At 48.3% G+C, this 57,671-nt stretch carries 56 protein-coding genes (2 of these 56 cut by a window edge); 10 read left to right on the top strand and 46 right to left on the bottom strand.

The features are described 5' to 3' along the window. From map to dapD, 3 genes are all read left to right on the top strand, one after another. A protein-coding gene (gene map, locus CWB98_RS19085) for a type I methionyl aminopeptidase (protein ID WP_138546283.1) crosses the window boundary here: on the top strand, positions 1-681 show its 3' portion. The gene continues 111 nt to the left of window position 1, outside the view; the window shows 681 of its 792 coding nt (coding positions 112-792); its start codon lies beyond the left edge, outside the window; it ends in the stop codon at positions 679-681. A 325-nt stretch (positions 682-1,006) separates the two neighbouring features. Beyond that, complete coding sequence (glnD, locus tag CWB98_RS19080; protein WP_138546282.1) at positions 1,007-3,625, top strand: [protein-PII] uridylyltransferase; 2,619 nt, start codon at positions 1,007-1,009, stop codon at positions 3,623-3,625. Between the two features lie 11 nt (positions 3,626-3,636). Further along, positions 3,637-4,464 carry a 2,3,4,5-tetrahydropyridine-2,6-dicarboxylate N-succinyltransferase gene (gene dapD, locus CWB98_RS19075; RefSeq protein ID WP_138546281.1) on the top strand — a complete coding sequence of 276 codons (828 nt, stop codon included), beginning with the start codon at positions 3,637-3,639 and terminating at the stop codon, positions 4,462-4,464. A gap of 52 nt (positions 4,465-4,516) precedes the next feature. On the opposite strand, the gene CWB98_RS19070 is transcribed toward dapD, so the two are convergent. From CWB98_RS19070 to CWB98_RS19055, 4 genes are all read right to left on the bottom strand, one after another. Then, positions 4,517-6,604 (bottom strand): TonB-dependent receptor plug domain-containing protein, encoded by a 2,088-nt coding sequence (locus CWB98_RS19070; RefSeq protein WP_138546280.1) that lies wholly within the window; start codon positions 6,602-6,604, stop codon positions 4,517-4,519. A 254-nt stretch (positions 6,605-6,858) separates the two neighbouring features. Beyond that, positions 6,859-8,058, bottom strand: coding sequence for a helix-turn-helix transcriptional regulator (locus CWB98_RS19065; RefSeq protein ID WP_138546279.1), 1,200 nt, complete (start codon positions 8,056-8,058; stop codon positions 6,859-6,861). Between the two features lie 208 nt (positions 8,059-8,266). Then, positions 8,267-9,220, bottom strand: coding sequence for a heme-binding protein (locus CWB98_RS19060; protein ID WP_138546278.1), 954 nt, complete (start codon positions 9,218-9,220; stop codon positions 8,267-8,269). A 301-nt stretch (positions 9,221-9,521) separates the two neighbouring features. After that, entirely contained in the window at positions 9,522-9,821 is a 300-nt protein-coding gene (locus tag CWB98_RS19055) for a helix-turn-helix domain-containing protein (RefSeq protein WP_082353206.1), read from the bottom strand. Positions 9,822-10,037: 216 nt separating this feature from the next. Here CWB98_RS19055 and CWB98_RS19050 point away from each other — a divergent pair, with 216 nt between their 5' ends. After that, entirely contained in the window at positions 10,038-10,484 is a 447-nt protein-coding gene (locus CWB98_RS19050; RefSeq protein WP_138546277.1) for a helix-turn-helix transcriptional regulator, read from the top strand. Between the two features lie 108 nt (positions 10,485-10,592). On the opposite strand, the gene CWB98_RS19045 is transcribed toward CWB98_RS19050, so the two are convergent. Further along, positions 10,593-11,279 carry an FMN-dependent NADH-azoreductase gene (locus tag CWB98_RS19045; RefSeq protein WP_138546276.1) on the bottom strand — a complete coding sequence of 229 codons (687 nt, stop codon included), beginning with the start codon at positions 11,277-11,279 and terminating at the stop codon, positions 10,593-10,595. Positions 11,280-11,405: 126 nt separating this feature from the next. Here CWB98_RS19045 and CWB98_RS24660 point away from each other — a divergent pair, with 126 nt between their 5' ends. Then, on the top strand, positions 11,406-12,275 hold the full coding sequence (locus CWB98_RS24660) for a LysR family transcriptional regulator (RefSeq protein ID WP_138546275.1): 870 nt from the start codon (positions 11,406-11,408) through the stop codon (positions 12,273-12,275). A gap of 82 nt (positions 12,276-12,357) precedes the next feature. Here CWB98_RS24660 and CWB98_RS19035 read toward each other — a convergent pair whose 3' ends face one another. From CWB98_RS19035 to putP, 4 genes are all read right to left on the bottom strand, one after another. Further along, entirely contained in the window at positions 12,358-12,684 is a 327-nt protein-coding gene (locus CWB98_RS19035; RefSeq protein ID WP_138546274.1) for a hypothetical protein, read from the bottom strand. 2 nt (positions 12,685-12,686) lie between these two features. Then, positions 12,687-13,241 carry a hypothetical protein gene (locus CWB98_RS19030; protein ID WP_138546273.1) on the bottom strand — a complete coding sequence of 185 codons (555 nt, stop codon included), beginning with the start codon at positions 13,239-13,241 and terminating at the stop codon, positions 12,687-12,689. Between the two features lie 21 nt (positions 13,242-13,262). Continuing rightward, positions 13,263-13,442, bottom strand: coding sequence for a hypothetical protein (locus tag CWB98_RS19025; protein WP_138546272.1), 180 nt, complete (start codon positions 13,440-13,442; stop codon positions 13,263-13,265). A gap of 361 nt (positions 13,443-13,803) precedes the next feature. Next, positions 13,804-15,282 carry a sodium/proline symporter PutP gene (putP, locus tag CWB98_RS19020; protein ID WP_138546271.1) on the bottom strand — a complete coding sequence of 493 codons (1,479 nt, stop codon included), beginning with the start codon at positions 15,280-15,282 and terminating at the stop codon, positions 13,804-13,806. Positions 15,283-15,552: 270 nt separating this feature from the next. Here putP and CWB98_RS19015 point away from each other — a divergent pair, with 270 nt between their 5' ends. Both CWB98_RS19015 and CWB98_RS19010 read left to right on the top strand, forming a co-directional pair. After that, positions 15,553-16,776: an EAL and HDOD domain-containing protein gene (locus CWB98_RS19015; RefSeq protein WP_138546270.1), complete on the top strand. Its 1,224-nt coding sequence runs from the start codon at positions 15,553-15,555 to the stop codon at positions 16,774-16,776. A gap of 179 nt (positions 16,777-16,955) precedes the next feature. Then, entirely contained in the window at positions 16,956-19,007 is a 2,052-nt protein-coding gene (locus tag CWB98_RS19010) for a TonB-dependent copper receptor (protein WP_138546269.1), read from the top strand. Positions 19,008-19,065: 58 nt separating this feature from the next. Here CWB98_RS19010 and CWB98_RS19005 read toward each other — a convergent pair whose 3' ends face one another. The 11 genes from CWB98_RS19005 to ccmA form a co-directional block, all read right to left on the bottom strand. Beyond that, the gene (locus CWB98_RS19005; RefSeq protein WP_138546268.1) at positions 19,066-19,395 is read right to left on the bottom strand and encodes a hypothetical protein; all 330 of its coding nucleotides are present in this window, start codon (positions 19,393-19,395) and stop codon (positions 19,066-19,068) included. Between the two features lie 243 nt (positions 19,396-19,638). Continuing rightward, positions 19,639-20,370 carry an MlaA family lipoprotein gene (locus tag CWB98_RS19000; RefSeq protein WP_138546267.1) on the bottom strand — a complete coding sequence of 244 codons (732 nt, stop codon included), beginning with the start codon at positions 20,368-20,370 and terminating at the stop codon, positions 19,639-19,641. Next, a complete protein-coding gene (gene ccmI, locus CWB98_RS18995; RefSeq protein WP_432765894.1) occupies positions 20,371-21,645 on the bottom strand; it encodes a c-type cytochrome biogenesis protein CcmI in 1,275 nt (424 codons plus the stop codon). Further along, complete coding sequence (locus CWB98_RS18990) at positions 21,642-22,115, bottom strand: cytochrome c-type biogenesis protein (RefSeq protein WP_138546266.1); 474 nt, start codon at positions 22,113-22,115, stop codon at positions 21,642-21,644. Before CWB98_RS18990 ends, ccmI begins: the two co-directional genes overlap by 4 nt. Further along, on the bottom strand, positions 22,112-22,684 hold the full coding sequence (locus CWB98_RS18985; RefSeq protein WP_130245198.1) for a redoxin family protein: 573 nt from the start codon (positions 22,682-22,684) through the stop codon (positions 22,112-22,114). Before CWB98_RS18985 ends, CWB98_RS18990 begins: the two co-directional genes overlap by 4 nt. After that, positions 22,684-24,639, bottom strand: a complete 1,956-nt coding sequence (locus CWB98_RS18980) for a heme lyase CcmF/NrfE family subunit (RefSeq protein WP_138546265.1) — start codon at positions 24,637-24,639, stop codon at positions 22,684-22,686. The genes CWB98_RS18985 and CWB98_RS18980 overlap by 1 nt, the downstream gene beginning before the upstream one ends. A 1-nt stretch (position 24,640) precedes the next feature. After that, the gene (gene ccmE / locus CWB98_RS18975) at positions 24,641-25,120 is read right to left on the bottom strand and encodes a cytochrome c maturation protein CcmE (protein WP_125720826.1); all 480 of its coding nucleotides are present in this window, start codon (positions 25,118-25,120) and stop codon (positions 24,641-24,643) included. Beyond that, positions 25,117-25,320, bottom strand: coding sequence for a heme exporter protein CcmD (gene ccmD / locus CWB98_RS18970; RefSeq protein WP_054015643.1), 204 nt, complete (start codon positions 25,318-25,320; stop codon positions 25,117-25,119). The genes ccmE and ccmD overlap by 4 nt, the downstream gene beginning before the upstream one ends. A gap of 2 nt (positions 25,321-25,322) precedes the next feature. After that, the gene (locus CWB98_RS18965; protein ID WP_125720824.1) at positions 25,323-26,060 is read right to left on the bottom strand and encodes a heme ABC transporter permease; all 738 of its coding nucleotides are present in this window, start codon (positions 26,058-26,060) and stop codon (positions 25,323-25,325) included. A gap of 1 nt (position 26,061) precedes the next feature. Next, on the bottom strand, positions 26,062-26,748 hold the full coding sequence (gene ccmB, locus CWB98_RS18960) for a heme exporter protein CcmB (protein WP_046003892.1): 687 nt from the start codon (positions 26,746-26,748) through the stop codon (positions 26,062-26,064). Further along, positions 26,748-27,371: a cytochrome c biogenesis heme-transporting ATPase CcmA gene (gene ccmA / locus CWB98_RS18955; protein WP_138546264.1), complete on the bottom strand. Its 624-nt coding sequence runs from the start codon at positions 27,369-27,371 to the stop codon at positions 26,748-26,750. The genes ccmB and ccmA overlap by 1 nt, the downstream gene beginning before the upstream one ends. 104 nt (positions 27,372-27,475) lie before the next feature. Here ccmA and CWB98_RS18950 point away from each other — a divergent pair, with 104 nt between their 5' ends. The 3 genes from CWB98_RS18950 (at position 27,476) to CWB98_RS18940 (ending at position 32,727) form a co-directional block, all read left to right on the top strand. After that, on the top strand, positions 27,476-30,052 hold the full coding sequence (locus CWB98_RS18950) for a flagellar hook-length control protein FliK (protein ID WP_138546263.1): 2,577 nt from the start codon (positions 27,476-27,478) through the stop codon (positions 30,050-30,052). A 124-nt stretch (positions 30,053-30,176) separates the two neighbouring features. Beyond that, complete coding sequence (locus CWB98_RS18945; RefSeq protein WP_138546262.1) at positions 30,177-32,171, top strand: amidohydrolase; 1,995 nt, start codon at positions 30,177-30,179, stop codon at positions 32,169-32,171. Positions 32,172-32,430: 259 nt separating this feature from the next. Further along, positions 32,431-32,727, top strand: a complete 297-nt coding sequence (locus CWB98_RS18940; protein ID WP_010385716.1) for an EscU/YscU/HrcU family type III secretion system export apparatus switch protein — start codon at positions 32,431-32,433, stop codon at positions 32,725-32,727. Positions 32,728-32,838: 111 nt separating this feature from the next. On the opposite strand, the gene CWB98_RS18935 is transcribed toward CWB98_RS18940, so the two are convergent. The 26 genes from CWB98_RS18935 to fliF form a co-directional block, all read right to left on the bottom strand. Next, positions 32,839-33,243, bottom strand: a complete 405-nt coding sequence (locus CWB98_RS18935; RefSeq protein WP_432765895.1) for a DUF2802 domain-containing protein — start codon at positions 33,241-33,243, stop codon at positions 32,839-32,841. 27 nt (positions 33,244-33,270) lie between these two features. Further along, positions 33,271-33,768: a chemotaxis protein CheW gene (locus tag CWB98_RS18930; RefSeq protein WP_010385708.1), complete on the bottom strand. Its 498-nt coding sequence runs from the start codon at positions 33,766-33,768 to the stop codon at positions 33,271-33,273. 24 nt (positions 33,769-33,792) lie between these two features. Beyond that, entirely contained in the window at positions 33,793-34,608 is an 816-nt protein-coding gene (locus tag CWB98_RS18925; RefSeq protein WP_138546260.1) for a chemotaxis protein CheW, read from the bottom strand. After that, complete coding sequence (locus CWB98_RS18920) at positions 34,601-35,386, bottom strand: ParA family protein (protein WP_138546259.1); 786 nt, start codon at positions 35,384-35,386, stop codon at positions 34,601-34,603. The genes CWB98_RS18925 and CWB98_RS18920 overlap by 8 nt, the downstream gene beginning before the upstream one ends. Before the next feature lie 54 nt (positions 35,387-35,440). Beyond that, positions 35,441-36,601: a protein-glutamate methylesterase/protein-glutamine glutaminase gene (locus CWB98_RS18915; protein WP_138546258.1), complete on the bottom strand. Its 1,161-nt coding sequence runs from the start codon at positions 36,599-36,601 to the stop codon at positions 35,441-35,443. 80 nt (positions 36,602-36,681) lie between these two features. Continuing rightward, positions 36,682-38,919 (bottom strand): chemotaxis protein CheA, encoded by a 2,238-nt coding sequence (locus tag CWB98_RS18910; protein ID WP_138546257.1) that lies wholly within the window; start codon positions 38,917-38,919, stop codon positions 36,682-36,684. Positions 38,920-38,934: 15 nt separating this feature from the next. Beyond that, positions 38,935-39,705, bottom strand: a complete 771-nt coding sequence (locus tag CWB98_RS18905) for a protein phosphatase CheZ (protein WP_054015633.1) — start codon at positions 39,703-39,705, stop codon at positions 38,935-38,937. Positions 39,706-39,724: 19 nt separating this feature from the next. Next, on the bottom strand, positions 39,725-40,108 hold the full coding sequence (gene cheY, locus CWB98_RS18900; RefSeq protein ID WP_054015632.1) for a chemotaxis response regulator CheY: 384 nt from the start codon (positions 40,106-40,108) through the stop codon (positions 39,725-39,727). 43 nt (positions 40,109-40,151) lie between these two features. Beyond that, entirely contained in the window at positions 40,152-40,886 is a 735-nt protein-coding gene (locus CWB98_RS18895) for an RNA polymerase sigma factor FliA (protein ID WP_138546256.1), read from the bottom strand. Positions 40,887-40,888: 2 nt separating this feature from the next. Then, entirely contained in the window at positions 40,889-41,749 is an 861-nt protein-coding gene (locus CWB98_RS18890; RefSeq protein WP_046003902.1) for a MinD/ParA family protein, read from the bottom strand. Then, positions 41,742-43,265, bottom strand: coding sequence for a flagellar biosynthesis protein FlhF (gene flhF, locus CWB98_RS18885; RefSeq protein ID WP_138546255.1), 1,524 nt, complete (start codon positions 43,263-43,265; stop codon positions 41,742-41,744). The genes CWB98_RS18890 and flhF overlap by 8 nt, the downstream gene beginning before the upstream one ends. A gap of 20 nt (positions 43,266-43,285) precedes the next feature. Further along, on the bottom strand, positions 43,286-45,382 hold the full coding sequence (gene flhA, locus CWB98_RS18880; protein WP_138546254.1) for a flagellar biosynthesis protein FlhA: 2,097 nt from the start codon (positions 45,380-45,382) through the stop codon (positions 43,286-43,288). A gap of 60 nt (positions 45,383-45,442) precedes the next feature. Next, entirely contained in the window at positions 45,443-46,573 is a 1,131-nt protein-coding gene (gene flhB, locus CWB98_RS18875; RefSeq protein WP_138546253.1) for a flagellar biosynthesis protein FlhB, read from the bottom strand. 21 nt (positions 46,574-46,594) lie between these two features. Beyond that, positions 46,595-47,374 carry a flagellar biosynthetic protein FliR gene (gene fliR, locus CWB98_RS18870; protein ID WP_138546252.1) on the bottom strand — a complete coding sequence of 260 codons (780 nt, stop codon included), beginning with the start codon at positions 47,372-47,374 and terminating at the stop codon, positions 46,595-46,597. Between the two features lie 6 nt (positions 47,375-47,380). Further along, entirely contained in the window at positions 47,381-47,650 is a 270-nt protein-coding gene (fliQ, locus tag CWB98_RS18865) for a flagellar biosynthesis protein FliQ (protein WP_054015626.1), read from the bottom strand. A gap of 1 nt (position 47,651) precedes the next feature. Continuing rightward, positions 47,652-48,392 (bottom strand): flagellar type III secretion system pore protein FliP, encoded by a 741-nt coding sequence (gene fliP / locus CWB98_RS18860; protein WP_054015625.1) that lies wholly within the window; start codon positions 48,390-48,392, stop codon positions 47,652-47,654. Positions 48,393-48,396: 4 nt separating this feature from the next. Then, positions 48,397-48,768, bottom strand: coding sequence for a flagellar biosynthetic protein FliO (fliO, locus tag CWB98_RS18855; protein ID WP_138546251.1), 372 nt, complete (start codon positions 48,766-48,768; stop codon positions 48,397-48,399). 11 nt (positions 48,769-48,779) lie between these two features. After that, the gene (gene fliN, locus CWB98_RS18850; RefSeq protein ID WP_054015623.1) at positions 48,780-49,181 is read right to left on the bottom strand and encodes a flagellar motor switch protein FliN; all 402 of its coding nucleotides are present in this window, start codon (positions 49,179-49,181) and stop codon (positions 48,780-48,782) included. Between the two features lie 28 nt (positions 49,182-49,209). Next, the gene (fliM, locus tag CWB98_RS18845; protein WP_010385680.1) at positions 49,210-50,304 is read right to left on the bottom strand and encodes a flagellar motor switch protein FliM; all 1,095 of its coding nucleotides are present in this window, start codon (positions 50,302-50,304) and stop codon (positions 49,210-49,212) included. A gap of 9 nt (positions 50,305-50,313) precedes the next feature. Continuing rightward, entirely contained in the window at positions 50,314-50,838 is a 525-nt protein-coding gene (gene fliL, locus CWB98_RS18840; protein WP_046003912.1) for a flagellar basal body-associated protein FliL, read from the bottom strand. 44 nt (positions 50,839-50,882) lie between these two features. Beyond that, positions 50,883-53,120: a flagellar hook-length control protein FliK gene (locus CWB98_RS18835; protein ID WP_138546250.1), complete on the bottom strand. Its 2,238-nt coding sequence runs from the start codon at positions 53,118-53,120 to the stop codon at positions 50,883-50,885. A gap of 107 nt (positions 53,121-53,227) precedes the next feature. Next, on the bottom strand, positions 53,228-53,674 hold the full coding sequence (gene fliJ, locus CWB98_RS18830; RefSeq protein WP_138546249.1) for a flagellar export protein FliJ: 447 nt from the start codon (positions 53,672-53,674) through the stop codon (positions 53,228-53,230). Further along, positions 53,674-55,017 carry a flagellar protein export ATPase FliI gene (fliI, locus tag CWB98_RS18825; protein ID WP_138546248.1) on the bottom strand — a complete coding sequence of 448 codons (1,344 nt, stop codon included), beginning with the start codon at positions 55,015-55,017 and terminating at the stop codon, positions 53,674-53,676. The genes fliJ and fliI overlap by 1 nt, the downstream gene beginning before the upstream one ends. Before the next feature lie 101 nt (positions 55,018-55,118). Then, entirely contained in the window at positions 55,119-55,934 is an 816-nt protein-coding gene (gene fliH, locus CWB98_RS18820) for a flagellar assembly protein FliH (RefSeq protein WP_054015618.1), read from the bottom strand. A 3-nt stretch (positions 55,935-55,937) separates the two neighbouring features. Beyond that, a complete protein-coding gene (gene fliG, locus CWB98_RS18815) occupies positions 55,938-56,978 on the bottom strand; it encodes a flagellar motor switch protein FliG (RefSeq protein ID WP_054015617.1) in 1,041 nt (346 codons plus the stop codon). Then, positions 56,971-57,671, bottom strand: partial view of a flagellar basal-body MS-ring/collar protein FliF gene (gene fliF, locus CWB98_RS18810; RefSeq protein ID WP_138546247.1) — the end only. 1,021 nt of this gene lie beyond the right edge of the window; the window shows 701 of its 1,722 coding nt (coding positions 1,022-1,722); its start codon lies off the right edge, out of view; its stop codon occupies positions 56,971-56,973. The genes fliG and fliF overlap by 8 nt, the downstream gene beginning before the upstream one ends.

Below are 57,671 nucleotides of genomic sequence, written 5' to 3'. Positions count from 1 at the left end.
ACCGATGAGCTGAATACCATTTGTCATAATTATATTGTGGATGTGCAGCAGGCAGTGCCGGCACCACTTAACTACCACGGTTTCCCTAAGTCTATTTGTACCTCTGTAAATCACGTCATTTGTCACGGTATTCCTAACGACAAGCCACTCAAAGAGGGTGACATCATCAACATCGATGTGACAGTCATCAAAGACGGCTACCATGGCGATACCTCAAAGATGTTCTTTGTGGGTACGCCAAGTATTCAGGGCAAACGTTTGAGTGAAGTCACTCAGGAAGCCCTGTATATCGGTATTCGCATGGTAAAACCTGGCGTACGCATTGGTGACATCGGCGCTGCTATCCAAAAATATGCCGAGGGCTTTAACTACTCTATCGTACGCGAATATTGCGGCCACGGTATTGGTGCTGAGTTCCACGAAGAGCCGCAAATCGTTCACTACGGTAAACCAGGAACCGGTGAAGCCCTGCAAGCGGGTATGTGCCTGACCATTGAGCCTATGGTCAATGCCGGTAAACGCCACTGTAAATTGCTTAAAGACGACTGGACCGTGGTCACTAAGGACCGTAGCCTGTCTGCCCAGTGGGAACACACACTGTTGGTAACTGAAAATGGGGTAGAAATCCTGACACTGCGCAGCGACGACAGCATTGAAAGAGTGATTGAGCACAAAGCATAAGCTGATACCAATTTCACTTAATACCTGTTCAATTTGACGGAGCAAATATAACGGTAACGGTGTTAAAAATTTCTCATTTAGAACAACTAAATAGCAAAATTTTTGCCTAGTTATCGACTATATTTTCTCGCCTCAAAATAGAACACTTAATCAAGCAAATTGGTATGAACTCAAAAACGCCACCAGCCGGTGGCGTTTTGCTTTGCTGGTCTGTATGCTGCCTTTTCATCCACTTAAGCGCCCTTCCTCTATCACTTCCTCGCATTTTTTTGCCACTTAGTGTAAAACTGAGCTGTGAGTTTTGCGCGCAACATAGGGAGCCCAGGTGGCACTACCAAACAAAGTAAAAACGCTTCTCGACGAAGCGCAAACCTTGAATGACTACAAAAACTGCCAGGCCTATTTTTATAAATGGCTAAACAATCAGTTTTCTAAACAACCTGTCCGGCAGCTGATCAATGCCCGAGCTGAATTTATTGACAGGCTGTTGATCAAGCTCTATTCCGACACCGGATTGGCCCAATTTCCCGACCTCGCACTCATTGGCGTGGGTGGATACGGGCGCGGCGAGTTACACCCATATTCAGACATCGATTTTTTACTGCTCTGCAAAGTGGAGCCTGGGCCTGAACTGACAGAATCATTAGAGTCTTTTATGACTTTGCTGTGGGATCTGAACCTGGATATTGGCCACAGTGTGAGAACCCACGAGCAGGTGCTGGAGCAAAAACGTGAAGACGTCCACTTTACCACCAGCTTACTGGAGAGCCGCTTGATTTGTGGTAATCACGTCGAGTTCGAGCGGCTGAAAAGCCATATTGTGGAAACGCCCATCTGGCAATCCGATGAGTTCTTCATAGCCAAGGTCAAAGAGCAGCGCCTGCGACGCAAAAAGTGCCACGGTACCGCTTATAACCTGGAACCAAATATCAAAGAGAACCCCGGCGGCCTGCGCGACCTTCAGACCATCTTCTGGGTGGCTAAAAAGCACTTTCATGCCGAAACGCTGGAGGAGCTGATAAGCCACGGCTACCTGACTCACGAAGAATATCAGGAATTGCTGGAGTGCCTCGAAAACCTCTGGAATATCCGTTTTGCATTGCATCTGGCTGCCGGGCGTAGCGAAAACCGCCTGCTCTTTGACTATCAGCCTCATGCGGCCGAGTTATTAGGGTTTGGCTCAGAAGGTAAAGCGTCCGTTGAGCGTATGATGAAACGCCTGTTCCGGATCATGAGCCGGGTGCGGGAGATGAATCAAATGCTGCTGTCGTATTTTGAGCAAAGCATTTTACCGGATCAAAGCGAGCAAACTGTGGTACCACTCGACAACCACTTTGAACGTGTTGGCAAAAAAATTCGGGTCAAGAACCCCTCGGTGTTCTTTCGTCGGGAAAATCTGATCTTATTGTTTGAGCACATTGCCGATCATCCCGAGATAACCGACATCGACCCCAGCACCATCCGTACCGTTCGTCAGGTAAGGCGACGCCTGCTGGGTGACTTGCAGGATTATGCTGCTTGTCGCGACGCATTTATGCGCCTGCTTAAGCACCCCAACGGTATGGGTCGCGCATTTACCTTAATGCACAAGCACGGGATCATTGCCGCCTATTTGCCACAATGGCGCAATATCTTTGGTCAGATGCAATTCGACTTATTCCACGCCTATACCGTGGATGAGCACACCCATAAATTGATCAATAATATTTATCGCTACTTCAGCCACGAACATCAGGGTGAATTCCCACTGTGCTCTGAAATTGTCACCCGCATGGATAAACCCGAATTATTGTATTTGGCAGGAATTTTCCATGACATTGCCAAGGGCCGAGGTGGAGATCACTCAGAGCTGGGGGCTGTGGATGCCTCAGCCTTTGCGCGTATGCATGGTTTTTCTTCGTCCGATAGCAAATTGGTTGCCTGGCTGGTTGAAAATCACCTGCTAATGTCAGTCACGGCGCAGCGTAAAGACATTAATGACCCGGATGTGATTAACGAATTTGCCTCTCGTATAAAAAACGAACGCCAACTCGATTACCTCTATTGTCTCACTGTGGCAGATATTCGTGCCACCAATGACAATCTCTGGAATGACTGGAAAAACACCCTGTTACGAGAGCTTTATTTACATACGCAGCGCGCACTGCGACTGGGGCTTGAAAATCCCATGGATATGCGAGACCAAATTCGTGATAAAAAACAACAGGCCAAGCAACGGCTTATCAACAAAGAATACCGCGAAGATCTGATTGATATGATCTGGGCGCGCTTTAAAGCCAACTATTTCACCGCGTTTAGCGAACAACAAATTTCCTGGCATACCGAATACCTGCTTGGTCGTGATGATTTGAGCCAGCCTTGTGTGGTGGTCTCAGAACAACCTATGCATGGCGGCACTCAGGTATTTGTCTATGCGCCATACGAAGCGAGTTTGTTTGCCAAACTGGTGGCCGTGATTGGCTCCAAAAAAGCCCAGATCCAGCATGCGCAGGTCCTGACGACCAAAGATGGCTATGTGGTCTTTAGCTTTGTCATTCTGGAGGTTGATGGTCGACCTATCAGCGGTGGACGAGCTAAAACCCTGCGCCGCAGCTTAGAAGTGATCCTGACCGATCCGAAAAAGAAAATTCGGCTTAAGAAAAATCGCTCTCACCGCTTTAAAGACTTCAACATCAAACCTAAGGTGGTGGTACGCCCTCACGCACGCAGCGACCGCAACCTGATAGAGATACAGGCAGTAGATATTCCCGGCCTGTTGACTAAAATAGCCGAGGTATTTCAGCTTCATTCACTGCACATTCACGCCGCACGCATTACCACTGTGGGCGAACGCGCAGAGGATTTCTTTGTGGTCTCGGACAAAGATTATCAACGTCTCAGTGAAGATGCCAAAGCATCATTACATCGTTCACTGATGAAAAAACTCAATGCAGAATCTGAATAAATGAGGACACTATGTCGGATTTAAAAACCATTATTGAACAAGCTTGGGAACAACGCGATACCATCACACCAAGTGATGTGTCTCCTGAGGTTAAAAATGCCATTATTGACGCGCTGGCCATGCTGGACTCTGGCGCAGCTCGCGTTGCGGAAAAGATCAGCGGCGAGTGGGTTGTACACCAGTGGCTAAAAAAGGCGGTTCTGCTGTCATTTCGTATCCGTGACAACCAACCTCTGCATGATGGCGTTAACCAGTTTTACGATAAAGTGCCGCTTAAATTCAGCGACTACACGCCTGAGCAATTTCAGCAAGGTGGTATGCGTGTCGTGCCTAACGCCGTTGCACGGCAGGGCAGCTTTGTTGGAAAAAACGTGGTTCTGATGCCGTCTTATGTCAATATTGGCGCATACGTAGACGAAGGGACTATGGTCGATACCTGGGCTACCGTAGGGTCTTGCGCACAAATTGGTAAGAACGTGCACCTGTCAGGCGGTGTGGGCATTGGCGGTGTATTAGAGCCTCTGCAGGCCAACCCGACCATCATTGAAGACAATTGCTTCATCGGCGCTCGCTCTGAGATTGTTGAGGGTGTGATTGTTGAAGAAGGTGCTGTGATTTCTATGGGTGTGTATATTTCACAAAGCACCCGTATTTACGACCGTGAAACCGGTGAGATCCATTACGGCCGCGTACCAGCAGGTGCGGTAGTGGTGCCGGGCTCACTACCGAGCAAAGATGGCACGCATAGCCTGTATGCCGCCATTATAGTTAAGAAAGTTGACCAGCAAACCCGTGAGAAAGTAGGCATTAACGCCCTGCTTCGCTCTGTCCAGGATTGATAAGCTTTCACCTCATAGCCCGGTACAGTAACCGGGCTATGTATTTCTGACTTTAGAACTCCCACTTGATACCAAATGATGGAATGATGGGTAACCAGTGACCTCGCTCTTCTTTTTTAAGCAGCTTTCCCTGTTCATTGACGTTATAGCTTGTACGCTCGATACAACATTCATTGTCAAAATTCAGGACATTGGACACTTCAAAAAATACGGTTAACTCACTGTTTGATAATGGATAGATTTTGTGGATCCGGACATCTGCTCGCTTATAGTTTCCCAGTTTGAGCTGATTTCGCTCATTCAGATTTCGCTGAACTTCAACTTGTCCCCCTGAAGTTTGCAACAAAGACCCTGACTCTCCCGTGATTGGCCACCCAGAGTGAAAATACAGCAACCCGCTAAGCTGCCAACCATTATCGAACTCATAATTACTTGCCAGCTTCACTGAGTGCCTCTGGTCCCAGCTGCGAGGATACCAGCGCCCGTTTACCTTATCCTGCGCATTGGACCAGCTGTAACTTGCCTGCCACTGCCATTTGGGCGAGATACTGTGCTGAAAACTCAGTTCTACGCCTTTTACTCTGGCAGACTGAGGCGCGACCTGATATCTGTCTGCCTGTCCTTCAGGTAAAAACTCATAAATATCAAAGGCATTTTCGTACCATGGCCGAAGATCAGAGAGTTTTTTCAGATACGCCTCGGCGCGCCACTGAAACCTCGGACCTAGCGCCCCTTGATAGGACAAAATCATATGCCGGGCTTTTTCAACACCGTGAAATTGTGTGATACCGTCAGCAACCTGCAGGTCAAGAATATCCTCAGGCTGATAGTAATCACCGGCACTTAAAGAGACCTGATGACCTTCTGTAAATTGGTACAAAAGCGCAATTCTGGGACTCCATTGCGCTTTGGTGAATCCATAGTAACCTTGCTGATCCCAGCGCAAACCCAGCTCAGCTACCCAGGCGTCAGAGAGCCGCCAACGGTCGCTGACATAGGCACCAAACACATTACCGGATGCCGTTAACCGGGTCTTACGATAGCGGTAGTCTTCACCATCATAATTAAGCCGATACCAGGCTTCCATCCAGTAGTCATATTGTGCATCCAGATATTTCGCCTCAAAACCCGACTCTATGTAATGATCTTCACTAAGGTGCCACTGCCAGTCCTGCTTCAGGGAATAGGCGTAAAAGAACTTTTTATCATCCAGCATAAGCCATATTTCCGTCGGATCATACTGGCCACCACGCCGGTCCTCCTCTACTTTGGCGACTGACAATAAGGTCTGGCTACTCAAGTCTGCGTGCCAGTCTGAATTCAGTACTGTCCAAAAATAAACGCTACTGTACTGACCACTCACCTTTTCCTTAACCTGATACTCTGTTACCCCATCCCATTCTTTAAAGGTATCATCGAGTATTTCATCGTCCCAGGCATACAGGAAATGTCCCGACAGAGCATGCATATCCGACAGGTCGTAGCGCACTTTCACAAATAGATCGGCATAGATGGGCTCGAACTTATTTGACTCATCTTCAACCGCTTTAAGCACCAAGTCCAGATAGCCGCGCCGAGCCGACACCATCCAGGTGCCACGTTCGTTTGAAAATGTGCCTTGTGAACCGGCTCTGGCATTGATGAAGCTAGCCCCCAAACTACTTTTTTGTTCGGATATATCATAAATGCTATCAATGGCCATAACGCCGCTCATTTTGTTGCCATAGCGCGCTGTAAACCCACCACTGGAAAACTCTAACGCCCCTACGTTCTCAGTGTCTACTATGCTGAAGGCACTGTTGAAGCTCTTCATATGAAATGGCCGGTAAAGCTGCTGCCCATCCAGTAAGACAAGTACTTCATCCGAGTGACCACCACGAACAAAGAAATTAGCAGAATAATCTCCGGCTGCCACACCCGGTAAACTTGGCATGAGACGAAAAATATCGTCGGCAATATGGGGCATGACTTCTATGTGTTCTTTCGACAGAAAGTGTACCTTTTGCTCAGCAGCAAGCGTGTACTGACTGCCACTAACTGTTATACGCTCCAGGTCCGTGTCCGGTGAACTGGCGCAGACCATAGCTGTATTCAACGCACCATATAAAGTGGCTACACGAAGTAAATTGGGTAAAGTCATATTAACCCCCCGTGGCGCATTGACTGGACATGCACCTCTACCTCAGATTCATGATAAACATGTCTAATGAAAGAGCTGTGCTGACGATAGTGAACATGGGAGGGTGTATACTGAACGAACCTCAGGTGCCGATATAGCGACTGGTGAAACAGCCCCAGCTGAATGGGTACTTGTCTTGTCATTGTTGTTTTCTCCATTGAAATAACAATGACATCCTGTCGCGACAACTGACCTAAGTCGTCCTGCTCGACAGATCAGGACAACTTTTCTGCGAGCTGTTTGTGCTGTTTTCGGTATTCCCCCGGCGTTACCCCGGTATATCGTTTGAACGCCCCGTAAAACGCAGAGCGCGAATTAAAGCCGCTGTCCAGTGACACATCCAGAACACTCCTGTTCGGGTGCGCAAGCAACTGCGCCTGAGCATGTGTCACTCTCAGCTGATTAATAAAATCGAAAAAACTGATATTTTTACTTTGGTTGATCGCCTGTGAAACATGGTGCCGTGAGTGTCCGCTCGCACAGGCCAAGTCATGCAGTGTCAGATCCGGGTTTAAAAAGAGCTTTTCATCCTGAACCTGGTGTTCAATCAGCCTGCAAAGCTCAGCAGCCAGCGTTTCAGAAAGTGCCGAATTAACGTATTTGTTTGTTTCGGATTTTTCCAGCTCAAGATACTGATTACTCTGGGTAAATATTTCTGGTTGACGCAAACCATAATAACTCATCAGGTAGAACACTATCACAACACCCAACTCGGAGAAGAAGAATACCCGCTCTCCGATTAGCCAGTCGTAGTGACAACCTATCCCGGAACCATGATCAATGCAGGCCATGGCATTCACCTCGATGGCCTCATCGAGAAACCACAAACCATACAGCGAGCCTAGCATGAGCAATAATCGCTTCAGCCAGTTCAGGTTAATCAGCTCAAGTGACGAAAAGTTATTTTCTGAGACTATCTGATAGGTGCTAAGTCTACGCCACGATAAAACCAGATAAATTGCGACCTGGATCATAGCCCCAAAAATAAACCCGTTTTCATACCAGGACAGATACCAAACGGGTAAATCCGGCGCATACATATCACCATACAAAAACTGCCATTTACTCTGAGCGTCAAGTAAATAAAAAGGTGTGGCACACAACACGGCGATGAAAAATGGCAACAGATGCGTGCGTACAAAAGGAAGGTAAGCTGGCGAAGTTAATCTGCGTACATAGTAGTAGAAGCAAGGCGCCAATAAAAAAGTAACGGGCTCCTGAAAGCCTATCAAATAGGGGACGTAATAAAATGCGCCACTTTCATCGAGCAAAATAAAGAACAGCAGCGCAACAAAGCACTGGATACACAAGGCAAGCATTCTGTTAGCATCATTCGCTGTATTTTTGCGGATGAGCTCATAACTGAGATACAAGCCGTGCAGGCAACCCAAAGACAATATGACCAGTGTAAACATCTTAATTTATCCACATCAAAGCGAAAACCCGTTTCGAGCCTTTGGCTTGTGGCTTTATTGTTAATTATTTTTACACAGTGTGTTCCTTTATTAGAGAAAACGCAAGGCAAAATATAAAGTGCCATTTCATCACATCGAGAGCGAGCGCATGGCACTGAGGCTTATAACTGGCTTTACGGTAAGGCCAGTCTGAGGCTGGAGCAGTAAATTAAGTGGGTACCTTTTCCAGTGTATTAATGCTGATATGAGGCCAACGGATTAGCTCTCCCGGTCTGTCTTTACGATTAAAGAAATCCAGGATCACTGTCTGGGAATATTGCAACCAAAGCTTGGGATTACCATTTGAGTCGGTCTCTGTCAGTTCATAAATCCAGAATGTAGAATGCATCTCTGCTGCATTTGCCTGACGAGTAACGAATGGAATATTGTTTACAGATCCCGAAGCCGCGGTTGAACGTACTTCCAGCTTGGTCGTATTACGTACTTTGCCATCTCTGAGCAAAGGCGCGATTGCCTTTTGCAACAGTGCATTTGCCTGAGTTGGGTCAAATACCCCCTCAAACGGATGATCCCTGAAGTGTTTATAAGGGGCCAGATAAGGGCTTGTATCAATATCCCCCGCTACACCGACGGGTAGCCCGTTCAGTGCCGGTATTTCGAACCCTGAACGAGATTGTGCACTCTTACCCAATGCGATCACCGCATCGCCATGAGGAATACTAGACAAACGGGCAATATCCAGCTCATCGGTCAATTGATCCCGCATATGCAGCCATAACCCCGGCTCGTGGTGGATAGCCAGTCCGGGCTTGCCTGCCAGGCCTGAGTGAGGAAAATCATCCGCCGCAATCTGGTTGATGATTTGGGTATAATCGAGTGTAGCAACCGATTGGTCGTCAGGTATTCCTCTGTTTGGTACGCCTTTATCAACCAGATTGAAAGTCAGTGTTTCATCATACTGGTTCATCAACAAGCGATAATCCAGGTCTCCCGCTGCAAAAGGCAAGGCAATCATATTCCAGCCATGCCCCTGCAGGTCACCGATATTTTGCCAGCTGCCGGGCAGATGGCATAACGGGCCCAGTTCTGAGTCTTGTTGCTCTCCGATTATAATTTTACGTTGGTTCTGATCAAATCCCAACTGTGATTTAGGTGACGACATAAAAAGCTCCTTGTACTTGCTTGATTGCGCCCAGGTCGCTAACAACTCTCAATAGTGACAGGCACGTGACAGGATGGGACTGCAAGCAGGAAAGCCTTTAAGTTTGCCCAGAGAAACAGGGCTTAACAGGCTATCGAATACAGCCAGCGACGGCTAAAGGATCCTTGCTCCCACAGGAAAGCTAGTACAGGAATGGAGATTAGACGAATAAAAAGTAAAAACAGGGCACGAGCGTGCCCGACAACACGATATGTTAGTTGGGGGACCTGACTGACAGAAACGCTATCAGAGGTTGAGTACGTTAGGCCGACTGCTTTTCGTCGACTAAATCGCTTTGTGCCCCTTGCTCCAGCAAACTCATAAAGTTTGGCTGGCCAAAAATCATCATAATATCTAATAATTGACAAGCTGACAGATCAGATTTACCACATTCCCAGTTGGAGATGGTGGCCTGATCAACAGGTGTAACAAGCTTCTTACCTAGCTCTGCCTGAGTTAAGTTCATTTCTCTGCGCAGGCGACGGATCGCAGTTTGAATTTGCTTTCTGGCTGCTATTGTGTGTGCTTTGCGCACAGATTCATTTCTTCTAACAGTAGTCATAACATATCCGCTTATTATCAATCACAGTGTATTACACACCCAGACATAGAATTTCAGCCTTTGGCGAGTAAGCCCCTTAACACAGGTCTTGAGTTTCACACTTAGCTGATTTTGTTGTCGTTCAAGTGCTTATTTTTCGTCCCGGTTAGACATTTGACTGAGAGTCATGTAGTCTGAACGGGTCAGGTGGATAAATAATTAACCGGATTGGGTCATATGTCAAATACTTTTGCTACAAGATTAAAACAGTTACGTATCAACTTGGGGTATTCTCAGGTTGGCTTTTCAGAGATCCTGGATATCCCTACTGCTTCGTACCGAAAGTATGAAAAAGATGTCAGAGAACCCACCCTGTCCGTTGTCAGCAAATTCTTCTTACACCCGGCGACTAAAGACAGTGCCTTGTGGTTATTAACTGGTGAACAACAGGTCCTGAGCTCCGAACCCCAAGCCCCGGCGCAGCCGCCGCTGGTATTCCAGACTGACATGGAGCAGAGCCTGATCAACAGTATTGCCAGTTCACTTGAGTTTATTGCACATATGAAGTGGTTTACGCCTGGCACACAGGCTGGTTATCAGGACTATGGGCATATTATCCTGCGCGACCTGAAACCTTTACTTTTACAAGACAGTGCCACACACGACGAAAAAAGACGAGCTTAGTATGATTCGTCTAAAAAAGTGGATTTGAAAGTCGTTATTGAAAAAATCAAAAGTAACCCAAAGCGACCACTTTCAGCTTAAATGATCGCATTGAGTGACGACCTGAGCCTAGTCTGTTGATGCTGGCTGTCTAGCACACGCTAATGACAGAGCCAAATTTTCTGCCCCTTCATAAGCCCTCGCAAGTGAAGTCTTGTGCCTTTCATCGTTAAATTCCTGATATTCACTGACAATCTCATACATAGCCTCCACACCCAGATAACGGCTAAGGGTACGTAAATGCGGCATGAGGTGATTACTGCTTTCCCGAATTTCTGACTTGCCAAAGCCAAATTCGCCACAAGAGGCGATAACAACCAGTATTTTCCCAGACATCAGGGGGTGTAACGGAAAATCTCCGCGCTTCAGATCAAAGTCGAATGTTTTGTTGACTCGGATAACTTGATCAAACCAAGCCTTGAGCTGTGCTGGCATACCATAGTTGTACATGGGAGTAGAAATAACAACAACATCTGCTCGCGCTAATTCGTCGATGAGCGTATCAGAAAGTGCCAGCTGCTGCTTTTGGCTGTCTGTCCTTTTATGCTCAGGCGTAAACACTGCACCAATCCAGTCCTGAGTAATAAACTGCGGTGGATGAATACCAACATCGCGATAAATATACTCATCTATAACACCCTGGTTTTTCCAGCTTTCAATAAACCTGTGCGCAATGCTCTTTGACAGTGAGTTGTGCGATGGGTTTGCATTACTGATGGCTCTGACGCTTGAGTCTATATGCAGTATTGTGCTCATACGAGTTACCTTTTTGATTATTGAACGCAATATAGTGTGCGTCACAGCGCGCTATTGAACAAACGATACTATTACACCTGAGGATGAGTTAAAATCATCTATAAACTTCTAATCAGGACGCTGATTTTGGCTTTACATGTCTCCTTACAAGCGCTCAGAGCATTCGAAGCTGCTGCGCGTCACGGTAGCTTTAAACACGCTGCAGAAGAGTTGGCGTTAACACCTACCGCGATTTCTCATCATATTAGTAAGCTTGAAGACCGTCTCAATGTCCGCTTGTTTATCCGCCAGACCAGGAAGATAGCCCTGACCGATGCAGGCCGCTTACTGGCAACGGCCACTTCCGAAGGGTTTACAACAATAGAAACTGCACTGGCGAACATCAGACAACTTAATGAAGTAGTTCGGGTCAGCACCACCTCTTCATTTGCAGCATTAGCACTGCTTCCGGAACAGTACCTGTTTAATCAACACTATCCAGACATCGCGGTGCAAATTGCCAGTGGAGAACTGATAGACTGTCAGCCGCATACAATCCCGATACGGCTCGGTAATATCAAAGAGGTCGAGGCGCAAGACAGGCTGAATGTGGAACATTACAACCTGTTTGGTCATCAGAGTTTGCAGGCGCTCAGTGACTCTGACACTCATCCGGTTCTCTACACCACTCGCTGGAAAAGCCTGACACTGTGTAAAGCACCACTCGATACCTGGCTGGCTGAGAACGACTTAAAAAAGGTAGATTTTAATATCAGGGAATTTGATCAGGAGTTATTCTGTGTACAGCAGGCGGTTGCAGAGCAGGCACTGGTATTTTGCTCAGAGACGCTCACTCGTCGGCTGTGTGCGATAGGTCAGTTAAAGCCCGTCAGCAATACAAGTGTTACCTCAGAGTTATGCTATTACATTCCCGGAAAAAGCCGTTTCCAGGACGTGAATGCGAAGAAGTTTATTGCATGGATCGAAAAGTTGATAGTGCCTGACGCTACGTCATAAAGTTGGAATTAAGGGCTGCACTAGCCTGGTGAATATCTTAAGCGGTCATAGTCAAACAACCGCTCAGAGGCAACAGATATGATCACTTAACAAGTTTAAGTGTGACTTTTTCTTGCTTAGTCATCTGGTGGTTTTCCGCCCGAAACTCTTCAACACGGTCATATATATCTTTAACGCCGTAATATTGTTCCAGGTTCTTTTCCGCTGCAAGTAAGTCACCAAACTCCATAACGATTTCATAGGCTTCCGTGTATTTATCTTCCACCTCATCATCATTGTCTTTAGCGACTATGATCAGTGATTTGAATCGCTGTTCAACGGGTCTGAGCCTTAAACCTTTGACGATCATGGCCAGTACAAAAATAAACGCGACGACTATTAGCATACTGCCGATGTAGACTAATTCCATTATTATATCTCTCCCTTGGCAAGTCTTGATTCCATTAGTTTATAGAATGGAAATCTGGCTAAGATAACAAATGTACACACGTTCCCCATTACAACAAATGGCCCATATGCATCAAACAATATGTCACTATTTAAGTAACCACGCAGGATTAACTGAGCGAAGTTCATAAACATGACTGCAAATGCGATGTATGCGACTACACGCGCAGTAGCGGAAAAGCTACAACCCCGGATGGCATGCAACAGGTACAATACTGTAATAAATGCAGCCCCCGTGCATACTAGTGAGAAGTAGTAAATTTGGCGCATCTGCATCACTTCAAAAGGCAGGCTAAGAATATACTGACCCAAGCTACGACTAGATGTATAAAAAACAAGAACAGCCAGGGAAGCCAGAAAGCATGAATGTAGCTCATGATCGCTTTGCTTTTTCAAGGTACTTTTCCCACCGAAAAATAAATCAAAGCGATGCTGTTTAAAGCTATAGAGCAAAAACAAAACAACAAACAGCTCTAATGCTATTATTATCCATCCAGTAACTTGATAAAACTCATTCATGCTTGGCTAAAACCTTACCGATTACCCACCAACAAACAATTGTGCAGACTCAGGAGAGAAACCGCGAGCTCGAGGTTGTGACCCATCACCTCCTCCAGTGCCACCAGCAACCAGCCGTGCACTTTCTTCGCTCAGCCCAGAAACTCTCTCTGGCTGGGTCATTTTTGATTTATTATTTAAGCTCTTTATAAAAAACTTCATATTTTCCGTCCTTCTAATGAATTGAAAGGACCACCCACTAAGGTTACGCACATGTTAACCTTATTGCCATATAGTAACAAGCATAAATTGCCTTAAATTCACTGAATTGCGGATGATCTCGTACACCATGACATTGGCCAAAAAGCTTAATACTGACCGGATCACGATACTGTTCATGATAAGGAAAATTAGAAAAATTGAAACAACAAAACGACAAACCGGACGCCCTCCCGCCGATTTGCAAGCCTTATCACAAACCCGAATGCAAGCTCAATTCAGCCCTGAAGGCAATCAGGCCGTACCTTTCAGGCACTAAAAAGCCGCGGTCAGCAAACCGCGGCTATTGATGTGGGTGCAACACTTATAGTGCGGTTTGCATTTCCTCGAACTTATCAGTGATTGCGGCGCTGGGTTCAGGGGTTGCCAGGCTTACCGCTACAATCGCAATTGATGACGCGATAAATCCGGGTACAATTTCATAGATAAGCGCACTAAGTGGCTGGCCGTTAACCGTCACCGGGCCATAGATCCAGAATAGTACCGTTGCAGCCCCCACTATCATACCAGACAGAGCGCCTGCAAAGTTCATCCGCTTCCAGAACAAACTCAGCAGTACCAGCGGACCAAATGCGGCACCAAATCCAGCCCAGGCATTACTCACCAGACTCAAAATCGTGCTGTCTCTGTCGTAGGCAAGATAAATGGCACACAGCGATACCAGCGCAACGCTAATCCGCCCAACCAGCACCAGTTCTTTGTCTGAGGCATCTTTACGCAGGAAGATTTTATAGAAATCTTCCGTCAAGGAGCTGGAGCTCACCAATAACTGCGAAGAAATGGTACTCATAATGGCTGCCAGAATAGCTGCAAGCAAAAACCCAGCAATCAAGGGGTGGAACAGCAGCTCAGATAAAATCAGGAAAATCGTCTCCGGATCTTCGACCACAATCCCATTCTCGTGCGCATAAGCAGCGCCAAACAGACCCGTTGTGATGGCACCAATCGTTGCCACCAGCATCCAACTCATCCCGATGCGTCGTGCCGTAGGCATGTCTTTCACGCTGCGCACAGACATAAAACGTACAATAATATGGGGCTGACCGAAATACCCCAAGCCCCAGGACATGGCTGAGATGATGCCAATTGCACCACCAGCACCAATCCAGGTAAGCAGCTGAGGGTTAATATCGTTGAGTGTCACGCTAAGCGGGTTATCCAAAAGTGAATACGTCACGGCTGGCACCAAAATTAACGCCAGGAACATGATACAGCCCTGAACAAAGTCGGTCAGGCTGACAGCCAGGAATCCGCCGAACAAAGTGTATAGTACCACCACACCGGTCGTGATATACAAGCCGGATTCGTAACTCATGCCAAATGAGTTCTCGAACAGTTTACCGCCAGAGACCACACCTGCGGATGTATACAGGGTGAAGAAAATAATGATCACCAGCGCCGAGACAATACGCAGCGCATTGCCTTTGTCTTCAAAGCGATTAGCAAAATAGTCTGGAATAGTGATCGCATCATTGGCCAGTTCGGTGTAAACACGCAGTCGTGGTGCCACCAGTAAATAGTTTAAAAAAGCACCTATTACCAAACCTATTGCTATCCAGGTACTGCTGAAACCACTGACAAACATGGCGCCAGGCAGACCCATAAGGATCCAGCCACTCATATCCGAGGCACCCGCAGATAAGGCCGCGACGCTAGGTGGAAGACTTCTGCCACCTAACATATAACCCGACACGTCGCTGGTTGACTTTCGATACGCATACAGTCCGATACCCAGCATGGCGATGAAATACATGGCAAGTGAGATCATTGTGCCAGTTTCCAAAATTACCTCCTTTAGTCCGGGCTCCTCTCCACAATATCAGATGCTGTTTTTTCTTAGCTGAGATTGGGACAAAAGCCATTGCGAAAGGTCCACTATAACATGGCATAGATCACCACCCAAGTTACACGGGGTGAACTGGGCATGAATTGCGCGTGAACACCCTCATACCTTAATACCAAAAGCTGAAACAAGCTGAATTAATTAATGAAATAAGCCTGAGATTGCCTTATATTGTTGTGCAGTAGAAGTATTCAGTCAGGTGTATCTTTCATGTATTTTTATGCCGCCAGGCAGCCAATCCTAAATAAAAACAAAGAACTCGTGGGTTACGAGCTGTTATTTCGTGACGGGTTAGATAATGTCTTCCCGGAAATTGATGGTTCTGAAGCAACCTCAAGGTTGATCGAAGGCAGTCAATTTAACTTTGGCCTGGAAGATTTAACCGACAACAAACCCGCCTACATCAACTTCACGCTGGAAACCTTACTCAAAGGCTACCCCACTATGATGGGGCGTGAACAGCTGGTTGTTGAGATCCTTGAAACAGTACAGCCGGGCAAGCGCTTGCTTGCCGCCGTGCAGGATCTCAAGAGTAAAGGCTACACCATAGTGCTGGATGATTATCAGCATCAAAAGGTGTGGCGACACTTCTATCCGTTTATCGACCAAATCAAGATAGACGTCCTGACCACAGATATTGAAACCATTAAAGAGATTAAAGAAGCCATTGCGCCGTTCAAGAATATTGAACTAGTCGCAGAAAAAGTCGAAACACATGAGCAATACCAACAGGCACTTGAGCTTGGTTTTAGTTACTTCCAGGGGTTCTTTTTTGCTAAACCCGAAGTGGTTCAGAGTAAAACCTTGCCACCATCAGAGATGGCGCTGGCGGAGCTACTGTACGAGACATCAAGCGTCGACGTTGACTTAAAGCGTATTACCCAGGTATTCGAGCGCGATGTTAACCTCAGCTATAAATTACTGCGTTACTCTAACTCAGCCGCGTTTAAGCGTCGCGCCGAAATCTCTACCATTAAGCAGGCTTTGGTGGTGTTGGGTAATCAGGAACTTAAAAAGTTTTTGTCTTTGTTATTTGCGTCACAGGTTTCCTCAGAAAAACCGCTGGAACTGGTGCGCCTGTCACTCACTCGCGCACGCTTTGCCGAACTCTTGGCTGTTAAACATAAGAAGCTCAAGGACACTGGTATGGCCTTTCTCGCAGGCATGATGTCGCTGATGGACGCCATCTTAGATGAAAGCATGGACAGCGTCATGAACAAGCTGCCACTGGCCATTGAGATCAAAGATGCCTTGTTAAAACAAGAAGGTTTGCTCGCCAGCTACCTGACGCTTATCAAGTTGTATGAACAGGCAAACTGGCAAGGTGCGAATGAATTGGCGCAGCAGCTGAGCCTGGACCCGGACCTGCTGCCAGACTATTACCATGAAGCGCTGCAGTGGTGCGACCAACAAATGGAAGTGATGGCAATTTAGCATTGTCTGTCGTTTATACCAAACAGCCCCCTTCTCGGTGGCTGTTTTTGTTTTAGGTCAATGTTTTTTCTTTTCTTCTCCTAAATCCGTTCAAGTGCGACAATTTGTCACATCCCAAGCATTTGTCTGACAAGTAAAATTCCTCTCAATAAAAACGTGAAAACACTTTGGGATGGATCATGACCAGAAATCTAATTTGGCTTGCAGTAACCGCCGCTTTTTCTGCACACAGCCAGGATACGCAACACGACATACACACTGACCGCCTTGAACGCATCGTGGTTATCGCCCCCATGCACAGCCCGCTGGATATCAAAACCGACCCTAAGGCGCCCAGACAACCTTTACCCGCACAGGACGGTGCCGATCTGCTGTCCAGCATCGCCGGGTTCTCTTTGGTTAAAAAAGGGGGCGCCAGCAGCGACCCGGTGTTTCGCGGAATGGCCGGGTCGCGCCTCAATATTATTACCGATGGAGGCCTGACACTTGGCGGCTGTGGCGGGCGCATGGACCCACCTACGGCCTATATCACGCCACAAACTTACGATACTCTGACGGTGATCAAAGGACCACAGACGGTGCTTTATGGGCCTGGAAACAGTGCTGCCACAGTGATTTTTGAGCGTGAATCGGAGCGCCTGAGCGAGACAGGCTGGCAAGGCTTTGCCAACGCAACCTTAGGCAGTTTTGGTAAGCGTATGGTGAATGCCGATATCAAAGGCGGCACACAAGACTACTATGCCCGAATGGCCGCGAGTAAAAGCGATGCCGATGATTATGAAGACGGTGAAGGTAAGTCAATCCACTCTGCCTACGACAAATGGAACCTCGACTCCGAGTTTGCCTACACTCCGGACGACGACAGCCTGTATAGCCTGAGCCTTGGCCGCAGTGATGGCGAGGTCGCCTACGCTGATCGCATGATGGATGGCAGCAAGTTCGATAGAAATCATGTTGCGCTGAACGTTGAATTGAGCGAACTAACAGGGTTTGTTACTGCGTTGGAAGCCAATGTGTATTACAACAACATAGATCACATCATGGACAACCACAGCCTGCGACCATTTACCCCCAATATGATGATGAAAACCCCGACCTCATCTAACCCGGACCGCCGTACCTGGGGAGGCAAGATCATGCTCACTTCAGCCATCAACAGACAGCATACATTGAACTATGGTGTTGATCATCAACAAAACCGTCATCGTATCCGCGTCAGCATGAACCAGCCAGTGATGCCCGTCGAAACTTTGCCACGGCGTAACAACGCTGAATTTAAACAAACCGGGTTATTCGGCGAATTGGAATATGCCCTCAGTAAGCAAGGCCCGATGCGCAGCCAGTGGGTCAGCGGACTGCGCATCGATGACTGGTCTGCCACCGATAAACGCCAGCAACTTGGCTCAATGATGATGCCAATGCCCAACCCGACGGCAGACCACACACGGGATGACACCTTATGGAGCGGTTTTACACGCTATCAGGTTCAGCACCAGGATATGAGCTATTACATTGGCGCAGGCCATAGCGAACGCTTTCCGGATTACTGGGAGTTGATGGGTGGCGGACGCCGTAGCGTGGATAGCATGAGCGCTTTCTTACTAGAGACGGAAAAGACTGACCAGTTGGATATCGGCTGGATGTTGCAAAAATCCGGCATGACAACGTCCGTCTCTTTGTTTTACAACCGCATTGACGACTATCTGCTGACCGACAATCGCTATGAGGTGATGGACAAAACACTCGCGGTTACCCGCAACATAGATGCTCAGACGATGGGTCTAGAAATGGAAACCCGAATGGCACTCAGCAAGCGGCTGAATTTCACGACCAGTATCAACTATGTGCGCGGCACTAATAAAACGGATCATACTGCGCTCGCTCAACAACCACCGCTGCAGGCGCGTTTGGCGATGGATTACACGCTGGATAAATGGCAGATTGGCGGTTTATGGCGTCTCGTAAAAAGCCAGAACCGTGTTGCCATTGGCCAGGGTAACATTGCCGGTCAGGACGTTGGACCCAGCCACGGCTTTGGTACACTGGCATTGAACGTGTCCTATAGCCATTCAGATGAACTGCTATTTAGCCTTGGGGTCGATAATGTGCTGGATAAAGCCTATGCTGAACACTTAAGCCGCGCCGGCGCTATGGTCAGTGGCTATGCGCAAATTGATAAAGTCAATGAAGCTGGCCGCACGCTATGGGCCAATGTGAATTGGCGTTTTTAATCTCACAGCGTCATGGGAGCCTGACTAAGCCAGGCTCTCCTGCCACATCGGCCTGGCATTACTCCGGTTTGATACGAAATTTAACGTTACAGTAAAACCCCGTTGCTATCACCGCTACTGCGCCTGCCAAAATCAGGATAGCGGACTGCTCTTCACCGAACAGGCCAAGATAATCGAGCAAGGCTGCGGCACTCATCATCAGGCCGCCAACAAATAACCCCCAGCCAAAGATCTGCGCAATGGCGTTATGACTATGATATTTTTCGGGATCCCACCCTGCGATTAAAAACATACAGTGTTTTACCCCAATCAGATATGCCCCGACCAGACAGGGGAACGCCGCCACAATAAACACGACAATGGCACCTGCATTTGAATTTTCCATCATTAAGCTCCTTTTAGGGCGGATAATCCGAGCACACAGCCGACCTGAAACACGATCAAGACCGTTGCGCACTCATTACCCGGATATGATAAACGCATACTGTCTACTTTTTGGTCACCCAATGAGGTTACCCTTTTAGGGTCAACTAGGCAAATGCCTGGTACAAAGGCCGTTCAGAAAGGAAAAATCTATTTGCAAATCATAATAAAAAACCGGTCAGCGAATGCTGACCGGCTTGATAAAAGGCTACAGATTCTCGAGGAAATCCTCATCGAACTCCTCCGGCTCCTCCTCAACGGGTGGATTGCCATCGTGGAGTTCATACAGCTGACGCTGGAAATAGACATCCTTAAGGAAGATATACGGGTCAAGCGACTCGTTAAGGAGTTTTTCCTGTGACATCAGGCTGGCTCTTGCCTCAACGGCACGCAGCGCAAATACCAGAATAGTTTGCGGTGTAGACAAGGCAATTTCTGGCAACACAACATTATCGACGATATCACCCGTGAGGTTACGAGCCGTTGACGGACCATAACCCGGTATCATCAAATAAGCGCCGTCACCAACCCCCCAGACACCCAGTGTCTGACCGAAGTCTTCATCTTTGTGTTCCAGACCTAGCGTCTTGGCGACATCAAACAGGCCAAAAATCCCCACAGTTGTGTTCACCAAAAAGCGTGCAACATTGACACCTGCGTCACCTGGTTTAGCTTGTAAGGCGGCGTTCACAGCATCTGTCGGTGCAGCCAGGTTAGTTGTGAAGTTTACAAGACTGCTGCGCACCGGTGCTGGTGTAATGGCAATATACCCTTTCGCCGCCGGGCGCAAGATATAGGCGTCCAAAACATCCATATTAAAGTCATACAACGGACGGTTGAGCGACTGCAGTGGATCTCGGGGGTCTTGTTTTTCTTCGGGGACTTGCGCACACCCTGATAAAATTAGCGCCAAAGCGGCGCCAACGAGTTTCTTATACATTTAGCTTCCTGTGCTGGTTATAACACGACTGATAGTAACCGCGACCTGCTGCACTTCTTCGGTTAAAGTAATGGTCTGAGTCACGCCTTCTAACTCACCAGGTTGCAACGCCACGTTACCATCCACGGAAATACGTGCTGTTACAACCACTTCTTTGAACCCTGACAGTTTCAGGTTAGGCATCATCGCCATACTATCGTCCAAATTGACACTTAATGGCAAGTTAAAATCTGTAAGTTTAGCAACCGCCAATGGCATGGGCGGGCCTTCTGCCGCCTTAGCAAAGACAAACAAAGTCGCGTTTGCAGGTATTTTATCAGCTAACCCGTCTGCCAGTGTCACCGTTACTTGCAGCCCATCAGCCGGCATTGCTAGCTGTGAGGCTTGTGCTGAGTTCAACTTCTCGTTCAGCTCTGTAATGCGTTGACGGATCATCGCATAACGCGGGTCGTCCTGAGTCATGCTCGCCAGTAAAACTTCAAATGCCGCTTTGGACTCTTTCCAGTCCTGCCGCTCATAGGCTATCAGGGCCAATAAAGAAATCGCATCAATATTACGTGGCTCACGTTTCAGTACCTGAGACAGCATACGTGCGGCACGGTTCATCGCATTTTCAGAGCCTTCAACCAGCAGCGCCTGAGCATAGCTGACCTTCACATTACTGTTATCAGGTTGCATTGCCAGCGCTTTATCAAATGCCTGCATGGCCATTTCAAAATCGTTTAGCGACATCGCAACACGACCCAGCAACATCCAGGCCACTGCGTCGTCACCACTGTTTGCCAGTTTAGTGCGCAGTCCCAGCGCGAATGCCTGAAGCTCATTTGGACTGAGTGGCTCACCCGTTTGCATCACAGCGCGCTGACCATACTCGGGCAACATATCAACCGCTTTGTACCAGTCAGCGATTTGTTTTTGACTGCCCGTAAAGGAGTAAAATACCGCACTGACAACCAGCAGGAATGCCACACCTGTCGCGGCAAGCACCAGATTGTTACCACGTGTATCCAGCGTGCGCTCCGGTGACAACTCGTTCAGCAACCGGCGCTTGAGCTCCTGCACAGATTCATCATGACTGCTCTGATCGATACGTTGATTACCCAGCTCTTCTGCCAGCTCCTGTAAACGCTGCTGATATATGTCTATGCGCTCGGCATTGGCATCGTGGTCCACAGCGACCAGTTTGTCACGACGGAAAAACGGCATAACTACGAATAAGGCTGCCAACACAGTCAGAAGCGCAAACATGCCCCACATTTGCATCATGTCATTCATGAAGTACGCTCCTTACGCTGGCTTTGTTTAATGAGCTCTGCCAGTTTTTGTTCATCTTCCGGGCTCCAGCTTTGCTTGCGGGCGGCTTTTTTCTGTCTGAATACAATAAAGCCAAAACCCAGCACCAGGATCAGCACAGGCATCACCCATAATACAATGGTGGCCGGGGTAACGGGTGGCTGGTAATGAACAAAGTAACCGTAGCGGTCAATCATAAAGTCGATGACTTCTTGTTTAGATTTACCTTCCTGAACCATGTCCAGCACGCGGTCGCGCAGGTCTTTGGCGACTACCGCGTCAGAATCCGCAATGTTTTGATTCTGACACTTAGGACATCTCAGTTCCTGTACCAACTCTTTAAAAGTCTGCTCTCGTTCGGCATTTTTAAACTGGTATTTGTCTTCAACAGCATGGGCACTGAGCGACCACAGGCCTGCCAGTAATGCCAATGCCAGCATTAGTTTTTTCATGGTTGCAACTCCTGAATTGCCGGAGCAAATTTGCTGCGCCACACGCGCGGATTAATGTCGCCGGTGTGGTGTAAAATGATCTTACCGTTTTTATCTACCAGGAAGGTTTCCGGCGCGCCGGAAACCCCTAAATCCAGCGCCAATGTACGCTCCAGATCAAGGATATTAAACTGGTAAGGGTCACCTGCGCGCGACAGCATTTGCTGTACGTCGGCGCGCAGGTAGTCGATGTCGAATTGATCGCCAAAGTCGGGATCATAGGCTTGCTCATAGTACAAACCGATGATCCGCACGCCCTGCTCGCGCAGCTCGGTCAGATAACCCAGCTCCGCAATACAGGTCGGGCACCAGGTGCCCCACACGTTCAACAGGTATACCTCACCCAGCAGGTCCTGATCGGTCCAACGCTTTTGTTCATCCATCAGGTCGGGCAACTCAAACGCCGGCATAGTATGACCCAGACGGCCGGTTTGCAGTTCTCTGGGATTACCGAATAAGCCCTGATACAAGAACACACATAACAATACAAAGATCAGCAACGGCACCAGGCCTAAAAACTTCTTGTTCATTATGCCTGCTCCACAGAGTTTTGCTTACGGCGACGATAACGCTTATCGGCCAGGACAATAAAGCCCGCCAGAGAGATCAGAATACCGCCCAGCCACATCCAGCGAACGTAAGGTTTATGGTAGATACGCAGTGACCAGGCACCATTGCCCATGGACTCGCCCAACGCCAGATACAGGTCACGGTAGAAACCGTCATCAATTGCCGCTTCGGTCATAAACTGCATGCCCACATCGTACAAACGTTTTTCTGCATGCAACAAGGTGACATACTCGCCGTCCTTAAACACGGTGACTTCACCGGCATGGCCGCCATAGTTAGGGCCACGGATCTCGTTCACGCCTTCAAAACGATACTCGTATTCATTCAACGTTGCGGTTTCACCTTTTGTCATCACCACTGAGCGTTCAACTGAATACGCTGACGTCAGGGTCACACTGGCAATCACAAAGGCAATACCCACATGGCCCAGCACCATCGCCCAATAGCTCATGCCCAGACGTTTCAGACCCTGAGCCGTGCTTGGGTGCACACTGACTTTTTCAACCAGGTCGACCACTGTGGCGATACAGATCCACACTGCCAGTGCAGTCGCCAGATAAGTCAGCGTGCTGATGTCATCAAAGCTGGAGAACAGCCAGGTGCTGGTGATCACGATAGTGGCAACCAAAATAGCGGCCCACTTTTTGGCCAGTGGTGGCAACTTGTTTTGCTTCCAGCGCAACATAGGCGCAATACCCATCAAGATGGCAAAGGGCACAATCAGGATGGCAAACATTTGGTTAAAGAAAGGTACACCAATGGAGATGGAACCCAGCCCGAGCTCTTTGTGGATCATTGGCAAGAGCGTGCCCAGCAATACAATCAGGGTTGCCACAACCAGGAAGATGTTATTCACCCACAAACCGACTTCGCGTGACACAAGCTTGTAGCGGCCTTCGCTGTACACCTGGCTCACACGTAGCCCATAAAGTGCCAGACTACCGCCCACCACTAAGGCCAGGAAAGACAGAATAAACAAACCACGATCGGGGTCGGTGGCAAACGCGTGTACCGATACGATGATGCCGGAACGAACAATAAACGTACCTAACAGACACAAACTAAATGCGGCGATAGCCAATAAAACAGTCCAGGATTTGAACACGCCGCGTTTCTCTGTAATAGCCAGCGAGTGCAGGAGTGCAGTTGCCACCAGCCAGGGCATTAAAGAGGCATTTTCAACCGGATCCCAGAACCACCAGCCACCCCAGCCTAGTTCTGCATAAGCCCACCAGCTACCAATGGTAATACCTAAGGTCAAAAAGCCCCATGCGGCCATAGTCCAGGGACGCGACCATTTAGCCCAGGTGTTATCCAGCTTGCCGGTTAACAGTGCGGCAATTGCAAAAGAGAAAGACACAGATAGTCCCACATAGCCCATATAGAGCAAAGGGGGGTGAATGATCATGCCAGGGTCTTGCAGTAATGGGTTCAAATCGCGACCTTCTACCGGGTAGTAAGGCAGCAAACGCTCAAACGGGCTCGACATCCACAGGGTGTAAAGCATAAAGCCTACGCCCAGGAAGCCCAGCACGCCGAGTACGCGCGCGCGCAGTACCCAGGGCAGAGATTTAGACATCATGGCGACCAAAGCCGTCCAGCTTGCCTGCATCACCAGCCACAACAGGATTGCGCCTTCATGGCCACCCCAGGTCGACGTAACCTTGTAATACCAGGGCAAGGTACTGGAAGAATGATGCGCTACGTAAGCCACCGTAAAGTCATCGGTGAGTGTGATATAAATCAGTACACCAAAAGAAAACAAAACCAGCAGACACTGGCCCACGGCCAGTGAAGGCGCTGTACGCATCAGGCGTAAGTTGCCGGTATAAGCGCCCCAGAGAGGAAAAATACACAACAGCAGGCTCAGGCCCATGGCCAGAACCAATGAAAAATAACCTATCTCAGGGATCATACTAGTTCTCGCTGTTTAAATTATATTTGGGTTTTTCGTGCTTGATCCCTTTCACGGCCTCAGCTATCTCGGCTGGCATATACTCTTCGTCGTGTTTTGCCAGCACTTCAAATGCTTCAATGACATTAGGTTCAACCAGTGTACCCTGGGCAACAATACCCTGACCTTCACGGAACAAATCAGGCAAAATACCGTGGTACTTGATGGTGACCATAGGGCCGGTGTCAATGAGCTTAAAGGTGACATCCAGAGAGGTTTCTTCCCGGTCCACACTGCCAGGTACAACCATGCCGCCAATGCGCAGTTTTTGCCCGATATAAGGCAGCTCTTTGTCAGGGCCTTTACCCTCAATCAGCTCGCTGGGCGTATAAAAGAGGTTGATATTTTCTTGTAACGCATACAGGGTCAGACCGACCGCTGAGCCGATCCCGAATATCACGGCCAACACGGCAAATAAGCGTTTTTTACGTCTTGGGTTCATGCTTTAGCCTCCTCTTGAGCCTGCTTGATACGTGCTTCACGCTTCATTTGTGCATCGACTTCACGCTTAATACGCTTGGCATCGTTTAACGACGCCCATACCAAGCCCAGCAGGATAAAGGCACAGCTACCAAAGGATAGCCAGACATAAAAGGCGTAACCGCCCATGTGAAAAAAGTCACTCAAAGATTCAAACTGCATACTTAACCTCGACTAACCAGCTGGCGCACCCAGGGGCGGTGCTTCTCGACCTGAAGGATCTCGTTTTTAAGACGGACCAGTGACAGCGCGCCAACAAAGGCGGCAAACCCTAAAATATTGATAAGCAACGGCCATAACATAGACGGATCGATAGCTGAGGTATCAAACTTGGTGATGGTTGAGCCCTGGTGCAGCGTGTTCCACCACTCAACAGAGAAATGAATAATCGGCAGGTTGATCACCCCGACAATGGCCAGAATACAGGCCGCTCTGCCACCGGATTTTTTGTCCTCAAAGGCGTGATACAAAGACAATACACCAAAGTACAAAAACAATAGGATCAGTTCTGAGGTCAGACGCGCATCCCATACCCACCAGGCACCCCACATAGGTTTACCCCAGGCAGCGCCCGTGATAAGGGCAATGGCAGTCATCGCCGCGCCAACCGGCGCAATGGCAATTACGGCCAGTTCCGCATTACGAATTTGCCACACCAGCGCGACGATTGCGGCAATGGCCATAGAAGAATACGCCCCCATCGACAAAATAGCCGACGGCACGTGAATAAAGATAATGCGATAGCTGTCCTTTTGCTGATAATCCGCTGGGGCAAATGCCAGGCCCCAGATCCATCCTACGGCGATACAGACCGCCGTTACGGTAACAAAGTACGGAAGCAAGGTGTTACACAATTGGTAAGCACGCTCCGCTTTGGCATAGGGATGTAACCACTTCCACATTTTAACTTACACTCACTCTTAAAGCTGACGATATGGCAATTGGCGCCGTGACAATGGCAACGGCCAGCATGGCACCAAGGATCGCAAGTTGTCCGCCATAAGCGACCGACATACTGGCGGTATCAATGGCAGAGGTTGCGAAAATCAGAACCGGGATATACAAAGGCAAAACAAGCAGACTCATCAAAATACCGCCCTTTTGCAGACCCACGGTTAATGCGGCGCCTATGGCGCCAATAAAACTTAATAACGGCGTTCCAATCAACAATGTCAGAATGGTTGCGCCCAGTGCCTGGCTGTCGAGGTTCATCAACAGCGCAAATAACGGTGCCATCAGCACCATAGGCAATCCGGTGATGGTCCAGTGTGCGGCTACTTTGGCCAGCACAGACAAAGACATAGGATAGGGTGAAGCTATCATTTGCTCCAACGATCCGTCGGCATAATCATCGCGAAATAGCTTGTCCAGACCCAGCATGGTCGACAGCAACGCGGCTACCCAAATGATACCTGCAGCCATGCGCCCCAGCAAGGCCGGTTCGGGTCCAATTGCCAACGGAAATAACGAAATGACTATCAGAAAAAACAGAAGAGGGTTTACGATTTCGGCGCGTTGGCGAAAAGCCAAAGTCACATCTTTACGATAAACAGCGACAAATAAATGCCAGTAAGAATGCTCAACCTTCATTAATGGCGGTACTCCAGAACCAGGGTTTGCAGGGAGCTGAACTGAGTCGTCAGATCCTGGTGGGTAGTCAGTAAAATAGCGCCGCCATTTGCCAGGTGCGATTCAAACTGCTGTTGCAGCAGCGCGACACCTTTTTTATCGAGTGCGGTAAAGGGCTCATCGAGGATCCACAGGCGGGCTTTATTTAACCAAAGTCGCACCAGCGCAACCCGACGTTGCTGACCTGCGGAGAGGGTTCGCACGGGGACATCTTCCAGCCCAACCAGGCCAAGCTGACCTAACAGGGTATAGATCTCGTCTTCGTCTGCCCCGTAACCGTGCACCTGTAACCAGTACTGGACGTTTTCATAGGCGGTCAGTTGCTGGTTTACACCGGTTTTGTGTCCGATAAACAGCAATGACTCAGCGAAAGTGTCGTAATCCCGACTAATGTCCTGGCCTTCAAAACAGATCTGGCCTTCGTCTGCACGGGCAAAACCCGCGATTATACGCAATAAAGATGTTTTACCTGCACCATTTGGGCCTTCAACTTGCATGATCTGACCCGCCTGAAGCGAAAAACTCAATGACTCAAATAAACAGCGGTCCTGTTTTACACACGTGACGGACTTAATCTCTAGCAAGGCGCGACTCTCTGACGCTAAAAAATTGGGCGTTAGTCTATCATAATGGTAGGGTAATACGAATAATTGGATGCGACCGATCAACGAAAATTTGATTTAAAATAATGAATAAGCCGACGATTTCTATTCAAAACAATGCACATTTGGCCACATCACAGCTGAATGAACGCGGGCCATCAGCAAACACGACCGCGGCGACTGAACAGACCTTCAATGCCCGCAATTTGGTGATCAAACCCGACAGCATTCAAATGGAGGTGACGATAGATGGCCGCTGGCAAGGCGTGCGACTGGCCAGTCAGAGCCAGTTGCAGCAGCCGCTTAAATTACCCGAAGCCGAGGTTAAGCTCAGTGCCGACGGCACATTGCTGACGGTCAGCACCCCGGAACTGAAATTACAGATCAAACCCGCGCAAACTTTGCTGAGCCTGCTGAGCCTGCTCAAAGGGCTTGGCGGACAAAGTGCATTGCAGCTGGATGCGCAGCTTAAAGGCAGCAATCAATCCACCTTAATGCTGGAAAAAATCGGCCTGGCACTGCCAGTTCCCCCTGCCCTGGCAGACTTGCTCAAACAAGAGAATAAACTCGTCGCCAATCTCAGTGCACGGCAGAATAACTTGCTGCTACAGATTTTCAATGCCTTTGGCGATGAGCTGATGAAAGCACCAATTAGTAAACACAAACTAACTTCTTTATTGGCGCAACTTGGCAATCAAGAGCAACCCAAAATTAAGCTTGGCCGCAGCAGTGCCACATTGCAGCTTGCTAACCAGCAGGTTGAAGTGAAGACCCCTGAAGCCCAGAGTGCGCTGAAGCTCAACAGCTGGTTCAATGCTCAGCTAAAAGCCCAGCCAGACGGACTGCAAATCGGCGTAGCCAGGCAATCAACTGAGGTAAAACTGGCCACGCCTTTACAGCAGGCACTGCCCAAGCTGGCCACACACCGCTTCGCCGCCGAGCTGGAAAAAGCCATTAGCCCTGCACCTGACAGTAAATCGACACTCAGCTACGACAAACCTTTGCTCAACGTATCAATGGCAGACATTAAACAGACGGTTAAACAAGCTCTGGGTCAGCTACTGTCCAGGCCCTTTTTCAACACCAAACAAACCCAGGGCTCTCAAGCACCGACTGTCACTCAGCCCCCTACCACGGCTGCAAAATCACCGAATGCGACTCTACCTCAGATTGCTGCCAACAATGCCGCGCTGGTACTGAAAAGCAGGACACCTGTACACAGCCAACCTCTTTTACAGCTACTGGATAACGTAGAGCAAGTATTTACCAACATCGCTAAGCAGGCTACACCTAAAGGTAACGTGCAGGTCCCTTTATCAACTCCAAGTAGCCCAGTCGCTGAACGCAATACCAGCTCGGCACCAGCCGGGGCGACACCACAGGAGCCAGGTAAAATCAGTAAGGCTTTGTCACACGCACCTGCGCCAATACCGCCCTCCGGCCCTGCTGCCACAACCAAAGATGCACAGGCGCTCGCGCCTGCGACAACAGACAAACCGGCTGTTGCCTCGCTGCCCTCCAGTGCGTTTACTCAACGCCTGGCGATACTTCAACAGGTTTTTGCTGCTGTGGTTCCTCAACAAAAACCTTACAGCGCACAGCTTATCAACCCTCAGTTGCAACAGGCACAGGCACTGAGTGACGAGTCGGCAGCTAAACCCGCTGACAACCAGTCAAACCAAACGAGCTCAGCAAAAGCTGAGCAGGCGGCATCGGCCAAACCCAGTTTATCTTTACCAATCGCCCAGATTTTGAGTAAAACACTGCGCCAGATAGAGGCAACACCGACACAATCAGGACCACCACTGCAACAACAGCTCAGTGAAACTCTCTCTGCGACACAGCAATTTCGCAGCCCGCAATCGGCCGACCTGATGCGCCTTGTGCATCAGGCCTTTAGTAAAATGATGGACGAAACGCGCCACTCCCCTGAGCAGGTCAGTCATGAACTGTTTGCGCGATTGCCGGCGCTTGCCAGCCAGATCCAACCCGCTTTGCCCAACAGTAGCTTTGCGCAAGCACTGGACAAGCTCATAGTGACTTTACTGGGCACTCAGCTTACAGCCAAAACCCAGAACCTACCGCCGCAAACCAGTCCGGAGCAGCGTGTTGCGGCTCTGGTCGAAACCCTGCAACCCGGCACTAAACTCTCGTCTCCCGGTCAGTTTATTCAGGCGGTGACTCAGCAAGCTCAGTCTCGCCTGATGGACGACCTGGCACTGTTGCAAAACAATCTGGCTAACAATGCCAGTCCAGCGCCGCTGGCGCAAAAATTCGATAGCGAAAGCCAGTTGCTGATCAATTTATTTATGCCTCTCAAATTGCCGCAGGAATGTCGCCAGAGTGAACTACAGATAGGCAAGTATAAGAAATCCGCCAAAGCCAATATGCCGGAAAAACAAGTGTGGTTTGTGCGGCTTAACTTCGACTATGCAAAACTTGGCCAGTTAAGTGTGCAAGCTGAGCTGATGGACAAAGCCGTCGACTGCGAGATTGTTGGCGACAGCGCGTCGGTTTGCCAACTGGCCCAGCCTCACCTGGATGCACTGCGCAGCAAGCTGGCCGCGCATGGTCTTCAAGTTGGAGAGATAGCGCTGCGCGAAGATGCCTCCCAGGTGAAGCGTTTTTACGACAGCCACGCCATCGTGAGTATTCAGGTGTAACCCAAATTTTACTCGTCAGGATCACAGCATGTCCGGGCTGCTTTCGCTTTTGACCATATGTTCTACAGTTGTAGCACAAGTCTGACTTGCCTAACACTACATTACATATGCAAAGGAGAACGCTATGTCTTCGCACCATCCGCACCTTGGCTGTGCCTGCTGTAACTACCAATTGTTTGGCCATGCCGTACAAGGCGATAATAACCAATCAGATAAGGGGATTTTCAATCTCGATAAACTCCTGATTGCCGCAGAGCATTACATAGATGATTACATTGCCAATCAGTTTGTCAGGCCCCCTCAGCAGCACAAGATTTTTTACGGCGGCACTATTCGTACGCTCGAGAACGGTGATGTAAACAAAACCGTTGAAGCCGTTGTCATCGAGCATGGGCAGATAGTCCATACGGGTAGCCTGACTGACTGTCAAAACCAGTATCCACACGCCGACTCAGAAGATTTACAAGGGGCCTGCATGTTACCCGGGCTGATTGAACCCCATGTTCATTTGACTCCCACAGCATCTTTTAACGCCTGGCTGCAGCTCGCACCGTTCAGAGAAGGAGTAGAAAGTGGCGGTGATAACAATGATCAGTATTTAATTGGCAAAGACTACAACAAGAAGTCAGTGTCAGCGCTGTTGCTCAAAGCGGCAAAAGCACTTCCCTCTCACCGCAAATGGCTGCTGGCCTTTGGAGTCGACCCCAGCCAGTTTAACCCTATCACCACGACGTCTGCGGACGGCTCTGTCAGTCCAACGCCCTGGGAGGACTTCAACTGTGCTGAGCTGGACGACATCAGCAAGCAGGCACGCTCGGGCAAGAACGATGATATTTGTATTTTTATTATGAATGCATCTGGCCATGTCGCTTACGTCAACACCAATGCGCTTGAAGCAGTGCAACGCGCGCAGCATGCAAGCAAACCGCCCGTCAACGAAAATGGTATTTTACTTGAATCGGACCAGATTGGTCCGGTGATCAAAGTTGCGCTGGAGCAGTACTTTGTGGAGCACCCTCAGGGCATCACAGAGCTATTTGGCAATTTACAAAAGATCTTTAAGCTCGCGCTATCACGAGGTGTCACCCTGATGTGGGACGCGGCGCTCGGCGCGTCTTTGAAAAACGCTGAGCTGGAGATATTGAGTAAGATGGCCAGCAGCGGTCTTGCCGGGTTGCGCCTTGGCGGCGCATTATTCTATATCACGGCTGATCAGTGGAGCAAAATCACGCCAACCGAACCCAGCCATTATCATACGGACTGGTTCAATATTGCCCATGCCAAAATCGTCAGCGATGGCTCTAACCAGGGTCTGACCGGATATCAGCTCACCAAATATCAATTCCCGGACAGCAACATTAACGATGAATTCCCCTATGGGGTTTGGAATTTCAATCCGCCGGATGGTGGAGAGGATCATCAAGTCGAATCTCCGTTTCTGGCGCTGGTGAGTGAGTTAGACACGCGCGGCTGGTCTTTGATGATCCACGCTAACGGCACACATGCCATAAACAATACCATCATGGCGTATCGTGATGCACTCCATAACCAGGAAAAAGCGGGGCTGGAAAAGCGCCATCGCATAGAGCACGCTTCTTTACTGAGCGATGAGAACCTGGCTGATATGGACTACCTTGGCCTGTCGCCAAGCTTTTTGATAGGACATGTGGGCTACTGGGGCTATACCTTCAAGCATAAGGTGTTTCCTCAGCAATCGGTTGTTGAACACCTGGATCGCACCGCCTCTGCGACTCAACATGCGCTGCGCTATACCCTCCACAGTGACCATTTTGTTTCACCCATTGGGCCACTGCGTATGATGGAGCAGGCTGTTACTCGCCTGATGGAAGATGCCCCTGAGGAAGCCTATCAAAATGGCCACCCGCCAATTCTCAATGAACAAGAGTGTGCCACCATGGCTCAGGCCCTGCGCGCTGCAACCTATGATGCCGCCTGGCAATGTCATATGGATCACCTCATCGGTGAACTGGTGGTTGGTAAACAGGCCGATCTGGTTATTCTGGATGAAGATCCCTTAACACGTCCTGCAGTCGGGTTAAGAGATGTGCCTGTTCGCCAGACATGGGTAAATGGCAGATTGTGTTATAAACCAATTTAACTTAATACCTGTTCAATTTGACGGAGCAAATATGACGCTAACTGTGTTAAAAATTTCTCATTTAGAATAACTAAATAGCGAAATTTTTGCCTTGTTATCGAGCATATTTTCTTGCCTCAAAATAGAACACTTAATTAAGCAAATTGGTATAATAGCTAAACTGGCAGCCCTTATCCGGATATAAATCCGGGTAAGGGCTTTTTATCTGACGGTGTTACATGCTACTTTGATACTGAGATGTCTATAGTCGTTAAATGTTATGGAACAAAAAACCGCCATTGGCCTGTTATATGAAGCGGGTAAGTCGCCTGAAGTTGTTTGTAAGGGCTTTGGAGAACTCGCCGAAGAGATCATTGCGCTTGCCAAAGAAAAAGACATCATGATCCATGAAGATGCCACTTTGGTCCAGACACTCAGCCAGCTCGACCTGCACGAAGAAATCCCCAAAGAGCTCTATTATGTGATTGCAGAGCTAATCGCGTTCTCTTACGTCCTGCGTGGTAAATTTCCACCTGGGTGGAAACACTTCCAGGGTAAGCTGAATATAAAGGCCTGATCCCTTTCTCAAGAGAGTTCTCGAGAGCGCAAATCGAGGTATAAGAAAGCACACAGCCAACGAAAATGCAGATGTGTTCTGGCGTTTGTCGTTGGCTGATGATGAGCAACCCTATGATTGCTTGTTGTGCAGGGACATTAATAGTTCGGCTTCGGCGCGGGGTAGTTCACACTCGCGCATGATTTCTTCTATGTCTGCGCCCAGTTCAACCATTTTGACTGCGCGTGAATAAATCTTAGCATCAGGATCGTCATATTTTTGCGCAGCCTGTTGCTGGGCCAGATCCTTTGCGTAGTTCTCACAGGCAACCAGACGTTTACCAATACTCAACACACTGGCGCGAACTTCTGCGATTTCACTACGTAAGATAGCGACTTGCTCATTCTCTCGCTTCATATGTTGAAGCAACTTGCCGTGCTCATTATTTTGTTGTTGTACTTTTTTACTCAGCGCAAAAATAAACCCCAAGCACACTAAAGATAGCAGGCTTGAGGCAATGACCAGGAGCAATAAAATCTCGTTTTGGGTTACTGCTTGCACGGGTTATATATGGCTCAACTCATCCCACTCATCATCGCTGAGTAGTTTGTTCAAATCAACCAGGATCAGTAGCTCACCTTCACGGTTCGACACGCCCTGAATAAATTTAGCACTCTCTTCAGTACCAATGTTTGGCGCGCTATCAATCTCGGAGCTGCGCAAGTACACCACTTCGGCTACGCTGTCGACCAAAATGCCGACCACTTGTTTTTCAGCTTCGATAATCACGATACGAGAGTTATCAGTAACCTCTGAACTTGGCAGCCCAAAGCGAGAGCGCGTGTCGATAACCGTAACCACGTTACCACGTAGGTTGATGATACCAAGCACATAAGTTGGCGCACCCGGCACAGGGGCAATCTCGGTATAGCGTAATACTTCTTGCACCTGCATTACATTAATGCCGTAGGTTTCATCCTCTAGCTTATAGGTAACCCACTGAAGGACTTCATCATTACTATCTGCATTTTTATCAGCCGAAAGTATTCTCTCTTGACTCATGATTTTACTCCAGTTAGATGCTAGTTACTGCTCTCGGCTATCGAGGCCATGCTCTAGCAATCGATTTAAATTCTCAACATCTATCAGTGCGCACATTTTTTCTTTAATGACGCCCGCCAGCCATGGCCTTTTACCATCAGCCGTTCGCCATTTAACGTCTTCTGGTTTCAACGTAATATTATTGACCAGATTTTCTGCCAATAGTCCCCACTGGCTATCGCCCAGCATAATCAAGTACTGGTAATTAAGCTTTTCTTCCAGCTCAGGTGTAAACTTCTCCGGCATAACCCAACGTGCAGTATCCACTACATTGAGTTTTTCTTCCCGATTGAGCATCACGCCTTTAAACCATTTTGGCTTACCAAACAATTGATTAACTTCTGTAAGCTGATGTATACCACCAAGCGACTTTAACGGCACTGCCAAAGTCAGCCCGGCAACTTCAAAGAATAACGCCTGAAATTCATTTTCAAGATAGGCATCCCGCGCACGAGCCGGTACAGCCTGTTCAGCTTCTTCTTTGATAATAGTAGTATTTTCAGTTATCTCAAGATCATCAGCCGGGGTTATTACCTGCTCTTGCGGCTCAACCTCATGAGATACAGCCAATTCTGCCGTAGGCTCGGCAGCGACCGGTTCTGGTAATGCATCAGTAACGATATCATCGGCAACGCTTTGCTCAGCCGGGCCTGATGTCGCAAGGCTCTCTTGCGCTTCAGGCACTGATTCCAAAAGCTTGGCGACAGGGGCAAGCGCGACTTCATCTTCCTCTTCTTCGCGTAACAAAGCACCCAAATATTGTTTCATGACCTGTTCATTGGCAAACAGATGCTTACTCATCGCTACCTCTATCAACTTCTGCCAGATGTTCCAATAAGGCGCGATACGCATAAACGCCGCGTGATTTTGGACAATACTGAACTGGCACCTGTTGCGCCAGACTGGCATCTCTGAATTTGGTGTCGACAGGGATAACCCCGGGCCACACTTTATCCTGATAGGTTTCCACCAGAGACTTATATGCTTCAAGAGATGCTTTTGTGCGCTTATCATACATAGTTGGCACTATAGTATATTGATATTGCTTGGAATGCGAACTTTGCATTAATGACATTGTTCGCATCATACGATCAAGTCCCTTTAATGCCAAAAACTCTGTTTGCACCGGGATTAAGATACGTTCGCTCGCAGCCAACGCATTGACCATAAGCACACCAAGCACAGGAGGACAATCGAGGATAGCATAATCATAGTGCTCGCTGATCTTAGCAAGCGCCTTTTTCAGGATAAGTCCCATACCGGAGCGGTTACCCATACTGCGGTCCAACGTAGCAATGGCCATAGTCGCTGGCAGAATATCCAGGTTCTCTATGGTTGAAGGACACAGTGCCTGCAGAATTTCCTCACTGGCCATATTTGAGCCACGAATAAAGATATCGTATACACTGACCTCTAACTCTTCTGAGTCAATGCCAAAGTAGTAAGTCAATGACGCATGAGGGTCTGTATCGATTAACAATACACGCTTCCCCTGAAGCGCCAAGATCCCGCCGAGACTCACAGTAGTGGTGGTTTTACCCACCCCGCCTTTTTGGTTTGCTACCGTCCAGATTTTCACGTTTTTCTTTTATTCCTTCGGCCAAACACAGACAGGTATCCGGGCATATATCAACTATGCACAGCCTATCTCTTTGTTTATTCTGAGTGCAACATCCTGCAAAGCGATATCTTCTGACGAAATACCCGCGCTGGCAACAGCTTGTGGCATACCATATACCACACAAGTTTTTTCGTCCTGTGCCCAGATAGTCGCACCACTTTGCTTCAACATCCTGGCACCATCACGCCCATCTGCTCCCATCCCAGTCAGGATCACAGCAAGCACATCTCCTCCGTATGCTTTGGCGGTACTGGCAAACGTGACATCAACACTGGGTTTATAGGTGATACGTGGACTATCATCTTCAAACACTTTCAGGGTTTTGCTGCCGCCTCTGGCTTCAACCAACATTTGTTGACCGCCCGGCGCAAGATAGGCAACACCAGGTTGCAATCTATCACCCTGTTCTGCTTCTTTCACTTTGATTTTACACAAGCTGTTTAGGCGCTGTGCAAATGCAGGGGTAAATGCCGCCGGCATATGCTGGATCAGCAAGATCGGATGCGGGAAGTTCGCTGGCAGCTGAGTCAAAATTGTTTGTAACGCGACCGGGCCACCCGTTGAGGTGCCAATTGCAACAATTTGATATTTTTTGCCTGACGCCTTAAACGACGCGCCAGTGCTTGGAGTATCTGCCGCTGGTCTTGAAAAAGAACGGTCTGGCTGTGCTATCGGTTTGGCCGCTGAACGCAAACCCGAGGACGCAGCGGTTGTTGTACTCCTAGTCGGTGAAGGCGTTGACGAAGAACTGATCGGGCGGGTAAATCTGCTTACCCGGCGTCTGCCGATCTCTTTGACTTTATTTTGCAAAGAACGGATCGCGTCTTCACTATTACGTGCAATATCCTCGAACTTTTTGGGCAAGAAGTCGACTGCACCTGCGTCCAATGCATCCAGCGTCGCGCTGGCACCTTCACGGGTTAACGACGAAAACATCAGAATCGGGGTGGGCGAGCTTTGCATGATCTGCTTCACTGCGCTGATCCCATCCATCACCGGCATTTCCACATCCATAGTGATCACATCTGGTCTGAGACGAGCAGCCTTATCAACTGCCTCCTGACCATTTACTGCAAAGTCAATCACTTGAATTTCTGGATCTTTTTCTAGTATTTCACTCACTCGACGACGAAAGAAGCTCGAGTCATCTACAACTAATACTTTAACTGCCATTGGCATTGCTCTTTTATTCGTTACAGATCCGAAAAGTGGTGTCAAAGACACCACTTTGTCGGTATAAATTCGCCTGGTTTTTACTTACCGGCGTAATATTTCAACATGCTGGGGACGTCCAGGATAAGTGCGATACCACCGTCTGAGGTGATTGTTGCCCCTGCCATACCTGGTGTACCCTGCAACAGGGCGTCAAGCGGTTTAATTACCACCTCTTCCTGGCCGATAAGAGAATCAACAACAAACCCAACCTGTTTGGTGCCCATCTGAACGATGACGACATGCCCTTCAGCCTTGCGAGCGCCTCTGTCAGCGCCTTTCACAAGCCAGTGTTCCAGATAGAACAATGGGATGGCTTTTTCACGTACTATAATAGTGAGTTGCCCATCAACGACATTAGTCTTAGTCAAATCCAGGTGGAAAATTTCACTCACGCCGGCAAGTGGCAGTGCAAATGTTTGCTGACCGATCATAACCATTAAGGTTGGCAAGATTGCCAATGTCAGAGGCACTTTGATTTCAAGGATAGTGCCCACGCCCAGCTCTGACTGGATATTAACAGAACCATTGAGCTGAGTGATCTTGGTTTTGACCACATCCATACCCACACCACGGCCAGAGATGTCAGAAATTTGTTCTTTGGTTGAGAAACCCGGTGCGAAAATGAGGTTATACGCCTCGTTATCTGATAAGCGGCTTGCCTGGTCAGAGTCAATTACACCTTTGCTGATAGCAATCTTCTTCAGCTTCTCAGGGTCCATACCTGCACCATCGTCACGGATGGTCAACAGAATGTGGTCGCCCTCCTGAGATGCAGATAGCGTAACTGTACCGGTTCTGGATTTACCAGCAGCTTCACGCACGTCTGGCATTTCAATACCATGATCCACAGAGTTACGCACCAAGTGAACCAAAGGATCGGCCAATGCCTCAACCAGGTTTTTATCCAGATCGGTATCTTCCCCTTCCAACACCAGGCTAATGTCTTTCTTAAGACTACGAGCCAAATCACGAACAACCCTGGGGAAGCGACCAAATACTTTCTTAATTGGCTGCATCCGGGTCTTCATGACAGCCCCCTGAAGGTCTGCTGTAACCACATCTAGGTTTGAAATGGCCTTGCCCATTGCTTCGCTGTTGGAGTTATTGGCCAAACTAACCAAGCGGTTACGCACTAGCACTAACTCACCGACCATATTCATGATCTCATCAAGACGTTTGGTATCAACCCGAACTGTGGTTTCAGCTTGCGCGGCAGGTTTTTTCGCTGCTGCTTTGTTATCTGCTGCAGGTTTAGCCTCTGTTGCGGGTTTTGCAGCTGGAGCCTTGGCTACTGGCGCTGGTGCGGGTTTAGCTACAGGTGCTGCCGGCTTAGGTTCTGGCTTAGGCGGCGCCTTCGCGGTTTCTTTAGGCGCTGCTACGTCTGCTTCTGTCGACTTTGGCGCTTGCCCCTTACCATGTAACTCATCCAGTAAGGCTTCAAATTCGTCGTCATTAATTTCATCGTCATCACTACCTGAAGCTTGTGCTTTCTCAGGCGCGGCAGGTTGTGCGGGAGCCTTTGGTTGCTCTGCAGGAGACTGCTCAGGCGTTGCACCAAACTTACCAACGCCGTGTAACTCATCTAACAGGCTGTCAAATTCGTCGTCAGTAATGTCACCGTCATCGCTGCTCGACGAGCTCGGTGCCGCGCTCGGTTTAGCAGGTTCTTGTGAAGCCGCAGAAGGGCCATTTCCTGAACCATGTAGTTCGTCCAGTAAACTTTCAAACTCTTCCTCGGAGATTTCATCAATGCTGTCTGAGCTTTCACCCGAAGGCTCGCTTACAGGATCGGATGGCGCATCAAAAAGCACATCGTCTGCACTGGGAGTCGCGACGACTGGCTCAGGCTCAGCTGCGGCTGGAGCAGCAATCACTTCATCTTCAGATTCCGGCTGACTAAGTTGGTGTAAAACCTCCAACAGATGGGGATCCGCTGGCTCGGGTTGTTCGCGGTTTTGAATACACGAGAACATTTCGTTGATGGTGTCCAGTGATTGTAAAATCACATCCATCAGTTCAGGCGTCACATGACGCTGTCCTTGACGCAGGACATCAAACACGTTTTCCGCACCATGACAAGCATCCACCAGTTCGGTCATGCTTAAAAAGCCAGCCCCCCCTTTGACGGTATGGAAGCCTCGGAAAATGGCATTTAACAGCTCTTTATCTTCCGGGTTATTTTCTAGTTCGACAAGCTGCTCTGATAACTGTTCGAGTATTTCCCCAGCTTCAACAAGAAAGTCTTGTAAGATATCTTCATCGACTTCAAAGCTCATTCGCATACTCTCCTATTAGAAGCCCAAACTCGACAACAGGTCATCAACTTCATCCTGCCCGGATACGACATCATCTCGAGACTCAGCGTCCATTATTGGACCCTCTGGACCTGACAACTCATCAGCAACGGGGGTGGCTTTAGTTTGTGACTGCGGCTGGGCTGCAGTTTGTTGACTTTCATCTGCACTGCCGAAGACAGTCAACAAGTGAATAAGGCTGTCTTCAACTTCACGAACCAGCTCTATAACACGCCGGATCACTTGTCCGGTTAAATCTTGATAATCTTGCGCCATCAGTACGTTGGTCATCAGACTTTGTAATTCATCTGTACGACCTCTGGACGACTGCATAAAACTGTCAAGATCGTGACATAAAGATTTGAACTCTCCAAGCTGGATATCCCGGCTCATCAGTCTGTCCCAAGTGGGTTTGATTTCAGAGAGTTCATCGGCAAGTTCTTGGGCTAAGGGAAGACTCGCTTCTACGGCATCCATGGTTTTGTTGGCAGCGCTTTCGGTCATTTCCATGACATAATTGAGGCGCTGCTTTGCATCTGGAATGGCTTCTGTCGTGAGATCAGCTAAGCGGGTATCTAACTCAAAGTTTTTCAACGACTCATGAAGTTGTCGAGTCAGCTTACCCACTTCAGCGAATAGCTCTGATTGTTCTTTGTTGGTGGCCTCAATTAATATCTCATCAGCCTTTTCCTGCTCACCTTGTTCAAGGTATTCAACGAGCAGTTTAGCCTGTTCCAGAGTTATCTGTGGCACAGAAGATGTTGACATAAGCCTACCCTTTTCAATACTAGCCTAAACGTTCGAACACTTTTTCTAGCTTGGTTTTCAGGGTTCCTGCCGTAAACGGTTTAACGATATAACCATTAACTCCAGCCTGGGCAGCGGCGACGATTTGTTCTTTTTTCGCTTCCGCTGTAACCATGAGTACTGGGATGTGTTTAAGCTTGTCATCAGCACGAATTGCACGTAACAAATCGATACCTTGCATGCCCGGCATATTCCAGTCAGTTACGACGAAGTCGAAGTCCTGATTTTGCAACATTGGAAGTGCCGTACTGCCATCATCAGCCTCTTGAACATTGGTAAAGCCTAAGTCTCTTAGCAGGTTTTTGATTATTCTTCTCATCGTAGAGAAATCATCAACCACGAGAATTTTCATGTTCTTATCCAAAACTTCCTCCGGTGAGGTTTGAACCTATATTGTAAAACTTACTCTAATTGATCCAGTCATTGATCTTTGCACGAAGCTTAATCATTGCTTGACCGTGAATCTGACTCACTCGAGATTCGCTGACCTCTAAAATCGCGCCAATCTCTTTTAAATTCATCTCGTCGTTGTAATACAAAGACAACACCAGGGCATCGCGCTCGGGTAAAGTCTTGATAGCATTGACTAACGACTCGTTAAAGCGCTCATTTTTAACATTATTGAATGGTTTGTCTAGCGCAAAATCGTTGCCTGCGGGAGAAATTACATCTTCGTCGACCCCAAGATCTTCGATACCAATAACTTTACTCGCATTCACATCATGTAAAATATGATGGTACTCATCCAGCGTAATATCAAGTTTTTCAGCGATTTCAGTATCTTTTGGTTCACGCCCAAGCTGAGCCTCAAGCTCAGCAATGGCTTCAGCTACCATTCGGCCATTTTTGTGGACAGAGCGTGGGGCCCAGTCACCGCGGCGGATCTCGTCAATCATGGCGCCACGAATTCGAATACCAGCAAACGTTTCGAAGCTTGCTCCTTTGCTTGCATCAAAGTTTTTACAAGCTTCGATTAATCCAATCATGCCTGATTGAACCAAATCGTCTAGCTGAACGCTGGCTGGTAACCTAGCTAACAAATGACAGGCCACCTTCTTTACCAAAGGTGTATGACGCTCGACCACCTTATTGAGGTGGTCCGTCGTTTTGTATCCCGCCATGCGGTTGACCGGTGAAGCCATCGTTAACCGTTTACCAATTGCTCGATAAAGAATTCCAAATGACCTGATGGTTGATGAGGGATGGGCCACTTGACAGCTTTGCTTGCCAGGCCTCTAAATGCCACAGCAGCAGGTGAATTGGGGAAAAGTTCAACGATGGTTTTTTGACGTCGCGAAGATTTACGCATATTTTCATCAAATGGGATCGTCGCAACCAGTTCCAGGGCAACATCTAAAAACCGGTCAGTGACTTTGGATAATTTAGCGAAAAGCTCTTGCCCTTCCCTTAAACTGCGTACCATATTGGCCACAATTTTAAACTTATAGACACCATGTTCACGGCTTAGAACTTTAATCAACGCGTAAGCATCGGTGATCGAAGTTGGCTCGTCGCATACCACAACTAGAACGTCCTGAGCGGCGCGGGAGAAGCTCAAAACCATATCAGAAATACCTGCTGCGGTATCGACAATTAAAATATCAAATTCGCTACTGAGTTCGCTAAACGCTCGGATCAGGCCCGCGTGTTCAGCAGGAGTTAACTCTACCATACTCTGCGAGCCAGATGTCGCTGGAACAATGCGGATGCCAGCAGGACCCTCAACCAGGATTTCGTCTAGTTCACATTCTCCAGACAATACATGAGATAAATTTTTCTCTACCCTTAAGCCCAGCATGACATCACAATTGGCCAGACCTAAGTCAGCATCAAGCACCAAGACCCGATTACCCTGCTGTCCTAATGCAATGGCAGTGTTAAGGGATACGTTGGTTTTACCTACACCACCTTTACCACCAGTCACTGCGATTACTTTTACACTGTGGTTATTTTTTTGGTTCATTCTCCGCAGGCCACTTGCTTGATCTAAAACTGTATTAATCATACATTCCTACTGTCTGGGACGCCACTGGTACACGTCGCGAATGTTGTGCTTTTGTTCTCTTTAAATACAATTGCTCAGCCTTTTTGACTAACTTCTGAGCGTTTGCCACGCGAATATCTTCAGGCACTCGCTGACCATTGGTAAGATACCCTATTGGCAGGCGATTTTGAATCGCTATGCTAATAATCTCACCTAAACTTAGACTTTCATCAAGTTTTGTAAAAATACAACCACTTAAATTGACTTTTTTGAAGTGGTTTACGGTCTCTTGCAGTACATGCATTTGTGCTGTTGCACTTAATACCAGGTAACTGCGAATGTCAACACGGCTGCTGCGCATCAAAGTGTTTAACTGCTCAGTTAAACGCAGGTCGCGCTGACTCATTCCTGCCGTGTCTATTAATATTAGACGCTTATTGCGTAAATGATAAAGAACCTCTGCAAGTTCATTGGCATCTTTTACTTGCTTAACGGGACAGCCAATGATCCGACCATAAGTTGCCAATTGCTCATAAGCACCGATACGGTAGGTATCTGTGGTAATCAATGCCACATTATCAGCACCATATTTTTGTGCACCCAGCGCTGCCAATTTTGCAACCGTGGTGGTTTTTCCTACCCCAGTTGGTCCAACCATGGCATACACACCACCCTGACGTAAGATATCATTGTTAGTGGTATGCATCTGATTGACGACCATATTAAGCAATGCATTCCACGCTTCTTTGCGAGACACATCATCCGGAATAAAACAGGCCATCTGCTCAGCAACTTCTGCACCAATCCCCATGCCTTTAAGGCGTTCCACGAGACAAGCACGAGTTGGATCTCGACGCGCCATTTCCTGAGTCATCAGGCCGGACAACTGAAACTCAAGTAGCTGACGGATCGCATTCATTTCATCGCGCATAGAAGACATTTCATCATCTTTGGCTTTTTTCTGCTCAGTAGGTTCGTCACCAAACCCCTGCTCCAGATCATCACCAAATTCCCAGGACGTGCTCTCCTGGCGTGCGTCAAAACTATGACTCGGCGTCTCATAGCGCTGTTGACGTGCCGTCTGAGGCATGGCCTGAGCAGGGGCTTCACTGCGTTGTTGAGACCCAAACATATCATCGGTATTGATACCAGATTGAGAAAACATCGAAGCAAGCTCAGGCGACTTAGGACGAGGGGCTTGGCGCTCAAGTAAGGCTTCGAGACTATCTGCAACTTGCGCCTGCTTTTGTGGTTCCGCACGGCGAGGTTGAGGGCGAACCATTCTGGCTGCTTGATTATAGCCTTGCTGCGCACTTTGCTGAGGCGCAGCCTGACGAGGAGCAACTTGCGCTGCTGGCTGTTGAGACGCTGTCTGAGGCTGTGGTGCAGGTGTGCGGTCATTGTCTACTGCCGCGACGATCTCTACACCGTCAGCCAGTTTCTTATTTGACATAATTACCGCATCAGCGCCTAGCTCTTCTTTCACTTCTTTCAAAGCCGTACGCATATCTTTTGCAAAAAAACGTTTAATTTTCATGGTCAGCCCCTTTTAGTCCTCTACTGTCCAACTGAGCTCACTATCTTAATTTGTCTCTCATCCGGTACTTCCTGATACGACATCACTCTGAGTCCCGGGATGGTGTGTTTTACAAATCGTGACAGCACACTTCTTAACATACCTGAGGTTAATAAGATGGACGGCTCGCCGAGCATTTCTTGCGTTTGATGGGCTTCTCTTAATGAACCTTGAAGCCGCTCTGCAAGGCCTGGCTCTATGCCTGCCCCCTCATCACCTGCGTTCTGAAGTGACTTATGCAACATCTGTTCCAACTCAGGCGCCAATGTTATGACAGGAATTTCATCAGCCCCGCCAACCGCATCCTGCACTATGAGTCGGCGCAGTGAAATACGCACCGCAGCCGTTAATACATCGGGGTCCTGACTGCGTGGCCCATACTCAACCAGTGTCTGAACAATGGAGCGCATATCACGAATTGCAACGCCTTCGTTTAACAAATTTTGTAGCACTTTTACTACGGTTGTCAGAGGTAAAACATCAGGAACCAGACCTTCGACAAGGCGTGGATGACTCTTGGCCAGCATATCCAACAGATTCTGAACTTCCTCATGACCCAGCAGTAAAGACGCATTATTCGTCAACAACTGGCTAATATGAGTAGCAACCACCGTGGCTGCATCCACGACGGTGTAACCCAGTGAGTGAGCTTCATCTTTCTGTTCAGGCTTGATCCACACTGCTTCCAGGCCGAAAGCCGGATCTTTAGTGGCAACGCCATTAATTGGGCCAAACACCTGACCCGGGTTAATTGCCAGCTCATCACCATGTTTCAGCTCACCATCACCAGAGCCCACCCCCATCAGGGTAATACGATAGGCATTCGGGTCCAATTCAAGGTTATCTCTAATGTGAACGGGTGGTACAAGGAAACCGAGCTCCTGTGATAACTTCTTACGCACCCCTTTAATACGATTCAACAGCTCACCGCCTTGTGACTGATCAACTAAGGGGATCAGGCGGTAGCCGACTTCCAGGCCAATCACATCAACCGGCTGTACATCATCCCAACCTAATTCTTTTTGTTCCTGCTGCTGAGCAGCAACAGCGCCGCCTTTCGATTCTTCAGCTTCCTGCTCTTGTGCTTTAATTTTTTGTTGGTGTGAATAATAAGCCAGATAGCCAATGAGTGCGCCTAAGCCCAGAAATGCAACATGTGGCATACCAGGTACTAATCCCATGACAATCAGTATCCCAGCCGCGATAGACAAGGATTTCTCGTTGCCTAGCTGCTGGGTCATTTGCTCGCCCATGTTGTGTGATTCGTTCTGACGAGTGACAACAATCGCAGTACCAATTGACAATAATAACGAAGGAAGCTGAGCTACAAGACCATCACCTATCGTAAGTAAGGTATAGACTTCCATGGCTCTGCCAAAGCTCAAGTCATGCTGCACCATGCCCACAAACAGACCGCCAATGATGTTAATGGCGAGGATTACAATCCCCGCTATTGCATCCCCTTTTACGAATTTACTGGCACCATCCATTGAACCGTAAAAGTCTGCTTCACGCGTTACTTCTTCACGTCTTGCTCTGGCTTCATCTGCCGAAATGAAACCGGCATTCAGGTCTGCGTCAATTGCCATTTGTTTACCGGGCATCGCGTCCAGGGTAAAACGGGCTGATACTTCGGAGATACGGCCAGCACCTTTAGTGATAACCACAAAGTTGATGATGATGAGGATCAGGAAGACCACCAGACCAACTGCGTAGTTACCGCCAATTACAACGGAACCAAATGCTTCGATCACTTTACCGGCTGCATCTCCGCCGTTATGACCTTCCAGTAGTACCACGCGGGTACTGGCAACGTTCAGCGCTAATCGTAAAATCGTCGCGATCAGCAATACTGAGGGAAACATGCCAAATTCAAGCGGCTTCATGGTGTAAACTGTGACTAACAGAACAACCAGGGCCAGGGCGATATTGAAAGAGAACAAGATATCCAGCAGGAAAGGTGGCATAGGTAACACCACCATGCCCAATGCCGCCAGTACCAACACTGGGGTACCGACGCCTTTGGCATACTCTTTTTTATCTCGATTAATCTGCTGTAAAACCGCTTTAAAATCCATAACTTACAAACCACAAATTATTGACGCAGTTACATTAAAGCAAGTTTAATACCAATTAGCTTAGTGTTTTAGTTCATCTGGAATGGGGAGATCTTTTTTCAGGGCAACGGGCCGCTTGCCCCGCCCTTTGTTGAACTTTTTCAACTGGAATACGTAAGCCAGCACCTGCGCTACAGCAGTGAACAGCTGTTGTGGGATTTGGTCGCCCACCTCTGTGGTATGGTACAAAGAACGAGTCAGAACAGGCGATTCGACAATCGGGACCTCGTTACCTTTAGCGATTTTACGGATCTGCATAGCCAGTTCATCAACGCCTTTCGCTATGACCATAGGTGCTCCTGCTTTTTCAGTGTCATACTTGAGCGCGACAGAATAGTGGGTTGGGTTGGTTACAACCACATCGGCATCAGGCACTTCCTGCATCATACGTCGCTGGGACATCTCACGCTGTGTGCGCCGAATACGGGCTTTGATCTGAGGGTCACCCTCAGAATTCTTATACTCGTCTTTTACCTCTTGTAGCGTCATCTTCAGCTGTTTGTGATGATTGTAGCTCTGATATGGCGCATCAATCGCGGAGATGATGATCATCGTGCAGCTCAGTGCAAGAAACATCCAGGCCAAAATTTCCAGCGAGTGCAGAATGCTGCCAGGAATTTGTTCGATACTCAGATGCAATATCTCATAGAAGAATACCTTAATTAGTAATATTGCGAACCCGGCGACCAGCACAAATTTGAGGATTGACTTAACCAACTCTACCGCTGCCTGAGGCCCAAACATACGTTTGATACCTTTTACTGGTGACATCTTACTCGGTTTGGGTGCCGCAGCTTGCCAGCTAAAGTTGAAACCACCCAACAGGGTATTGCCAATTATACCTGCCACCATAATTATCAAAACGAACATACTGAGCGGAAAAAGGATCTCAGAAAATGCATCACCCCAAACAGAAAACATTTTAGTGGTGTCATAGGTTTCATTGCGGTTCAGTGTAAACATGCGACCCATCATGTTATACAGGCCTTTGGCAATATCAGCGCCATACAACAGCAATGCGACGGCCGAGAATATGAGTACGAACGTTGTACCCAGCTCTTTTGAACGCGCAACCTGCCCTTTTTTTCGGGCGTCAGAAATTTTTTTGTCTGTGGGTTCTTCCGTGCGTTCCTGACCAGAATCTTCTGCCATCTTCTTGCTCCCGGTACTCGATTACACCGTGCAACCAATCAGGTTGCACATCAGCTCTGTCATTTTCAGCCACTGGAACTCGTATTGAATAATAAAGTTCCCCATCGTCATCCAGATGATTAATAAGCCAGCCACCATAGTAAAAGCAAATCCTACCGAGAAAATATTCATCTGCGGCGCAGCGCGGGTCATTATGCCAAATGACAAGTTAATCAGCAGCATGGCCGTTAAAGGTGCCAAAGACAACGCCAGGGCTGTGGCAAACAGCCAGCTTCCCCAGGTGACTATCAGCCAGTAGTTATCGACCACCCACCAGCTCCCATCGATAGGCCAGGTCTGGAAGCTATAGACCACCATGTTGATCATCATCAGATGGCCATTGAAGACAAAAAACAATAACGTCGCCAGGATCAGATAGAACTGACCCACGGCTGGTACGCTCAGGCCATTGGCGGGGTCAACCACAGACGCAAAACCTAACCCTGTCTGCATTGCCAAGATCTGTCCCGCAACAATAAAAGTATTTAGCAGCAATACCGAGGCGAATCCAATCGCAACCCCGACAATGATTTCATGTGTCACCACTAATATCATGGCGAAGGAAAATAAATCAGTAAACTGAGTTTGAGGAATAGCAGGCACAACCGCCACAGTCACCACAATAGAGAGAGCAAGCTTTACCCGAGTTGGGACACTTTGGGCGCCTAAACCGGCCATAATCATGATCATGGAGCTGATCCGGATAAACGGCAACATGTAGTCACTCAGCCACTGTATGATGATTGCTAAGGGGTACTCCATAGTACTTTACCCCGCAATTTCAGGGATCTGAAGTACCAACTGGTTGAAAAAGTCCATCAGCACCTGCACCATCCAGTGGCCACCGAAAATCAATGCCACAATGGTAATGATAAGCCTGGGTAGAAAGCTCAGGGTTTGTTCGTTAATCGACGTTGCGGCCTGGAAAACAGCGACCACCAAACCTATCATCAGGCCGGGTAGTACAATAGCGGTTACTAATTTGATTACAATAAATAGCGAATCACTGAGGATGTCGACAAAAACTTCTGGTTCCATGTCACACTCCTAAGCCAAAACTTCGCGCCAGCGTTCCCATGATCAAAGACCAACCATCAACCAACACAAACAGCATAATCTTAAATGGCAAAGCCACAATCATAGGCGAAAGCATCATCATACCCATCGCCATCAAGACACTGGCAACCACCAAATCTACTATCAGGAAAGGGATAAAAAACATAAAGCCAATGATAAAAGCGGTCTGTAATTCACTCGTAACAAAGGCCGGGATTATCACCACAAACGGGGTGTCTTCCGGGCTATCCAGTTTATCGTAACCGGCTATCTTGGCAAATGTTTCCAAATCCTTTATCCGGGTCTGAGAAAGCATAAATGCTTTGATTGGCTCTTTGGCCTCCTGCAATGCCTGTATCGACGTTAATTCTTCGTTCAAATAAGGCTGCACTGCGCGGTCATTAATCTGATTGAAGATTGGCGCCATAATAAAAAAGGTCAGAAACAGCGACATGCCCACCAAAACCTGATTTGATGGCGATTGCTGCAAACCAATTGCCTGACGTAATATCGCCAAAACCACAATGATACGTGTGAACGAAGTCATCATAATCACAGCAGCTGGGATAAAGCTCAGTGCTGTCATGATGGCCAATACCTGCAGGGTTACAGAGTATTCCTGAGAGCCATCCGGATTAGTTGTAACACTCAAAGCCTCAATACCATCAGCAAAGGCATTTGATGCAAAGAAAAACACACTGATGAGGAGGAGAATTCGGATCATACGTTCATTTCTTATTGTTATTTGCGCCCGACATTAAGCGACTGAGCTCTTTGGCAAAGGGCGCCGTGGGTGTCACCTCTAATGGTGACTCTAACTGATATAAATAATTGATACTGTGTGGCGTGACACCGAGCAAATGCTGCTTTTCGTCAATTTCTATCACCAGCAGGCGCTCCTTACTGCCAAGTGGTAAGCTTCGTATCACCTTAAAATCCTGACTGTTACCTAGGTTAGGATTGAAGCGCTTCACAAGCAATGCCAAGCCAATGATAGCCAGCACCACAAAGGCCAATGACAGGCCAACCGATAATAACTCACTGCTGAGCCCGCCTGGTGGCTGCGCTGCAGCCACACTGGAGAACATTAAAACACTCATTATCCGAGCTGCTAGCGAAGCTTCTTGATACGTTCGACCTGGCTGATCACGTCAGTCAGGCGAATACCAAACTTATCGTTTACAACAACCACTTCGCCGTGCGCAATCAACGTGCCGTTAACCAGTACATCCAGAGGTTCACCCGCAACCCGATCCAGCTCCACAACGGACCCCTGGTTTAACTGGAGTAAATTACGGATATTGATTTTAGAGCGGCCCACTTCCATCGAAATGGTGACCGGGATATCTAAAATCGTATCGAGTTTGCGCTTTTCATCTGCACTCAGATTGGCGCCACTGTCCTGTAACTCTTCCAGTTCTGCAACTTCGGCTTCAGCACCATCCTGGTCAGCTTCCTCGGCCTCTGCAAGTGCAGCCGCCCATTCGTCCATTGTATCTTGATCATCGCTCATGCACTGACTACCTTAATTAACTTCTTCATCACCAATCCAAATCCACACCTTCAGACAGATGCAGATCTTCTTCTAATTCTGCCAACTCGGCATCCGAGTCCAGCTTCTTGCCGCCCTTTGTAAAGACGTGAAGTTCAGACTTAACAGATTCTGGACGCTTAATCTTCTCGCTGATCTGCAGCGCCACATTATCGCGGGAACGCCCCATTTTAGCCCGGAAAGTCGGCAGCTCTTCCACAAACACAGTGATATGCTCGGGCATTTCAACGGGGATAATATCACCCGCTTTCAACTGCATGATCTGATCCAGAGACAAATCTACCTCGAGTAACTGCGTCGACAGCTCGACCTCGACATCCATAATTTCGTCACGCAGCGCCTTACTCCAGCGCAGGTCAGTATCTTCGGTGTCTGACTGGACACCCGCATCGAGTAACTCCCGAATAGGTTCGAGCATTGAGTAAGGCAAGGAAATATGGAAATCGCCACCCCCGCCGTCCAGCTCGATATGGAATGAGCTGATCACCACAACCTCGGTAGGTGACACTATGTTCGCCATAGCCGGGTTCACTTCCGAGTCCAGATATTCAAACGACACATCCATGACCGGTGCCCAGGCTTCTTTGTAATCTTCAAAGATAATTTTGAGCAGCATCTGAACTATCCGCCGCTCTGTTGGCGTAAACTCTCGCCCTTCAATTTTTGCGTGATAACGCCCGTCACCTCCGAAGAAGTTATCGACCAGTATAAATACCAGTCGGGCTTCCATGGTGATCAATCCAGTCCCCTTAAGAGGACGAAACCGCACCATATTCAAACTGGTGGGAACAAACAGAGTATGGATATATTCGCCAAACTTGAGCATTTGCACACCGTTGATAGATACCTCTGCGGTGCGACGCATCATATTGAACAAGCTGATCCGCATATGACGGGCGAATCGCTCATTAACAATTTCGAGGGTCGGCATACGACCACGAACGATTCGGTCCTGCGACGAAAAGTCGTATTGTAGGGCGTTACTCGTCCCACCATCATCACTATCGGGGACTTCTTCTTCTTCGACTTCATCAACGCCATGCAATAAGGCATCGATTTCGTCTTGTGATAATAAGTCGCTCACTGACTCTTCCTACTGCATTACAAAACCGGTAAATAATACGCGTTCAACCACTTTACTGCCTTCCACACTCTCCATTGCGGCCTGAACTTTGTCTAACGCACTCAGTCGCAATGTTTCTTTACCTGCGCTGGTGCTCAATTCGTCGGCTGTGGTGGTAGAAAACACACTCAGCAAGGTCCCCTCAATCAGAGGAATATGCTTTTTAGCCACCTCTTCATTGACGTCACCGCGTACAAGAAGTTGTACTTTAATTTGTACGATACGATCCCGACTTGCACCGGGAACGTTAAATACAAATGGTCTAGGCATAGCAACATACAATGCACTGCCTGTCTGTGCCGCATTTTGCTGGCTAGCCTGCACCTGTTGCTCAGTCGTTTCTTCGGCCAGCGATTCGGGGGCTTCATCTGACCCTGCAAATAAAAAGTAGCCTGCAACTGCGGCCAAAACAACAACCACAGCGGCAATAATGATGATTAATTTCTTCTTCGAGCCACCCGTCTCTTCTATTTCTAAATCGCTTTCTTCTGCCATATTCGCGCTTCTTTAAATCACACTAACCTTAATCATAGCAGCTGTTACGCATAGTAATCTATTGCTGAATCACTTTGCCGTCTGCTAGTTGTTGATTGTTGGCCGTTATTTTGCGCTTCACTGCCATTATTAGCAAGTGTTCCATGACCTTGGGATGCTTCCTGCTGCTGTTGCTCACCGCCCTGACCTTGCTGAATGTTACTTTCTCCAAGCTGGATCCCTTGCTCAGCCAACATCTCTCTAAGTTTCGGCATGGACTGTTCTAGTTGCTCTTTGGCTTGCTGGTTTTGCACAACAAAGTTAACCTGAGCCTGCTCCCCCTCAGAGCGTATACGTATCTGCATACTGCCCAATTCAGGCGGATCTAAGCGGATCTCAGCTTCCTTGTTGTTGATATTGAGCATCATATTAACACGCTCTTGTAAGGCCTTAACCGCGTCATTTCTGGCAATATTAATGGCCTGACTGACGGCAGGGTCTGTCTGCATGGCTTTTTGGTTAACAGCACTTTGCTGATTGACCTGCTGACTCTGTCTCACCTGCTCAACCTGCGCCAGCATTTCATTGAACTCGTGCTTCATCCCCTCGTCTGGGCGCTCACCACGAATTGTCTTAAAAATATTCTCAACAGGTGCGGGCATTGCACTACGTTGCTGTGAATTCTGCTGCTCCGATTGGCCCCCTTCTTTTTTGAGCTGAGCTAACTCGGGGTGTTCACTTTCTAATGAGTCTGACACCACTGTTTGCTGCAAGTTTTCTTTACCCTGAGATTTTGCATCTGCATTGTTCACACCCGTCTGACTTAGCGCAGCGGCTTGTTTATTCACTTTATCAGGCGTAACCGGATCTGCTTTGCCAAGCACTTTAGCGTCTTTTTCAGCAACCTCTGATTGTTTCAGCTTATCCGTTACCTCTGCCTGTTTGGCGCCTGACTCTGCAGTTGTTTGTGGTTTGTTCCCGGCACTCTCCGTAGGCTTGGTCTCAAGCTCTTTCAACAGCTGCTGCGCCTTCGCGCGCTGCTCAGGTTCACTTAGCTCGCCACTTTTTAACTGCGCACGCAGGTTCGTCTCCAGTACTTGCTTTTGATCAGGGGTGAGAGAGTCAACCATTGCCTTCAATTCAGTGGTCGATGTCACAGATGCACTGCTTTTTGCTGGTTGCTGAGATTTCATGACCAACTCGTTATCCTGTACGCGCTCTTTATCTCCTTGAGGGGCAGTAATAACGGGACCAATCTGATCAACAGGGCGTCGAGACTTCCCAGCACTCGTTGGCTGTAGCTCACTCACATCGCTGTGCGCAGTACTAATATGTGTAGGTGCGCTATCAAGCGAAGACTGCAGTCCAGTGTCGTTCTTTACTGACTGCACTTCATTTGCAAGTTTCACAGCGGTCTCTGTGTTACCTTGTTTACCAGTTGCGGTGTTTGCAGTTTGTTTTGCGCTATCAGCACTCTCACCTTTCGCAAGCTGAGCCATGGGGTCCAGTTTAACATCCCCCTCTGCTGGCTTGTTTTGAGTCTGTAACCCTGCTTCATCTGTCGGCTGCGTGATGACAGGGCCTATCTTATCAACTCGTTTTGCAACAATCGGGTCACCCGGCTTTTCTACCGATGCTTCACCTTGGCCAAGTTTGCCATTGGCGTACAGGCTGGCGTCTAGAGTTGGCTTTTTCACCGGACCATTTTGCGCTTCAGCATCGACTGAAACATCAGTCATCTCAGTGTCATCGCTATTTTTCTCAACGGGTGAGGGTAAAACAGGCCCGATACCATCAACCGGCTTTTTACTGTCCTGACCGGATACCTGCTCAGCTTTAGACAAGTAATCTTTCAGCGCTTTGGGAACCGGTGCCAGGTTTTGTGCTAAATCGGTACTTTGTGCATTCGATGACTTGATCTGTAACAGCAAATCATCTGCATGGTTGCCGCTGGTATCTGTGGCTGTATCACTGTCCGAATGAACGACCGTACCGGTGACCATTTTCGGATCTGTCTGACCGGGGAGTTCTGAATCATCCAGCTTTAAAGGCTCATCTGGCAGCGTTTTTTTACCAGCGGGAATCTGGCTGTCATCCAACCCCAAACGGCGGTCAAGGCCACCGGGCAAAGGCATATACTCTCCCGTCTCATCCGCGTTTGACTGCGAAGCCTCATCGCTGCTGTCTTGCTCTGCCTGAGCTAACATTGCGAGAAAACCCGAGTCCTCGGATTGCTCCGTTTGATCCTTTCCCTTCGCCGAAACTCCGTTATTGATTGCTACTTCTAGCGAAACATTGACCATACTCTCACCTTTATATGCGGCAACTTCACGCCGCTAACCGGATTAAATTGATGTGCTGTAATAACTTTGCAAAAAACACGCCATTATTGTGCATTTTTTGATATACCTTAGTAAGCCTGCTTACGACGCATAAATATATTTGTCGCAAACTCGTCAAGCATTTTTTGCTCAGCTTTAGCAAGCCTCTGCTGCTGCTCCAGCGCTTTTTTCTCGATCAGCTTAGCGATGGCTTTGGCCTTGACTTGCTGCTCTAACCATAACTTGCGGCGTTGGTCGACCACCCGTTTGGCCGTGGCCACTGTGTTGGCCTGCTGGCGAATGGCTTCTTCAATTTTGTTGATAAATGCATGATATTGGCCAAACCCGGCACTGGACAGGCCCTGCAAAGCCTTTTGATGCAGCTGCTGACTGTACTCAAGGCGAAATTCGTTCAGACCAGTGAGCTTTTGCTGGTTAGCGTGAAAATTTTGCTCTGCCTGGATAAAGTTGAGGCGAAGCTTTTCTTCTTTCTCACTTTCAAGTTTATAAAGTAAATCGAGTTTATTATTTGCCATTAGCCTTGTCCCAGTAGTTGTGCCAGGCCTTGCAGACATTCATCATAGTGCAGAACATCTTTCATGCCCTGCTGTAAGAAGGCATTAATATTTGGCATCATATTAATGGCCTGATCTAGCATAGGATCACTCCCCTGCTGATAGGCTCCTAACGTGATCATGTCTTTATTCTGTTGATACATGGAATATACCTGCTTGAGTACCCTGGCCTGTTGCATATGACTGTCTGACACTACCTGAGGCATCACCCGGGAAATAGATTTTTCGATATCTATAGCTGGATAGTGGCCGCTGTCAGCGAGGTCACGAGATAAAACGATATGACCATCAAGAATTGCACGTGCAGAGTCCGCAATCGGGTCCTGCATATCATCCCCCTCACTCAGCACGGTGAAAAAGGCGGTAATGGATCCCTGTCCTTCTCCCCCGTTTCCTGCACGTTCAACCAAAGCCGGCAGCTTGGCAAATACCGAAGGCGGATAACCTTTCGTTGCCGGCGGCTCTCCCACTGCCAGTGCGATTTCACGTTGCGCCATGGCGTAACGAGTTACTGAGTCAAGCAACAACAGTACATTCAGCCCCTGGTCACGAAAATATTCAGCAATTGTGACTGCGCTTTCACACCCTTTGAGCCTCATCAATGGAGACGCATCGGCAGGTGCCGCGACCACCACGGAGCGACGCCGCCCTTCAACGCCTAATATTTCATCAATGAACTCTTTAACTTCTCGTCCCCGCTCACCGACCAGACCAACAACGATGACATCCGCCTCACTACCGCGTGTCATCATGCCAAGCAGGACTGATTTACCAACACCACTGCCCGCAAACAGGCCCATCCGCTGCCCCTGGCCGACCGTCACAATAGAATTAATTGCACGTACACCTACATCCATAGGCTCTTTGATTGGGCGTCTGGCCAATGGGTTAATGGCTGACTGTGCAAATTTAAGGTGAGTTTCGGCCTCAATGGTCCCTAAGCCATCCAAGGGACGGCCAAGGCCATCTACGACCCGACCCAACAGGCTCATACCCACAGGCAAACCTGCTTCTTTGATCTGTGGGATAACCCGGGCACCGGGTAGCACGCCTGAGATATGATCGTTCGGCATCAGGTAGAGGGTATCCTGATTAAAGCCAATGACTTCAGCATCCACAAATCCACGTATTGTTTCTATTTTACACTGACTTCCAACCGGTGCGTTGAGACCCTTAGCCTCCAAGGTTAAGCCAACGACACGAGTCAGGCTGCCCGCCACCGCAACGCCGTATGGTTGAATGTGTTTTTGAAATTTTTGCAGGCGCTCAGCCAGTGGCTGCTCTGATGAACTGGATATTGTCATTTGCTGTCAGTGAAAAATTGAGATAGTTCACTCATGCAAAAATCTAACCAACTTTGATAAAGTGCGGCACCTCCGCCAGAGGTACCGTGTAATGGAAAATGTTAAGGGTCTACACCACTGTCTTGTAAAAAGCTACCAAGTACTTCACTGATGCGATTTTTCAGGCTCAAGTCGATGGATGAATCCGGTGTTCTGATGTGACAGCCACCCCGTTCAAGCGTTGGTTCGGGCACCAGCTGCCAGTGCTGCTCAGCAATGGTTTCTTCCCCATAGGCCTCTTTGACTAACGCCAGATCTTCAGGATGCAGATTAATTCGCATCTGAGTATCGTGCAGTGGCAGCGCATCTAACCCTTTCTTCAAGGCTTGCAGAATCAGCTCAGGACGGGTTTTAACTTGTTCGAATATGACTTGCTCTGCCAATAAATTGACTAGCTGCAGTAATTGTTTTTCAGCGGCTTCGTCAATTTGTCGCAACGGCTTTTGTGTCGCCTCCAATAACGCAGACAGCGATTGCAAGCGTTCTTCAATGAGTGGTTTTGACTCTTCAATACCCTGCTCTTTACCGAGTGTTACCCCTTCTTTATAACCTGCTTCTTTCCCTTCACTGACGCCTTTGTCAAAGCCTTCAATATACCCCTGCTCGTGACCTTGCTTCAGACCTTCTTCAAAGGCATCTTGTCTGATCTGTTCCAGTTCTTCCAGCGTGAGCATGGGCACTTCTTCTTCCTCAGGCTCAGGCGCAGTTTGTTGCGTCTTTTGCTGATAAAGCTCCTCAAGTGGTGTGCCCATTGCCGTGGAGCGCCCGGAATATTTACTTAAGTCTTCTTCTACATTAGGGATTGGCCAGTTTTCCAGTAACTCATCTAATGCTTCGGAGCTGACCGGTTTGCCACGATATAGCTTTTTTTCCGCCATGGTTTACAGGAACTCCTCACCGCCACCGCCGCCGAGCATAATTTCACCCGAATCAGCAAGACGTCGTGCCGTGGCCAGAATCTCTTTTTGCGCAGCTTCCACTTCACTGATCCGCACTGGCGGCATGGCTTCTAAATCATCCGCCATCATCTCAGCCGCACGTTTAGACATGTTCTTCATTATCTTGTCTTTCAGTGAATCGTCGGCGCCTTTGATGGCCTTCATCAGCACATCCTGTTGTACCTCACGCAGAATTGCCTGAATACCCCGATCTTCCACATCCATGAGGTTTTCAAAGACAAACATCAGATCCTGAATTTGCTGCGACATCTCTTCATCATGTTCACGGATAGAGTCCATCAGCTGACCTTCGATGTTGGTATCCAGGTAGTTCATGATATCCGCAGCGGCTTTCAGGCCACCCATCTTCGCAGCTTGCGCACCAGCTTGACCTGCGAACTGTTTCTCCATGATTTCATTCAGCTCTTGTAGTGCTGCTGGCTGTACTTCTTCGAGGTTAGCGATCCGCATTGTCAGATCAAGGCGCACTTTCTCAGGGAACTGAGAGAGGATTTCAGCAGATTGCTCTGGTTCAAGATAGGACAATACAATCGTCTGGATCTGAGGGTGCTCATTACGGATAATGTTCGCAACCTGCTTGGAATCCATCCATTTCAGAGAGTCCAAACCTTTAGCACCTGACCCCATGACAATCTGGTCGATCAGACTCGCAGCTTTATCTTCACCCAGTGCCGCAGTCAGCGCCTTCTTAATAAAGTCCTCAGACTGGAAGCCAATGGTACTGAAACTCTGAATTTGCTCGATAAACAGGTTGTGGACCGCACTGATTTTGGCCTGCGATAAGTCATCGAGTGCCGCCATTGCCATGCCCACTTTTTGCACCTGTTTAGGTTCAAGATGCTTCAGGATCTGGGCAGCATCTTCTTCCGTCAGGCTCAGTAGCAGGATGGCGGCCTTGTCGACCCCATCCAGTTTGTCTACATCAAACGCCGGCGGCAGTTGTTTTTGTTCTTCATCACTCATCTTCGGTTAACCATGCTTTGACTACTTGAGAAGACAGCTCTGGCTCATTGGCAACCAGTGCACGAACCGCTTTAAGCAAATCTTCATCACCATGTAAGTCTGGCAATTGTAATGTACCATCGGAAGAGAAGCCAACTGCTGATTCATCAAAGTCATTGTTTAACATATCTAAAGTGCTGTCACCAAGGTCTACCCCTGAGGTTAGTGCATCTTCATCATATTCTTCAAGCGTATCTTCCGGGTAAATCAGGCGTTTCAGCATAGGTCTCACGACCGCCAGAATCAGCACTATGATGACCAGCGCCCCCATTACCAGGCGGATGGTTTTCATGAACCATTCCTGCTCCCAAAGTGGCAAGTCGCCTTCTTCCAGGATATTTTCACGTACAAACGGTACGGTCACCACTTCCAGCGCGTCACCACGCTGCATATCAAAACCTACTCCCCCTTGGAGCAAGCGACGAATGTTATTCAGCTCTTCCTGAGAACGCGGCGTCATGACCATATTGCCTTCGGCATCTGGCTTATTCATGTAGTCCACAGCAACCGAGACACTGATGCGACGGATCACGCCGGTTTGTTGACGCTTATGTGAGATAGTGGTGTCCAGCTCGTAGTTACGCGTTGCTTCTTTGTGTACACGTGACGGGGTTGTGCCAGAGCCATTGCCTTGTCCTGCTACTTCAGGAATAT

Origin of the sequence: Pseudoalteromonas rubra, assembly GCF_005887115.1 — a bacterium.
In the GTDB taxonomy this organism is placed as follows: Bacteria; Pseudomonadota; Gammaproteobacteria; order Enterobacterales; family Alteromonadaceae; genus Pseudoalteromonas; species Pseudoalteromonas rubra_F.
This window is presented reverse-complemented; position numbering and strand designations above follow the sequence as displayed.

Excerpts from the sequence above, each read along its gene's own strand:
- dapD (WP_138546281.1), top strand. The coding sequence starts at position 3,637 with ATGTCGGATTTAAAAACCATTATTGAACAAGCTTGGGAACAACGCGAT.
- CWB98_RS19070 (WP_138546280.1), bottom strand. The coding sequence starts at position 6,604 with ATGACTTTACCCAATTTACTTCGTGTAGCCACTTTATATGGTGCGTTG.
- CWB98_RS19065 (WP_138546279.1), bottom strand. The coding sequence starts at position 8,058 with ATGTTTACACTGGTCATATTGTCTTTGGGTTGCCTGCACGGCTTGTAT.
- CWB98_RS19060 (WP_138546278.1), bottom strand. The coding sequence starts at position 9,220 with ATGTCGTCACCTAAATCACAGTTGGGATTTGATCAGAACCAACGTAAA.
- CWB98_RS19055 (WP_082353206.1), bottom strand. The coding sequence starts at position 9,821 with ATGACTACTGTTAGAAGAAATGAATCTGTGCGCAAAGCACACACAATA.
- CWB98_RS19050 (WP_138546277.1), top strand. The coding sequence starts at position 10,038 with ATGTCAAATACTTTTGCTACAAGATTAAAACAGTTACGTATCAACTTG.
- CWB98_RS19045 (WP_138546276.1), bottom strand. The coding sequence starts at position 11,279 with ATGAGCACAATACTGCATATAGACTCAAGCGTCAGAGCCATCAGTAAT.
- CWB98_RS19035 (WP_138546274.1), bottom strand. The coding sequence starts at position 12,684 with ATGGAATTAGTCTACATCGGCAGTATGCTAATAGTCGTCGCGTTTATT.
- CWB98_RS19030 (WP_138546273.1), bottom strand. The coding sequence starts at position 13,241 with ATGAATGAGTTTTATCAAGTTACTGGATGGATAATAATAGCATTAGAG.
- CWB98_RS19025 (WP_138546272.1), bottom strand. The coding sequence starts at position 13,442 with ATGAAGTTTTTTATAAAGAGCTTAAATAATAAATCAAAAATGACCCAG.
- CWB98_RS19015 (WP_138546270.1), top strand. The coding sequence starts at position 15,553 with ATGTATTTTTATGCCGCCAGGCAGCCAATCCTAAATAAAAACAAAGAA.
- CWB98_RS19010 (WP_138546269.1), top strand. The coding sequence starts at position 16,956 with ATGACCAGAAATCTAATTTGGCTTGCAGTAACCGCCGCTTTTTCTGCA.
- CWB98_RS19005 (WP_138546268.1), bottom strand. The coding sequence starts at position 19,395 with ATGATGGAAAATTCAAATGCAGGTGCCATTGTCGTGTTTATTGTGGCG.
- CWB98_RS19000 (WP_138546267.1), bottom strand. The coding sequence starts at position 20,370 with ATGTATAAGAAACTCGTTGGCGCCGCTTTGGCGCTAATTTTATCAGGG.
- ccmI (WP_432765894.1), bottom strand. The coding sequence starts at position 21,645 with ATGAATGACATGATGCAAATGTGGGGCATGTTTGCGCTTCTGACTGTG.
- CWB98_RS18990 (WP_138546266.1), bottom strand. The coding sequence starts at position 22,115 with ATGAAAAAACTAATGCTGGCATTGGCATTACTGGCAGGCCTGTGGTCG.
- CWB98_RS18985 (WP_130245198.1), bottom strand. The coding sequence starts at position 22,684 with ATGAACAAGAAGTTTTTAGGCCTGGTGCCGTTGCTGATCTTTGTATTG.
- CWB98_RS18980 (WP_138546265.1), bottom strand. The coding sequence starts at position 24,639 with ATGATCCCTGAGATAGGTTATTTTTCATTGGTTCTGGCCATGGGCCTG.
- ccmE (WP_125720826.1), bottom strand. The coding sequence starts at position 25,120 with ATGAACCCAAGACGTAAAAAACGCTTATTTGCCGTGTTGGCCGTGATA.
- ccmD (WP_054015643.1), bottom strand. The coding sequence starts at position 25,320 with ATGCAGTTTGAATCTTTGAGTGACTTTTTTCACATGGGCGGTTACGCC.
- CWB98_RS18965 (WP_125720824.1), bottom strand. The coding sequence starts at position 26,060 with ATGTGGAAGTGGTTACATCCCTATGCCAAAGCGGAGCGTGCTTACCAA.
- ccmB (WP_046003892.1), bottom strand. The coding sequence starts at position 26,748 with ATGAAGGTTGAGCATTCTTACTGGCATTTATTTGTCGCTGTTTATCGT.
- CWB98_RS18950 (WP_138546263.1), top strand. The coding sequence starts at position 27,476 with ATGAATAAGCCGACGATTTCTATTCAAAACAATGCACATTTGGCCACA.
- CWB98_RS18945 (WP_138546262.1), top strand. The coding sequence starts at position 30,177 with ATGTCTTCGCACCATCCGCACCTTGGCTGTGCCTGCTGTAACTACCAA.
- CWB98_RS18940 (WP_010385716.1), top strand. The coding sequence starts at position 32,431 with ATGGAACAAAAAACCGCCATTGGCCTGTTATATGAAGCGGGTAAGTCG.
- CWB98_RS18930 (WP_010385708.1), bottom strand. The coding sequence starts at position 33,768 with ATGAGTCAAGAGAGAATACTTTCGGCTGATAAAAATGCAGATAGTAAT.
- CWB98_RS18925 (WP_138546260.1), bottom strand. The coding sequence starts at position 34,608 with ATGAGTAAGCATCTGTTTGCCAATGAACAGGTCATGAAACAATATTTG.
- CWB98_RS18915 (WP_138546258.1), bottom strand. The coding sequence starts at position 36,601 with ATGGCAGTTAAAGTATTAGTTGTAGATGACTCGAGCTTCTTTCGTCGT.
- CWB98_RS18910 (WP_138546257.1), bottom strand. The coding sequence starts at position 38,919 with ATGAGCTTTGAAGTCGATGAAGATATCTTACAAGACTTTCTTGTTGAA.
- CWB98_RS18905 (WP_054015633.1), bottom strand. The coding sequence starts at position 39,705 with ATGTCAACATCTTCTGTGCCACAGATAACTCTGGAACAGGCTAAACTG.
- CWB98_RS18895 (WP_138546256.1), bottom strand. The coding sequence starts at position 40,886 with ATGGCTTCACCGGTCAACCGCATGGCGGGATACAAAACGACGGACCAC.
- CWB98_RS18890 (WP_046003902.1), bottom strand. The coding sequence starts at position 41,749 with ATGATTAATACAGTTTTAGATCAAGCAAGTGGCCTGCGGAGAATGAAC.
- flhF (WP_138546255.1), bottom strand. The coding sequence starts at position 43,265 with ATGAAAATTAAACGTTTTTTTGCAAAAGATATGCGTACGGCTTTGAAA.
- flhA (WP_138546254.1), bottom strand. The coding sequence starts at position 45,382 with ATGGATTTTAAAGCGGTTTTACAGCAGATTAATCGAGATAAAAAAGAG.
- flhB (WP_138546253.1), bottom strand. The coding sequence starts at position 46,573 with ATGGCAGAAGATTCTGGTCAGGAACGCACGGAAGAACCCACAGACAAA.
- fliR (WP_138546252.1), bottom strand. The coding sequence starts at position 47,374 with ATGGAGTACCCCTTAGCAATCATCATACAGTGGCTGAGTGACTACATG.
- fliQ (WP_054015626.1), bottom strand. The coding sequence starts at position 47,650 with ATGGAACCAGAAGTTTTTGTCGACATCCTCAGTGATTCGCTATTTATT.
- fliP (WP_054015625.1), bottom strand. The coding sequence starts at position 48,392 with ATGATCCGAATTCTCCTCCTCATCAGTGTGTTTTTCTTTGCATCAAAT.
- fliO (WP_138546251.1), bottom strand. The coding sequence starts at position 48,768 with ATGAGTGTTTTAATGTTCTCCAGTGTGGCTGCAGCGCAGCCACCAGGC.
- fliN (WP_054015623.1), bottom strand. The coding sequence starts at position 49,181 with ATGAGCGATGATCAAGATACAATGGACGAATGGGCGGCTGCACTTGCA.
- fliL (WP_046003912.1), bottom strand. The coding sequence starts at position 50,838 with ATGGCAGAAGAAAGCGATTTAGAAATAGAAGAGACGGGTGGCTCGAAG.
- CWB98_RS18835 (WP_138546250.1), bottom strand. The coding sequence starts at position 53,120 with ATGGTCAATGTTTCGCTAGAAGTAGCAATCAATAACGGAGTTTCGGCG.
- fliJ (WP_138546249.1), bottom strand. The coding sequence starts at position 53,674 with ATGGCAAATAATAAACTCGATTTACTTTATAAACTTGAAAGTGAGAAA.
- fliI (WP_138546248.1), bottom strand. The coding sequence starts at position 55,017 with ATGACAATATCCAGTTCATCAGAGCAGCCACTGGCTGAGCGCCTGCAA.
- fliH (WP_054015618.1), bottom strand. The coding sequence starts at position 55,934 with ATGGCGGAAAAAAAGCTATATCGTGGCAAACCGGTCAGCTCCGAAGCA.
- fliG (WP_054015617.1), bottom strand. The coding sequence starts at position 56,978 with ATGAGTGATGAAGAACAAAAACAACTGCCGCCGGCGTTTGATGTAGAC.